The following is a 55,888-nucleotide window of genomic DNA, read 5'->3' as shown; positions in this document are numbered from 1 at the left end:
ACCCCATGGCACCCTCCGTGCTCTGAGCCAGTTCGTGCATCAGTGCATGTGCTCGCCAAGTCAGGGCGGTGAGTCGGGTGTGGCCGGCGCCGAAGTGGCCGAACTCGTGTGCGAGGACTGACCTGAGCTCACCCGTGGTCAGGGTGGCGAGCAGGGGAAGGCCGATGAGCAACTCGCGATGGCCAGCGGCCTGGGTCACGGCAGCGTTGACGTCAGCGACCACGACCAGGCGGTCGGCGGGGTCGGTCCCGACTCCGCTCGCGGCGTAGTCTGCGGCTTCCCAGAGCCGAGGGTGCTCAGTGCGCGTGATCTCGTGGCCGATGGCCGGGCTGGGGCGTGCACCGAGCACCTGGCGTATGGCGACGACGACGGCATAGGCGAAGGGCACGACGACGAGCAGCAGCTTGGCGCCGGCGAAGCCGCGGCTGCTCGTGAAGGCGAAGTAGACCAACCAACCCAGTCCGACGACGAGAACGGTGACGAGCACCGGGAAGAGGGCAAGAAGAAGCAGGGATCCCCCTGCGCGAAACGTGCGCATGGCGGAATGCTGCCATTCGGCCTGCGTGAGCGCAGCGGAACGACGGGAGCGACGGGCCGAGGACGAGAGCGAAAGGCGACAGCCACGCGGGGGAGGACCCGGTCAGACGTCGGCGTTCTCCTCGCGGACGTCTGCGATCCAGGCCTCGACGTCGGCGCTCGAGCGGGGCATGGCGGCGGAGAGGTTCTCGTTGCCGTCCTGCGTGATGACGATGTCGTCCTCGATGCGCACCCCGATGCCACGGAACCTCTCGGGCACCTTGAGGTCGTCGGCCTTGAAGTAGAGGCCGGGCTCGACGGTGAGCACCATGCCTGGCGTCAGCTCGGCGTCCATATACTCGGCGCGCGTCGCGAGGGCGCAGTCGTGCACGTCGAGGCCGAGGTGGTGTGACGTGCCGTGCACCATCCAGCGGCGGTGGTACTGGCCGTGCTCGGTGTCCAACGTGTCGTCGACTGACACGCCCTCGGGCAGCAGTCCCCACGCGTGCAGGTGTTCGGCGATGACGCGAATGGCCGCGGCGTGGATGTCGGAGAACTTGGCCCCCGGCCGGGCCGCAGCGATCCCGGCCTCCTGCGCGGCATACACGGCGTCGTAGATCTCGCGCTGGGCGTCGGTGAAGGTGCCGCTCACGGGAAGGGTGCGGGTGATGTCGGCGGTGTAGAGGGAGTCCACCTCGACCCCGGCGTCGAGCAGGACCAGGTCGCCGTCGGCGACGTCACCGGTGTTCCTGATCCAGTGCAGCGTGTTGGCGTGGTCGCCCGCCGCGGCAATCGAGTCGTAGCCGACTCCGTTGCCCTGGTGTCGTGCGTGGAGGCCGAAGATGCCCTCGATCCACCGCTCCCCGCGGCCGAGCTCGACCGCCGTGGTGAGCTCGGCGATGACGGCCTCGAACCCGACGTGGGTGCCGGCGACGGCCTCGCGCATCTGCTCGATCTCGAACTCGTCCTTGGTCAGGCGCAGCACCGACAGGGCATGCGCCAGCGCGTCGTCGCTCTCGACGAGGGACTCCTCGGCAGCGCCGTTCTCGACGCGCGCGGAGTCGAGCGCCCGGGTGAGGTCGCGGTCGGCGTCACGAACCAGGCGGACGATGACCTCGCCGGCGTCCTTCGCGGCAGCCGCCTCGAACTCGTCGATGTGCCGAGCCGTCAGTCCGAGCTCGAGCTCGAGGTCGGCCAGGCTGGGGCGCGCACCGACCCAGAACTCGCCGTAGCGGGCGTCCGCGAAGAAGTCGTCGCTGTCGCGCTCGCCGAGGGGGCGGAAGTAGAGGATCGCCTCGTGACCGTCGCCGGTCGGCTCGAGCACGAGCACGGCGTCGGGCTCACGGTCGGCACCGAGTCCGGTGAGGTGTGCGAAGGCGCTGTGGGGGCGGAAGACGTAGTCGGTGTCGTTGCTGCGCACCTTGAGGCCGCCGGCGGGCACGATGAGCCGCTGCTTCGGGAAGGCGGCACTGACCAGCGCACGGCGAGCCGCGGCATACTCCGCCGCCGGTGCCCGGCCGGCGGCCTGCGGTCGACGCTCGGCCCAGTCCTCACGGACGAAGCCGCGGAACTCCTCGGTCGTCGGGCGGGCGCGGTTCTCGGCTTGCTTCTGCTCTTCGCTCACACCCCTATCGTGGCACGGGTGAGTGCGTACGACGGAGCCACCTTGGGTGAGCGGATGGGGAGCCACTTCGGTGAGAGCACGGACCATCTCTACGGGGTGCTGGTCCGCCACCTCGCTGCCGACTGGGAGCGCGGGGGCGTGGTGCGAGAGATCCTGCAGGGGTATGACGACGCGCCGCCCGGCGACATGGTGCAGCTGCGGCTGCTCGCCGGCATCCACCGGGTCGTCCTGCGTGGGGACGCGCCCGATCTCGGTCAGTTCTATCCCTCTGTGGGTGGCACGGCGGACCGGTATGCCGTGTGGCCGGCTCTCGAGCCGGTGCTGCGTGCCCACGTGGCCGAGCTGAGGTCGGCACTGGCCGTCGCGCCCCAGACCAACGAGGTGGGACGCGCGGTCGCGCTGCTCGCCGGTCTGTCAGAAGCCGTGCGGCGCACCGGGATCCGTCGGGTGAGGCTGCTCGAGCCGGGCGCATCTGCAGGTCTCAACCTGCTCGTCGACCGGTTCCGGTTCGAGGGTGGCGGCTGGGCCGCTGGGCCGACCGGTGCCCGGCTGGTCCTCGACGGTTGTGGCGCACCGGGCTTCGCGCCGGCCGAACTTGAGGTCGTCGAGCGGCGCGGTTGTGACCTCGAGCCGTTCGATGCCACGACTGCGGAGGGCGAGGCGCACCTGCGCTCGTTCATCTGGCCGCACATGCCCGAGCGCGACGGCCGCCTCGTGGCGGCCCTCGCGACATTGCGCGAGCACCCGGTGGTCATCGACCGCGCCTCGGCGGCCGAGTGGGTGCGCGACCAGCTGGCCGCCCCGGCGCCAGACGGAGTGCTCACCGTCGTGTGGCACTCGATCACCCGGCAGTACTGGCCGGCCGCCGAGTATGCCGCGATGCTCGCCGCCATCCACGAGGCGAGGTCACGAATGCCGCTGGTCCGAGTTGCCCTCGAGGATCCGCATCCGCTGCCAGCCACCGGTTCGTGGCAGCCGCAGATCGAGGTCGACGACGACGTCATCGGCCACTGCACCCACCACGGCCCACCCCTGGTGCTCGGCTCCTGACCGTGAGTTTCTCACCCAATTCCCCCGTTTTCACACATGTCTGAAACGGGGGAATTGGGTGAGAAACTCACGCAAGGGTCAGAGGGCGGCGTCGGGGGCGAGGCGGCGCGCCTGGTCGGCGCTCTCGTCGTCGGGCATCGTCTGGCTCGACATCTCCGCCTCCACCCGTCGGTGGTAGATGTCGATCTCCTGGGACACGCGGGCCTCGTCCCACCCGAGGATCGGCGCTGCGAGCGCCGCGGCGTGCGGGGCGGCGCTGAGGCCACGGTCGCGGGCCTCGATGGAGATGCGGGTGCGCCGCGTGAGGATGTCGGTGAGGTGCACCGCACCCTCGGTGGCGGCGGCATACACGATCTCGGCCTTGAGGTGCGTCTCCCCGCCGGGAAGCAGCTCGCCCAGCACGGGCTGGGCGTTGATGAGTGCCAGCAGCTCCTTGGTCAGCGTGCCGTAGCGCTCGAGGAGGGTCTCGACATGCTCCTGGTCGATGCCAGCCGAGCGGGCGAGGATCTGGGGCCGTTCGCTGAGCCATTCCCAGCCCACGGCTCCGGCCAGGGGGACCTTGTCGGTGGAGGACTCGGCAACCTCGTTCCCGAAGTCCTTGACGGCCTCGTCGACGGCGTCCTTGGCCATGATCCGATAGGTCGTGTACTTGCCACCAGCGACCAGGGTGATCCCTGGAACCGGTGTGGCGACGACGTGCTCACGCGAGAAGCTTGGTCGTCTCGTCCTCCTCGTCACCGGAGATGAGTGGACGCAGGCCGGCATAGACACCGTCGATGTCGTCACGGGTCAGCGGAGTGACGAGGACGGAGTTGACCGTCTCGAGGAGGTAGTCGATGTCCGCCGAGGTGGCGGCCGGGTGGGCCTTGTCGAGGCTCCAGTCGGTGTCGGTCGTCCCGATGATCCAGTGCTCGTCCCAGGGGATGATGAAGAGCACGGACTTGTCGGTGCGCAGGATGATGCCGGTCTCGGACGTGATCCGGTCGCGGGGGACGACGAGGTGGATGCCCTTGCTCGACCGCACCTTGAGTGGGCCGTCGTCGCCGACCATCGACTGGATCTCGTCGGTCCAGACACCAGCCGCTGCGATGACTCGGCGCGCGTGGATGTCGAACTCCTCCCCGCTCTGGTGGTCCCGGGCCCGCACGCCGATGACGCGCTCACCGTCCTCGGACCGCAGGAGGCCGACCGCCGCGACCCGGTTGACGACGTGCGCCCCGTGCATGGCCGCGGTGCGGGCCAGCTCGAGGACGAAGCGGGCGTCGTCGACCTGGGCGTCGTGGTACTGGATCGCACCCGTCAACGCGTCGGGACGCAGGCTTGGCATGAGGCGCAAGGCGGCCTTCTTGCCGAGGTGGCGGTGGCGGGGGAGCCCGGCCGTCTGTCGCACGCCGAAGGCCAGGCCGTCGTAGAGCGCGATGCCGGAGCCGACATAGAAGCGCTCCCACGCCGGCTTGCTCAGCGGATACATGAACGGCACGGGGCGCACGAGGTGGGGCGCGATGACGGTCAGGAGGAGGCGTCGCTCCTGGAGGGCCTCGTGGACGAGCCCGAAGTCGAGCATCTCGAGATAGCGCAGCCCTCCGTGGATGAGCTTGCTCGAGCGGGAGCTCGTGCCGCTGGCGTAGTCCCGGGCCTCGATGAGGCCGGTGGACAGGCCGCGGGTCACCGCGTCGAGCGCTGCACCACAACCAACGACTCCGCCTCCGACCACGAGGACGTCGAGCTCCTCGCCCGAACGGAGTCGTTCGAGGGTGGACACGCGCGCCGCAGGTGAAAGGGTCACGGGAATGAAGCATAGATCGCTCGCTCGGCCTACCCTCGGTGCATGTCCAGTCCTCGCCCGGTGACCCGCAGGGTCGTTGTCGACTCCACCCTCGCGCTCGTCGGCGTGGGCGTCCCGATGTGGGTTGCGGCCAGGGCGACCGCACCGGGGTCCACGACCAGCACCAAGCTTGCCGCCTCGTCCGCGCCGGCACTCCCGAGTGCGACCGTCGACCGTGCGGCACTCACCGCCCGCCTGGACGCCCATCGTGATGCCCGCGGCGGCACCATGGGCCTCGTCGTGCACGACCTGCGGAGCGGGCAACGGTTCGCCTGGCGCTCCTTCACCAACGAGTCGCTCAGCACCATCAAGGTCCTCATCCTCGTCGCCTGCCTGCGCAAGTCTCAGGAGGACGCCAAGGACCTCACCGACGAGCAGCACAAGCGGGCCCGCCGGATGATCCAGTCCAGCGACAACGTCGCGACCGACTCGCTCCTGGCCTGGGTGGACACCAGCAACGTCCAGCGTGCGGCGGTCGACCTCGGTCTCAAGGGCACGGAGGTCAAGGGCGGGTCCGCGGGTGGTTGGTGGGGCTACAGCACCACCACCCCGGACGACCTCGTGACGCTCCTCGACGCGATCGCGTTGGGGACGTCGGTCATCCACGCGGGTCATCGTGCCTACATCCGCCACCTCATGGCCGGTGTGGTGACGGCGCAGCGGTGGGGTGTGGCGGACCCGCCGCTCTCGGACGGCGTCTACACGGAGACCAAGAACGGCTGGGGACCGTTGCCGGACGGCTACCGGCTCAACTCGATTGGTCGCGTCGTCGGGGACGGGCGCAGCCACACGATGGCGATCCTCACGCGCAGCCCGCAAGGCTTCCGCTATGGCAAGGAGACCATCAGTGGTCTCTCGAAGATCGTCCACGAGGCGCTCGCCCTGCCTCTCTGACTCCTGATCAGCCGGGCTGGGTGGCGTCTCAGTCGACCTCGACCCAGTCAAGGGTGCGACCCACAGCCTTGCGCCACCCGGCATACCCGTCCCGCCGTTGTTCGTCGGACCACTGCGGCTCCCATCGCTGGTCCTCCGCCCACTTCGCCCGCAGCTCGTCGGTGCCCGCCCAGAAGCCGGTGGCCAGCCCCGCGGCATACGCAAGCTCCGAGCGCGGTCGTCTCGGCGACGACCGGCTTGCTCACCGGGACTCCGAGGATGTCGGCCTGGAGCTGCATGCAGAGGCGGTTGGCCGTCACTCCACCGTCCACGCGCAGTGTCTCGATCCTGACCCCAGAGTCCGCCGTCATCGCGTCGGCGACGTCGCGGCTCTGGTAGCAGATCGCCTCCAGCGTGGCGCGCGCCAGGTGGGCGTTGGTGTTGAACCGGGACAGGCCGACGATGGCCCCGCGCGCGTCGCTGCGCCAGTAGGGAGCAAAGAGCCCGCTGAAGGCCGGAACGAAGTAGACGCCACCGCTGTCGTCCACCTGGGCGGCCAGCGTCTCGACCTCGGAGGCGCCCGAGATGATGCCGAGCTGGTCGCGCAACCACTGCACGGCGCTGCCGGTGACCGCGATCGACCCTTCGAGCGCATAGACCGGCTCCGCTCCGGCGAGCTGGTAGGCGACCGTCGTGAGGAGCCCGTTGGTGCTGCGGACCAGCTCGGTGCCGGTGTTGAGGAGGAGGAAGTTGCCGGTGCCGTAGGTGTTCTTGGCCTCGCCGGGCTCGAAGCAGACCTGGCCGACGGTCGCAGCCTGCTGGTCGCCGAGGACGCCGGTGATCGGCACGTTGGCCGTGCCCCGCTCGCCGGACGTCTTCCCGTATGCCGTGTCGTCACTGCTCGCGTGGATCTCCGGGAGCATCTGACGCGGGATCTCGAAGAAGCCGAGCAGCTCGTCGTCCCAGTCGAGCGTCGTGAGGTCCATGAGCATCGTGCGACTGGCGTTGGTGACGTCCGTGGCGTGCACCCCGCCCCGGGGGCCGCCGGTGAGGTTCCACACCAACCAGGTGTCGAGCGTCCCGAAGATCGCGTCTCCGCGCTCGGCCGCCTCGCGCACCCCCTCGACGTGCTCGAGGATCCACTGGATCTTGCCGGCGGAGAAGTAGGTCGCCGGGGGGAGCCCGGCCTTGTGCCGGATCGTCTGGCCGCGCTCGTCGGCATCGAGGGCCTTGGCGATCGAGTCGGTGCGGGTGTCCTGCCACACGATCGCGTTGTAGTAGGGGCGGCCGGTGCGCCGGTCCCACACGATCGCCGTCTCACGCTGGTTGGTGATGCCGATGGCGGCAAGGTCGGTGGTGGCGAGGCCGGCGGTCGCCAGTGCGCTACCGATGACCGTCTGGGTGCGGTCCCAGATCTCGAGGGGGTTGTGCTCGACCCAGCCGGGCCTGGGGAGAACCTGCTGGTGCTCCAGCTGGTGCCGCGCGACCTCACGCCCGTCGTGGTCGAAGACCATGAAGCGCGTGCTCGTCGTGCCCTGGTCGACTGCTCCGATGAAGTCCGCCATGGCGTGCAGCCTATGACGCAGAAATCTCGAGTCGAACGTGTTGCAAGGCGCGCGATCCGAGATTTCTGCGTCGTCGTGGGCGCCGATCGCTTCGGCGCCTGTGGATGACGCCGAGGCCGATGTGTCCGGATCGATCACGATGTGGTGATGGACCCACGACTGCTGATGCTTGCCGAGGCCAACGGTGGAGTTCTCTCGACGGCCGACGCCCGATCCGTGGATGTGGACGACCCGTCCCTGCGCGCCCTCGTCGTGAGTGGCGATCTCGCGCGCGTGCGGCGAGGCGCCTACGTCCTCGGCGAGATGTGGCGGCAGGCCGAGCACGAGGAGTCGCTTCGGTTGAGGACCAAGGCGGTGCTCAGGTCGCGGCCCGGGGATGATGTCGCCTCCCACCAGGCGGCGCTCGCGCTGCGCCATCTGCCCTTGCACGGAGTCCGCCTCGACCTAGTGGACGTGCAGTCACCGGTCAGCCGCGTGCGGCTGGTGGCCGGCTTGCGCGTCCAACCGGGCCACCTTGAGGCCGTGACTATCGAGGGCGTCCGGTGCGTCAGAATCGAGCACGCCATCGTGCAGGTCCTCCTGCGCTCCGGGCTGGAGTCGGCACTGGTCCCCCTCGATGCGGCTCTGAGGCGCAAGCTCTGCGCCCTCGACGACGTGGTTGCGGCGCTCTCACTGCTCGCCCCCAAGTCCGCTCGCTCCCTCGGCAGGACGCTACTGACCTTGGCCGACCCGAGATGCGACTCACCGGGCGAGAGCAGAACCCGGCTGCTCCTCCACGACCTGGGACTCGCGTGGCGCAGCCAGATCGTCATCTGCGATGGCGAGGACTTCGTCGCCAAGGTCGACTTCCTCGTCGAGGGCAGGGTCGTCGTGGAGTTCGACGGGCTGCAGAAGTATGCCGGCGCGGACGGGCGAGCCGCGCTCGCTGCCGAGAAACGCCGCGAGGACCGGCTCCGTGCCTTGGGCTACGTGGTCGTCCGGCTCACGTGGGCCGAACTGGGGAACCCCGCGCAAGTCGCCGAGATGCTGCGTCGCGCCCTGGCCCGGGCCGGAGTCGCGACCGCATGACCCCACCCGTGGCGCGGCAATCTCGGACCGCACGTGTTGCAACACGCACACTTTGAGACTTCTGCGTCATAGGCGCCCGACACGTGAGGTGGCCGGCCCCTGTGAGGGAACGCACGCGTCATACGTGCTGTGTCCGAGCGAGCGGCACGCAAGGATGGGCGTCATGCAGTTCGGACGCAGCTATGAGGAGTTCGAGGTCGGAGCGACCTACAAGCACTGGCCCGGGAAGACGGTCACCGAGTACGACGACCATCTCTTCAGCCTGCTCACCATGAACCACCACCCGCTGCACCTCGACGCGCACTACGCGCAGGAGACGACTCAGTTCGGCAAGAACGTCGTCGTGGGCAACTACGTCTACTCGATCCTGCTCGGCATGTCCGTGCCGGACATCAGCGGCAAGGCGATCGCCAACCTCGAGGTCGAGTCGCTGCGTCACGTCGCCCCCACCTTCCACGGCGACACCCTCTATGGAGAGACACGCGTCATCGACAAGCGGGAGTCCTCCTCCAAGGACGACCGCGGCGTCGTGCACGTGGAGACGATCGGCTACAACCAGGACGGCAAGGTCGTCTGCATCTTCCGCCGCAAGGTCATGGTTCCCAAGGACAGCTACCTCGAGGCGCGAGGCGGCGAGCAGCCCGGCCGCCCGGTCCCGCAGCCGGACAGGAACTGGAGCGGCCCGGAATCCGCTGGCACGCACTGAGCTCGTCCTGCCACGCTGGCAGGCATGACCTCACGGATCTCGCACACGACCATCGACTCCCGCGACGCGCACGCCCAGTCCCACTGGTGGAGCGAGGTGCTCGGCTGGTCGGAGGACCCGCAGGACCCGAACCTCCCCGGTCACGAGGAGTGCATGATCTTCAGTCCTGACGGGCGCCAGCGGGTGCTCTTCATCGAGGTGCCCGAGGGCAAGACGACCAAGAACCGGCTCCACCTTGACCTCACCCCCACGGACCGCAGCCGGGACGAGGAGGTCGAGCGCCTGCTCGCTCATGGGGCGACGATGCACCAGGACCTGCGCAAGCCCGACGGTGGCTGGGCCACGCTCCTCGACCCCGAGGGCAACGAGTTCTGCATCCTGCGCAGCGAGTCGGAGCGACCGGACAACTACGCCCACCTCGTGGTGTGACTCACCGTGGGCGAGGGCTCACTTCACCTCGTCGGTATGCCGTGTGCCCGCCGCATCGGTCCAGCTCACCGAAGTGACGGCCGGGAAGGCACTCGAGGCGGGAGCAGTGGCTGTCGCCGAGGCCACGACAGCGGTCTGGCCAAGGGAGACAAGCACGGGAGCGGCCCCGGTGCCGGTCTTCCAGGTGAAGGAGGGATCACTCGCGCCCACCGGAAGGACAGCTGTGGCGCGCACGCTCCACGTGCCCTTGCCGTCCTGACGGCCCGTGACCGTAGGACCGGACGCTGACAGCGGGCGCAGGGTGCTGGTGCCCTCGCTGCCGAAGATGCCCAGCTGGCCCCGGGGCCGATCGACGAACGCGACGTCTGTCGAGCCGGGAATTGTTCCTGCCGGGATGACCGTTCCTGCGCCGTCCCGCACGGTCCCCTTGCCATCGCGCCAGTACGTCGTGATGTAGCCGCTGATGTCGTGGAAGTTCTCGTAGTCGATTGCCACGGCCTGGTAGTCGGATCCCGGGATCGGCTGGTGGTCCATCGTCGAGCCACCTCGACTCGAAGCGCCGTGTGTGAGGAACGCCGTCGCGGTGGCGGGGGCGGTGCCCACGATGGTCCCGTCGCCCATGTCCCGGGGAGTCTGTCCCGCGTCCCCGGGGAAGAACCGGACGGCGTTGGGTGAAGGATCCGTCCCGCCGAGGAGCCTGGAACGTCCGTTCACGACGGTGGAGAAGGTGATGCTGGTCGAGCCGGCCACATCGGACGTGCCCACGACGAACCGTCCGTCGAAGAGCTCGGCTGCCGTGCGGGTGGGTGGCGAGGGGTTGGCAGGGAGGGCGTCGTTGTGGAGTCCGGCGCCCACTGCACCGAACGCGACGGCCGCGGCACCGACGATCCCGATCAGGCCACCGGCGGTGCGCCGCAAGGCCCTTCGCCGCAGGCGACGGCGCCCACCGGCATACACCGCAGTCTCGTCGACGGACATCGAGGGGTTCGGAGGAGCCGCCAGCAGCTCGAGCAGAGGATCAGACATGACGAACTCCTTCGGTGGCGAGCAGCGTGCGCAGGCGGGCGAGGCCGCGAGAGGTCGAGGACTTGACCGTGCCCGTGCTGATACCCAGGGCGTCGGCGGCGTCGCGCTCGGAGAGGTCGGCGTGGTGCCGCAGGACGACGCACTGGCGTTCGCGCACGGGGAGCTGGGCGAGGGCCGCGGTCAGCTGGTCGGCGAGGGCGACCGAGTCGGAGCGGTCCGGCTGCCCGGTCTCGGGCACCTCGGAGGTGAGGTCCTCGCGCCAGCGACGCCGGTGGGAGTCGGTGTGGAGGTTGACGAGGACCCGGCGGGCGTAGTTGTGCGTCCCGCCTGCCTCGATCCGCGGCCACGCCACGTAGACGCGCTCGAGGGTCTCCTGGACGAGGTCCTCGGCGCTCGACGCGCCGCCCGTGAGCAGCCATGCCAGCCGCAGCAGCCGTGGAGAAGCTCGAGTGCATGAACTCGTCGAACGACCCGTCATCACGCCTGGTCACCACACCACCCCTTCTCGACCCATCGAACCGGACGCCCCTGATACGGGTGTCCGGTCCGAAAGGTTGTCATCCTGGCAATGACATCCTCAACGTGGTCGAAGCTCGACTTCAGTCATAGGTGCGCTCCAGTCCGTTCGCCTGGCGCACCGTCCAACCGGTCGGTCCGAAGCCCTGAGGACTCGATCGGATCGTGGTTTCCTCGGTACGGATGATCGTGAGGACCTCCCCGCTGCCGGGCCTCGTGGGCTGGCCCTCCACAGGTGGCGGGTCCATCCAGACGTGACCTATCTGGTCGTCGGTGACGGGGATGCCGTCTATCGCCACAAGGTCAACGATCTTGGGCTCGAACGAGAAGACAAACCGTGCATCTGTCGAGCTGACGCCCCATGTCCCAGGACTGGGATAAAAGTTCTTGAACTCCTTCGCCAGTACGTCGTCGGCCATGACCTGGACGTCATAGTTGGGCCGGGCGGATGGGTCAGGCACGCTCTCGATGAAGCGGGCCCGGAATGAGTGGCCTGCAACGGTGACGGGAGCGCTCCAGGGCAAGATCTGCCGAGAAGGTGGGGCACTGGGAACTGGGTCGCCTGTCGGTGACGGCGCCACGGACCTCGAGGTCCTGGTCGGTGTCGGCTCCGGGGTGGACGACGGCTCACGGGTCCTTGTCGGTGTCGCACTGGGGGTGTCGGCTCCGGACGGTGACGCGCTGGCTGTCGGTGACGGGGTCGCTGACGGGGTCATCGTCGGGGTGATCGTCGGCGTCGGGGTTGCCGAGGGAGTGGCCGTCGGCGTCGGGATCGCAGGCAGCGCGTCGTTGCTGGAACGTGGCGCGAGCACACCGATCGTCCCGGCGATGGCGAGCGTCGCGGCGGCGACGCCGGCGGCGGTGATGACCCTGCGCCGCACGACGAGGCGGCGACCGCGGGCGAGGACGTCCTGCTCGCCGGTGCCGAGGTGCTGAGGCGCGCCGGAGGCGGCACCACGGAGCTCGCCCCTCAGCAGGTCTTCGATGTCGGGGCTCATCGCTGGCTCCCTTCGGTGGAGAGGTGGGCTGTGCGGAGGGTGGCGAGGCCACGCGAGGCGGCGGACTTCACGGCGCCGACAGAGATGCCGAGCAGGTCTGCGGTCTGCTGCTCGGAGAGGTCCTGGTGGTAGCGCAGGACCACGATCGTGCGCTGCTGTCGTGGCAGCAGGTCGAGCATCCGCAGGATCTCGTCGCGGTGCTCGACGCGGCCGTCCTGCCGGTGGAGGCGCTCGGGCACGGCGTCGACGACGGCCTCGCGCGACGTCTTGCGCCACGTGTCGGTCTTCTGGTTGACGAGCACCCGGCGGGTGAACGCCAGTGCCGACTCGCGACGCACCCTGGGCCACGCGGCATACGTCTTGACGAAGGCTGCCTGCACGAGCTCCTGCGACCGGTCCGCAGAGCCCGTGAGGAGCCAGGCGGTGCGCAGCAAGGATGGCGTCGCATCCGTCATGAAGGCTGTGAACGCTGCGTCGCGCTCTGCCCTGGAATCCCGTCCCATGTTCTCCCCATGTTGTGGTCTCACCCATCACTACGGGGGTATGCCGCAAAAGGTTGCCTGGCGGTCGCACGTCACCCTGGCGTCGTGCGGGCCCGCCCGAGAACGCGCACACATAGGGTACGGAGCGTGACGATCGACCTGCACGCCCACTCGACCGCGAGCGACGGGACCGAGAGCCCCGCGGAGCTGCATGGCCTCGGCCAGGGCAGCAGGTCTGACGATGGTCGCGCTCACCGACCACGACACGACGACGGGGTGGGAGGAGGCGGCCGAGGCTGCCGTCCACCACGGCGTCGGGCTGGTGCGGGGCATCGAGATCTCGTGCAGTCGCGCCTATCGCAGCATCCATCTGCTCGGTTATCTGCCCGACCCGGACGACCCGCGTCTCGCGGTCGAGCTGGCTCGCGCCCGCGACAGCCGGGTCACCCGGATGGACCGGATGATCGAGCGGATGGCCCGGGACGGCATACCGATCACGGTCGAGCAGGTGCGCGCGCAGCTGGCTCCGGGAGCGACGCTCGGTCGGCCCCACCTCGCCGATGCGCTGGTCGCGGCCGGAGTCGTGCAGAGCCGTGACGACGCCTTCCGTGACCTGCTGCACGACGGGAGCAGGTACTACGTCGGGCACTATGCCCCGGACCCGGTCGCGGCGATCGAGCTCGTGCGCGGCGCCGGGGGAGTGCCGGTGCTCGCGCACCCCTTCGCGATGCGCACCGCGACGATCACCGACGAGATGGTCGAGGAGCTGACCGCCGCGGGGCTCGCCGGGCTGGAGGCGCACCACCGGGACCACGGGCCGGCGGACGTCGAGCGCGCCCTCGGGCTCGCCCGACGCCACGACCTCGTCGTCACCGGCAGCAGCGACTACCACGGCACCGGCAAGCTCAACCGTCTCGGCGAGCACTCGACCGAGCCACGCGAGTGGTCCCGTCTCGTGGAGCAGTCGCGCGGCGTGAAGGTGGTCGAAGCATGAACCCGGACCCGGGCGCGACGCACACCGGTCGACCTTGGAACCCGGAGGACGAGGTGGGTGACCTCGTCCTCACCCTGTCGTGCCCGGACCGGCCCGGCATCGTCGCTGCCGTGTCCCAGCGACTCTTCGAGCACCGGGCCAACATCGAGGAGAGCCAGCAGTTCTCCGACCACCGCACCGGTCGCTACTTCATGCGGGTGCGCTTCGCGACGCCAGCCGACGGGCTTGACCTCGACCAGTGGCGCGCCCAGATCGCCTCTGTCGCAACTGAGTTCGACATGACGTGGGAGCTGAGGCCGGCGCTCACGGCATACCGGACGCTGGTCATGGTGAGCCGGTTCGGACACGTCCTCAACGACCTCCTCTTCCGCTGGAAGTCGGGACAGGTCAACGCCGACATCGTGGCCATCGTCAGCAACCATGCCGACCTGGAGCCGATGGCGCGCTCCTACGGCATCCCGTTCCACCACATCCCGGTGACCCGTGCGACCAAGGCCGAGGCGGAGCAGCAGCTGCGCAAGCTCGTCGCCGAGCACGACGTCGAGCTCATCGCGCTCGCCCGCTACATGCAGGTGCTGAGCGACGACCTCTGCCGCGACCTCGGAGGGCGGGTCATCAACATCCACCACTCCTTCCTGCCGAGCTTCAAGGGCGCCAAGCCCTACCACCAGGCCTATGCGCGCGGCGTCAAGGTCATCGGCGCGACCGCGCACTACGTCACGGCCGACCTCGACGAGGGGCCGATCATCGAGCAGGACATCCATCGCGTGGACCACCGGATGGGCGCCGACGACCTCGTGTCCGCCGGCGAGGAGGTCGAGTCCCGAGTCTTCGCCCGTGCGGTGAGGTGGCACTGTGAGAGCCGCGTCATCCTCAACGAGGACCGCACCGTCGTCTTCAGCTGAGGACGCCACGCTGGCGCCTGTGGATGGGGTCCCGGTGGTGTAGGCCCGGCTGGCTAGGTTGGTGCGGTGACCGAGGGAGGTGCCGGGCGACCGGTCCAGGCCGAGTTCGCGGGCATGCCGCCGAAGCTGTATGCCGCGAGCCCCTCCCGCCTGCTCGCGCACGTCGACTGCCCGCGCCGCTACCGCATGCAGTACCTCGACAAGCCCCGCCCCGAGCAGCGGCCGCAACGGGCGCACACCTCCTTCGGTCTGGCCGTCCACAACGCGTTGCGCGACTGGTGGGACCTGCCGCGCGACCGCCGCACGGCGTCCGCCGGGCGTGAGCTGGTGCGCACCTCGTGGATCGACGTGGGCTTCCGCGACCCGGAGCAGTCGGGCCTGTGGCGCAGACGGGCGCAGGAGCACGTCGTCGCCTACCTCCATGGAGTCGATCCCGATGACCCGCCCCGAGGCATCGAGCGCACGGTGTCGTTCGTCAGCGGAGCGTTGCGGGTCACCGGACGCATCGACCGTCTCGACGACCGCGACGGCGAGCTCGTCGTCGTCGACTACAAGACCAGCCAGAAGCCTCCCGGGACCGACGACGCCCGCACGTCCCTCCCGATGGCCCTGTATGCCGCTGCCGTCTGGAAGATGTTCCGTCGCCCCTGTCTGCGGGTCGAGCTGCACCACGTCCCGTCTGGAGAGGTCGTGGCGCACACCCACACGCCGGAGTCGCTGACCCGCAAGGTCGACGAAGCCAAGTCGATCGCTCGAGACGCCCAGCGCGCCGACGCCGACTTCGCCGAGCGTGGCGTCGAGTCGCGCCTGTTCCCACCGGTCGTGGGTCCCATCTGCACGTGGTGCGACTTCCGCGCGCACTGTCCCGAGGGGCAGGCCGCCGGTCCGGAGAAGTCGGGTTGGGCCGCGCTCGAGGCCGCCGTGGCGCCGACCGTGCCCACGTCGATGGAGGTCGACTGAGCGCTGTCCCTTGTCGGTGACACGTGCGAGGGTGCAGGCATGATCGTCGACCACATCGGTATCACCTGCGCGGACCTCGATGCCGCGAAGCGCTTCTACGACGCGGTGCTCGGCACTCTCGGCCACCGCCGCGTCATGGACTTCGACGTCGCCGTGGGCTACGGCACCGAGCAGCCGGACTTCTGGCTGTCCCGACCCGAGGTGGACGGCCCCAACCGGGAGTCCCACCTCGCGTTCACCGCAGCCGACGTCGACGCCGTGCACGCCTTCCACGCGGCTGCCACGGAGCTCGGAGCCGAGACGCTGCACGAGCCGCGACACTGGCCGGAGTACCACCCGGGCTACTACGCCGTCTTCGTCCGTGATCCCGACGGCAACAACGTCGAGGCCGTCTGCCACACGGCCGCCCCGACGGGGGAGTGACCTCGATGGAGCAGCGGGTCTCGTTCATCACCCTGGCTGTCCTCGACGTGGCCGCCTCGCACACGTTCTATGCCGAGGGCCTCGGGTGGACGCCCGAGTTCTATGACCCCGACGACGTGCTCATGTTCCGGGCCGGGCCGCTGACCGTCCTGTCCCTGTGGGACCGGGCGCACTTCGAGGCCGAGGTCGGATCCGCCTCCCAGGCCGGGCCGGGCGTCATCCCCGTGACGCTGAGCCACAACGTCCACACCCGCGAGGAGGTCGACGCGGTGCTCGCCGACGCCCGCGCGGCAGGTGCGAGCGTGGTGTCCGACGGCGCCGAGCGGGAGTGGGGTGGCTACACCGGCTACTTCGCCGACCCTGACGGCTTCCGCTGGGAGGTCGCCTGGAACCCCGGCCCCATCGGCGAGCTCGTCCTGCCGACAGCGCGCGACACCGACTGAAACCGGCTGACGCGAGCGCTCCCGGGCCGGGAGCACTCGCGTCAGTCGTGGGGCCTTACTTGCTGGAGCTGCTCCGCCAACCCTGGATGGCGCCCTTGAGCGCACCCTTGCCACGCCGCGCCGCGGCGCGAGCAGCCTTGCCTGCAACAGCCTTGGCGTGGTCGGTCGAGGTGCCGCCGGCAGCAGGTGCGGACGCAGCACCTGCGGGCGCGGTGGAGGGTGCGCCTGCGGTGGCGGCCGACCCTGCGCCTGCAGCGGGTGCGGACGTCTTCGGCGGCGTCCAGCCCGGGTAGGGGAAGGGCTTCCACAGCTCCTCGAGTCCCGCCTCGGGGTCGTTCATGACCTCGGCGGGCATGTCGCGCAGGATGAGGCCAGCGTCCTTGGCCTGTTGACGGATCTCGTCGTCGTACGGCAGCTTGCGCCACGCCTGGACCATGTAGGTGCGGGTCTTGAGGTAGTCGGCGTATCGCTTCCCGTGGCTGTCGTGGGCGCCGAGGTGTGCGAAGACCGCGATGCGGTCGCCATCGGCAGGCGCGACCTCGTCCGCCGAGAAGGAGCCCTGCTCGCTGGGCTCGGGGTACTTGGCCTCCGGGTCCTTGAGCAGCATCCCGTTGCCCGAGTGGGAGATGCGCATCGACCACACCGCCAGGTCGCCGGGCCGAGTCTTGACGTAGAGGGTCTCGCCGCTCTTGAGGTCGCAGATCTCGTGGCTGCCGACCTTGAGGTTGAGGCCGCCGGTGTGGGTCACGTGGTCCTGGCAGTAGATGCCGAACCGCAGCTGCGTGTAGGAGCTGGCCCAGTCGGGTCCGTTCGGGTCCAGTCGGTCCGTGTTGTCCTTGTGCCACCCCTTCTGCACCCCGTTGATGGTGAACGAGCTGTCACCGGCGTAGAAGATGTCCTCGGTGTCGAGCAGCTTCTTCGCGACAGCGGCCATCCGTCCGTCGGTCAGCAGGTGCCGCATCCTGGGGTTCGCGAGCAGGTCACCCCCACCGCCGCGCGAGTCGTAGGCCTCCTGCCGGATCTGGGCGATCTCCTCCGGCGTGTACACGTCGTGAAGGATCGCGTAACCCCGCTCCCAGAACGTGGCGACATCAAGCTCCTCGAGCGCCTTCTCGATCATCCCGTTCTCCTCACTGTGGACGGCGCTTTGTTGCACCCTTGCTGGCGAACCTAGCATCCGCGCGGATGGAGGGCGGGGAGCGCGGAGCACCACACCGCTGCCCGTGGCCGACACCACCTGACCGGTCCCACGGGCGCCTGCGATGGCCTGCGAGACTGGGCCGGACGGCATACCCCCTCTTTGTTGCAAGGACTCCTCGTGCCCCCACGCCAGCGCGCCTCCGGTGCCACGATTCTCGCCGTCGCCAACCAGAAGGGCGGCGTGGCCAAGACCACCTCGGTCGCCTCGCTGGGTGCGGCCTTCGCCGAGCTGGGCAAGCGCGTGCTCCTCGTCGACCTGGACGCGCAGGCCTGCCTGACCTTCAGCCTGGGCGTGGACCCGGACACGGTCGAGGAGTCGATCCACCACGTCCTGCTGGGCCAGGCAGAGCTCCGCGACGTCATCGTCGCCTGTGACGACGGGGTCGACCTCGTCCCCAGCTCGATCGACCTCGCGGGCACCGAGGCCGTGCTCCTGGGTCGCCCGGCTCGCGAGTACGTCCTCCAGAGTGCGCTCGCGCAGGTGCGCAAGGACTACGACGTCATCCTCCTCGACTGCTCGCCGAGCCTGGGGGTGCTCACGCTCAACGCACTCACGGCCGCTCAGGGGCTGATCATCCCGATGCCGTGCGAGATGCTCAGCCATCGAGGGGTGGGCCAGCTGCTCGACACCGTAACCGACGTCAAGAAGATCCTCAACAAGAAGCTCAGGGTCATCGGCATCCTCCCCACCCTCTTCGACGGCCGCAGCACCCACGCGCAGGAGGTCCTCGCCGACGTCGGCGAGCGCTACGGCCTGCCGGTGCTGTCGCCGCCGATCCCGCGCACGGTGCGCTTCGCCGAGGCGCCGGCCGTGGGTCGTTCGATCCTCGCGACGTCACGCTCGTCCAAGGGCGCCCGGGCCTATCGCGACGTCGCGAGCTCGCTGGTCGCGACGCTCTAGCCCCTGGGCCGCCAGAGGCTCTGGCGCGACCCGGGGGTGGTCCCACCCGGCGTGGTCCCGGGGTTACGGTGGATTCATGCCCACCACGACTTCCGCCCTTTCCGTCCCGTCTGCCGGGGCCCCCTTCGAGGCCGTCGAGATCGAGCGCCGCGACCTGCGCGACGACGACGTCCGCATCGACGTCGCCTTCGCCGGCATCTGCCACAGCGACATCCACACGGTCCGCGACGAATGGGGCCCTGCCCACTACCCGATCGTCACCGGCCACGAGATCGCCGGCACCGTGAGCGCCGTCGGCAGCGCGGTGACCAGGCACAAGGTGGGTGACCGCGTCGGCGTCGGCTGTCTCGTCGACTCGTGCGCCGAGTGCGAGAACTGCAAGAACGGCCAGGAGATGTTCTGCTCCAAGGGTTCCGTCGGCACCTACAACGCCCAGAACTACGACGGCGAGTGGGCTGCCGGCGGCTACAGCCAGCAGATCGTCGTCACCGAGCGCATGGTCCTGCGCATCCCCGAGGGCATCGAGCTCGACGAGGCAGCCCCGCTGCTGTGCGCGGGCATCACGACCTACTCGCCCCTGAAGCGCTGGGGCGCCGGCACCGGCCGCAAGGTCGCCGTCGTGGGCGTCGGCGGCCTGGGACACATGGGCGTCAAGATCGCCAAGGCCATGGGCGCCGAGGTCTCGACCCTGTCCCGCTCGTCGGCCAAGGCCAAGGACGCCGAGGAGCTCGGCTCGAGCAACCACATCGCCACGAGCGACAAGGACGCCATGAAAGCGGCGCGCGGCAGCTTCGACCTCATCCTCAACACGGTGAGCGCCGACCTCGACATGGACACCTACCTGCGCCTGCTGCGACCCAACGGCGCCCTCGTCAACGTCGGCCTCCCGCCGAGCAGCCTCTCGGTGCAGCCGGGCAGTCTCATCATGGGCAACAAGGTCCTCACCGGCAGCAACATCGGCGGGATCGCCGAGACCCAGGAGATGCTCGACTTCTGCGCCGAGCACGGCATCGGCGCGACGATCGAGACGATCGACGCGAGCGACACGACGACGGTCGACGCGGCATACGACCGTGTTGTCGACGGTGACGTCCGCTATCGCGTCGTCATCGACACGAGCACGATCAACGCCTCCACCTGACGCTCCATCGACGAAGGCCCTTCCCGTGGTGCGGGAAGGGCCTTCGTCGTTGCGTATGCCGTGTGCCTGGAGTCAGTCGGTGGCCTCGGCGGGCTTGCCGGCGCGGGTGCGGCGACGGGCGCGGTTGCGGCGCGGTCCTGCCGAGCCCTCGGCCTCGGCGTCACCGGAGGCACGAGGCGCCTCGGTGCGGGCGCGGTCGTTGTCACGCGAGCCACGGCCACCATCACGCGAGCCTCGGCCACCGTCACGTGAAGCCCCGTCGCGGGAGCCCCCGTCGCGGGAGCCACGACCGCCGTCGCGCGAACCGCCACCGCCCTGGCGACGACCGCCCGACTTGCCGGTCTCGCCGAGGTCCTCGAGCTTCTCGGCGCCGAGCCCGGCGCGCGTCTGCTCGGACTTCCGCAGACGGCCCTTGGAGCCCACCGGGATGTCCATCTGCTCGAAGAAGTGCTCCGAGCTCGAGTAGGTCTCCTCGGGGTCCGGGATCCCCAGGTCGAGCGCCTTGTTGATCATCGTCCAGCGGTGCAGGTCGTCCCAGTCGACGAACGTCACGGCGATGCCGGTCTGGCCCGCGCGGCCGGTGCGACCGATGCGGTGGATGTAGGTCTTCTCGTCCTCAGGACACTGGTAGTTGATGACGTGCGTGACGTTCTCGACGTCGATGCCGCGAGCGGCGACGTCGGTGGCGACGAGGACGTCGACCTTGCCGGAGCGGAAGGCGCGCAGCGCCTGCTCACGTGCCCCCTGCCCGAGGTCACCGTGGATGGCCGCGGCCGCGAAGCCACGGTCGGCGAGCTCGTCGGCGACCTTGGCCGCGGTGCGCTTGGTCCGGCTGAAGACGATGGTCAGGCCGCGGCCGTTGGCCTGCAGCATGCGGGCGAGCATCTCGACCTTGTCCATCGCGTGGGCTCGGAAGACGTGCTGCGCGACGGCCTTGACGGTCTGCGAGGTGTCGCCCTCACCCTCCTGCATGGCGCGGATGTGCGTCGGCTGGGTCATGTAGCGACGGGCCAGCGCGACGACGGCACCCGGCATCGTGGCCGAGAAGAGCATCGTCTGTCGGGCCGGGGACGTCATCGCGAGAAGCTTCTCGACGTCGGGGAGGAAGCCGAGGTCGAGCATCTCGTCGGCCTCGTCCAGGACGACCGTCTTGGCATGGGACAGGTCGAGGTGACCCTGCTTGGCGAGGTCGATGAGGCGACCGGGGGTGCCGACGACGACCTCGACACCCTTGACCAGGGCGTCGATCTGGGGCTCGTAGGCCCGGCCGCCGTAGACCGTGAGGACGCGGATGCCCCGGGTCTTGCCGGCCCGCTCGAGGTCGGCCGCGACCTGGACGGCGAGCTCGCGGGTCGGGGCCACGGCCAGGGCCTGCGGCTTGCCCTGGTGGGCGAAGCCGTCCCACGCGTCGTCGCCGCGCACGACGACCTTGTTGAGGAGCGGGATGCCGAACCCGAGCGTCTTGCCGGTGCCGGTCTTGGCCTGGCCGATGATGTCGTGGCCGCCGAGGGCGACGGGCAGGGTCATGGACTGGATCGGGAAGGGCGTCGTGATGCCGTGGGAGGCGAGGGCCGAGACGATGTCGGGGTGGATCGCGAAGTCCGAGAAGGACTGGACCGCGGCGGTGGCCTGCTTCGTGGCCTCGATGGCTGCCTCGTCCGGGATCGCCTCGGCGGTCGGGTCGGCAGGGATCGTTGATGCGTCTGTCATGGGAACTCTCTGATCTGCGGCGTCACGCGGGTGAGGCTTCTCGCCGCTGTGGCGGGCCGATCGGAGTTCTTCGGGCGAGGCTCGCCGTGGGCGGGCCCTCGCAGAGGGTGTTCGTCGTGCCGACCGGGCACCGTGGACTCGCTCAGCCTACCGCGCCGTATGCCGTCCGGTCGCCGCGGCGAGGTGGCTAGGCTGCGCAGCATGGAGAGCAACGGTGCGGCGGGTCTGGACGACCCGGCATACAGGGCCGCGGTCGTGGACCTCCTGGGTGTCCTGGCCTACGGCGAGCTGACGGCCTGCATCCGGATGGCGACCGACTCGGATCTCGCGCCGTCGTTGCGGATCAAGGCCCAGATGGCGGGTTTCGCGGCCACCGAGTACCGCCAGTACGAGGTGCTCGTCGACCGTTTGGGTGCCCTCGGGGTGGACGCCGAGACCGCCATGCAGCCCTTCGTCGCGCCCTTCTCGGCCTTCCACGACCGGACCCGCCCCAAGAGCTGGGTCGAAGGGCTCATCAAGGCGTATGTCGGCGACGGCATCGCCAAGGACTTCTATCGCGAGATGGCCTCGTTCGTCGACGACGAGACGCGCGCCGCCATGGACCACGCCCTCGACGACGCCGGCGCGGGCGACTTCATCGTCTCCGTCGTCCGGGACGCGATCCAGACCGACAGGAAGGCCACGGGCAGGCTGAGCCTCTGGGGCCGGCGACTGCTGGGTGAGGCACTCAGCCAGGGTCAGTCGGTCGCCGTCGAGCGCGACGCGCTCAGCGGGCTCCTCATCGGTAGGGGAGCCGACCTCACGGCCATCGGCCAGATGTTCACCCGGCTCACCGACCGGCACAGCCAGCGCATGGCCAGGCTCGGTCTCTCCGCCTGACGCTTCGTCTTGGTCCTCGAGGTCGGGGTCAGGTATGTGGGGATGGGTGCGTTTGCGACGAAGGAGCAACTGAGCGCCCATCCCCACATACCTCACCCCGTCTGCGGCCTGGCCACATCTGTCTTCCGGTGACGACCTCTGTGGGGGACGGGGAAGGCCCCGGTCCTCGGGTGAGGATCGGGGCCTTCGCCGTGCTGCAGGTGGACGCGTTGCGTCAGACCTGCCTCTTGTTGGTCGCCATGCCGTAGCCCACGATGAGGAGGGCGGCAACGACGATGCCGGCGAGGAACGGGATGAACTGGAATCCGCCGTTGCCGTTGCTGTATCCGAGCTGGTAGACGAGCCAGGTCGCGATCAGCGAGCCCAGGATGCCGAGGATGACGGTCACGAGGACCGAGATGCTCTGCTTGCCCGGAAGAACCAGGCGGGCCAGGGCCCCGATGATGGCGCCGACGATGATGGCGCCGATGATGGTGGCGAGCACGGTAAGCGCTCCTTTCTGGCCCTCACGGGCGCAGGGGTGGTCACCTGTCTGGTGACCTTGACGAACAAACCCTATGCCACATCTCGGGCGCAGAACGCACAGCGCGCCGCGCAAGTTCCCGACCGACCCGGTTCGTCATCCCGGCAGGTCAGGGCCGGTTTCACCAGGCTGCGCCGCCTGACGCCCGAGCCGTGGCGTCCCTCAGATCTGTCCGAACCCGACGCGGCTCTTCTCGGACTCGCCGACGAGGACCCAGCCCAGGGCCCGGCCGGGGACGAGAAGCTCACGGCCCTTGCTGTCGGTGAGGCGCAGGACCCCGCCGTCGGTCAGGGCTGCGTCGACGGCCTGGGACACCTCGGCCGGAGAGGCGTCGGTCTCGAGTGCGATCTCGCGTGCGACGTTCTGCACGCCGATGTTGACCTCCACGGTCAGTTCCCTTTCGTTCGTGGGGGCCGCCCGGCGAAAGCCGGCGACCTGTTCACGAGAGGCTAACCGTGTGCTGACTCGGATCGTTCCCCGCCCGCCATGGGGAGCGAGCTGATGCCGCGCCACATAAGGGCGGTGACGAGCTCGCTGGCCTCGTCGCGCGTGAGGTCGGACTCGGCGGCGAGCCAGTGTCGCGCGGTGATCTGCGACATGCCGGACAGCCCGGTGGCGAGGAGCATGGCGTGCTCGTCGGGGATGCCGGCATCGTGGGCAATGACGTCGGCGATGGCCTCTGCGCAGGCGAGCTCCAGGGTGTCGAGCCGGGCCCGGACCTGTGGGACGCCGGTGAGGTCGGACTCGAAGATCATCCGGAAGGCGGCACCCTCGCGCGAGACGAAGTCGAAGTAGGCGCTGATGGTTGCGCGGACGCGGTCCTGGTTGTCCTCGGCGGGTTCCTGCATGGCTTGGCGGACGAGGCTCTCGAGGGTGTCGCAGTGCTCATCGAGGAGGGCGAGGTAGAGCTCGAGCTTGCCTGGGAAGTGCTGGTACAGGACCGGCTTCGACACACCTGCGTGCTCAGCGATGTCATCCATCGCGGCAGCGTGGTAGCCCCGCTCGACGAAGACTGCCTGCGCCGCCTCGAGCAGCTGGGCCCTGCGCTCGGATCGGGGCATGCGCTGACCGCGGTGAGGGCTGGTGTCCATGGGAGTCCTGTCTGCGCTTCATTCAGGGTGGTGCGCGTCATAGTACGGAACGCCGGAGTCGTCCGGGCGCGCCCGGACGTATCGTGGCCGGGTGGCTGCCATGGACAGGACAAGCGGGCGTATGCCGCTCGCTCCCGTCGGCGAGCCGCTCTCGCCTGCCGAGCGGACGCGCTTTGCCCGCCACGTCATCCTGCCCGGGATCGGTGACACCGGGCAGCGGCGTCTTCGCGCCGCTCGGGTGCTCGTCGTGGGGGCCGGCGGGCTCGGTTCGCCGATCCTGCTCTACCTCGCAGCCGCGGGGGTCGGGCACCTCACGGTCGTCGATGACGACGTGGTCGAGTCGACCAACCTGCAGCGCCAGGTCGTGCACGGGGTCGCCGATGTCGGACGGCCCAAGGTCGAGTCGGCTGTCTCGGCGCTGGCGGCCCTGGCCCCCGACTCGCTCGTCGTGCCGGTCGCCGAGCGCCTCACGGCGGCCAACGTCCTCGCCCTCGTCGCCGACCACGACGTCGTCGTCGACGGCGCGGACAACTTCCCCACCCGCTACCTCGTCGGGGACGCGTGCGCCCGCCTCGGCGTCCCGCACGTGTGGGGCTCGGTCTACCAGCACGACGCGCAGACGAGTGTCTGGTGGGCGGGCGAGGGCCCGTGCTACCGCTGCGTCTTCCCGACGCCCCCGCCACCGGGTGCGGTGCCGTCCTGCTCGACCGGCGGTGTCCTCGGCGCGAGCTGCGGCGCGGTCGGGTCGGTCATGGCCGAGGAGGTCGTGAAGCTCCTCATCGGAGGTGGTGAGCCGCTCGTCGGTCGGCTGCTGCTGCACGACGCCTGGCGACAGGAGTGGAGCTCGCTCACGGTCGCGGCGGATCCCGACTGTGTCGTGTGCGGCGTCGATGCCGACCCGCGGCGCCCTCTGGGGATCGACGAGCGGCCACCCTCGGACGACCTCGGCGTCCCCCCGTCGGCCGCTGCGACAGGTGAACTCGCCCCGACGATCACGGTCGTGGAGCTGTCGCAGCGACTGCTGGCTCGTGAGGGCGGCGAGGACGACTTCGTGCTCGTCGACGTCCGAGAGCCGGGTGAGCGTGAGGTGGTGACCATCCCCGGTGCCGTGGCGGTCCCGCTGGCGCAGGTGCGCCACGGCGAAGGTGAGGCGCTCGCGCAGGTCGCGGGCGGCATACCGGCGCTCGTCTACTGCAAGTCGGGAGCACGCTCGGCGGAGGCCGTGACCCTGCTGCGCCGCCGGGGTGTCGACGCGGTCGACGTCACCGGCGGGGTGCTGGCCTGGGTGCGGGACGTCGACCCGACCCTGGCGACCTACTGACCGCGGAGCCCGCGAGGCCGGTGTCGGTCCAGCGTGATGGGATCGGGACGTGCTGACCCTCCGACGACCCGCGAGGACCGAGACCCACGTCCCGGTCCTGGACTCCGTGCAGCAGTCGGTCGTCGACTGGCGGAGCACGGGGGTGCTGCGCGTGCTCGGGGCTCCGGGCACGGGCAAGTCGACCGTGGCCGTGGAGCTGGTCGCTGCCCACGCCGGCGACGGTGTCCGCCCCGACCAGTGCCTGCTCCTCGCCTCGTCGCGGCGCAGCGCGGCGCGACTGCGTGACCAGGTGACCGCGCGGGTCGGCGGCACGTCGACCGAGCCGATGGCGCGCACCTTCCCCTCGTTCGGCTTCGGGGTGCTTCGCGCGGCCGCCGCCCTCGTCGGCGACGCCCCTCCGCGGCTGCTCAGTGGACCGGAGCAGGACGTCGTGCTGCGTGAGCTGCTGGCCGGCCATGCGTCGGGGGAGAGCATCGGTCCGAGCTGGCCGGGCCGGGTCCAGCTGGCGCTGCCGACCCGGGCGTTCCGCGCCGAGCTGCGTGACCTGCTCATGCGCGCCGTCGAGCTGGGTCTCGACGCCGACGAGCTGGGTGAGCTGGGCATCCTGCACGGGCGCGAGGAGTGGGTGGCCGGGGCCGAGCTGCTGCGTGAGTACGACGAGGTCACCGCGCTGCTGACGCCGGGCGCGTTCGACCCGGCCTGGATCCTCGGCGCTGCCGCGGGCGCGCTCGCGGGCGACGAGGGGCTCGCGCACTCGCTCACCTCCTCGCTGCGGCTCGTCGTCGTGGACGACGCCCAGGAGATGACTCCCGCGGCACTGCGCCTGCTCGAGGTGCTGCGTCAGGTCGCACCAGCCGCCGGCATCGTCCTCATCGGGGACCCCGACAGCGCGACCCAGACGTTCCGGGGCGGCGACCCCACACTCCTGGCGCGCGAGTGGGCCGTGCTCGGCGACGGGCCGACCGTCGTACTCCCGCGCAGCCACCGGCTGCCCGAGTCCCTGCAGGCCGTCACCCAGGCCGTGGCCGGCCACATCGGTGTCCTAGGGGATGCGGCCCACCGCAGGGCCGAGGCACGGGGCGACGGCGGGGAGGCGCAGGTGCACCTGCTGCGGTCGGCGAGCCAGGAGGCCGGTTTCATCGCCTCGCGCCTGCGAGCAGCCCACCTCCTCGACGACGTGCCGTGGTCCGACATGGCCGTCATCGTGCGTGGGCAGTCCCGCAGCGCAGCCTTGCGCCGGGCCCTGCAGTCCTCGGGTGTGCCCGTGAGCGCCGCCGAGGCCGAGCTGCCGGTGCGCGACGAGCCAGCGGTGCGACCGCTGCTCACGCTCCTCCAGGTCGTCGCCGACCTTGCGCTGGAGCGGACCCAGGACGTGCCCGTGGAGGCGGCGCTCGACGTGCTCGTCTCGCCCCTCGGGGCAGCCGACCCGGTCGAACTGCGACGGCTGCGTCGGGCGCTCCGGCGCGACGAGCTCGACGCGGGCGGCTCCCGCACGAGCGACGAGCTCATCGCCGAGGTGCTGCTGCGGCCGGCGGTCCGCGACCGCCTCGGTCTGGAGGGGCGCTCGGTGCAGCGCATCGGCCGGATGATCCGGGCCGGTGTGGAGGCGTGCGGAGCCGTCGACGGCAGCTGGGGTCCGGGCGCGAGCGCCGAGCGCATCCTCTGGTCGATGTGGGATGCCTCCCGGCTTGCCGGGCTCTGGCGCGAGACGGCGCTGGGTGGTGGTGCGGCCGGCGCGCGCGCCGACCGTGACCTCGATGCCGTGCTCGCCGTGCTGAGGTCTGCGGCCACCTATGGCGAGCGGTTGCCGGGGTCCTCCCCCGAGGCCTTCCTCCACCACGTCCTCGGACAGGACGTGCCCGGCGACACGCTCGCTGCCCGGGCTCCTGCCGGCGAGGCGGTCTCGCTGCTCACGCCCCAGTCCGCGGCCGGGCGCCAGTGGCCGCTCGTCGTCGTCGCCGGCGTGCAGGAGGGGAGCTGGCCCGACCTCCGGCTCCGCGGCTCCCTCCTCGGCTCCCAGGACCTCGTCGACGTCGTGCGAGGTCGCGCGGGTGGGCATCGTGCCGCACTTGCGGCGGTCCGTCACGACGAGACCCGCCTCTTCCACGTCGCCGTGTCGCGTGCGAGCCGGTCGCTGCTCGTCACCGCGGTCCGCAGTGAGGACGAGCAGCCTTCTCCCTATCTCGATGTCGTCGATCCGCTGCCCGATGACGCAGATCGCCGTGAGCCCAGCGACTGGGCACGGCCGGTCACGCTGCCGACACTCGTGGGCGCCCTGCGCCGCGATGTCGTGTCGACGGACCCCCGTCGCCGCGGCGGCGCGATCACCGGCCTGGCCAGACTCGCGCGAGCCGGTGTGCCCGGCGCAGATCCGGCCTCGTGGTGGGTGCTGCACGGGCTGTCCGACGAGCGACCGAGGCGCGGCCCGGTCGACGCCGTGCGGGTCGGCCCGTCGGCCATCGACGGGTTCGGCTCGTGCCAGCTCAGGTGGGCGCTCACCAAGGTCGGTGGCGACGGCCCCATGATCGGTCAGCGCGACATCGGCACGCTCATCCACGAGATCGCCGCCGAGGGGGACTCCGACGCGGCGACGATGCGCGCGACGCTCGAGGAGCGTTGGCCCCGACTCGGGCTTCCGCAGGGGTGGTCGACCGACCTCAAGCGCCGAGAGGCCGAGCGGATGGTCGACCGGCTCGCACGCTTCTTCGCCGAGAACACCGCCGCCGGGTGGCGCCGGCTGGCGGCGGAGTCGCGGATGAAGGTCGAGCTCGGCCGCGTCGTCCTCAGTGGAACCGTCGACCGGCTCGACGTGGCGCCTTCCGGTGAGGTGCGCGTTCTCGACTACAAGACCGGTTCGAGCAAGCCCAAGGCGGCGGATGTCCCGCGGCACGGCCAGCTCGGCGCCTACCAGCTGGCCGTGGTCTCTGGCGGGTTCGAGGATGTCGAGGTCCCTTCGACGTCCTCCGGCGCGGCCCTGCTCCACGTGGGCAAGGCGGCGAACAAGTCGACGACGATCCAGGTCCAGCCACCCCTGTCGAAGGATGCCGACCCCGAGTGGGCGCAGCGTCTCGTCGTCGAGACGGGTGAGCTCATGGGCGGCACGACGTTCGTGGCCACGCCGAGCGACGAGCTCTGCCGCACCTGCCCGGTGCGCAGCTCATGTCCGGCCCAGGCCGAGGGGAGAGCGCTGTGACTGCCCTCCCCGAGACGGAGGTGCGCTGGTCCGCCGCCGCTGTCGCTGAGGCGATCGGTTTGCCGCACCGTCCCACGCCCGAGCAGACGGCCGTCATCGAGGCGCCCCTGCGCCCGCTGCTCGTCATCGCAGGCGCCGGGTCGGGCAAGACCGAGACGATGGCCGCACGCGTCGTCTGGCTCGTCGCCAACGGCTTCGTCGAGCCCGAGGACGTGCTCGGGCTCACCTTCACCCGCAAGGCGGCAACGGAGCTGTCGGACCGGATCGGCAACCGGCTCGCCCAGCTGCGCAGGGTCGGACTCTGGACCCCGCAAGCGGTCGACGGCGCACCCTCCCTCGGGGCGGCCGTGAGCGTGTCGACCTACCACTCGTATGCCGGCCGGCTCGTGCGCGAGCACGGCCTGCGGCTCGGCTACGAGGCCGACACCCGCCTGCTCTCGGAGGCCGCTGCCTGGCAGACCGCACACGAGGCCGTGGCCCGCTACGACGGACCGATGGATGAGGTCGACAAGGCGGAGGCCACGGTGACAGCGGCCGTCGTCGACCTCGCGGGTGAGATGGCAGAGCACCTCCAGAGCCCCGAGTCCGTTGCGGCGCACCTCGATCGGATCATCGCGGGCCTCGAGGAGCTCGAGCGTGGCGACACCAGAAGGCGCGTCCACCCGGTTGCCGACGAGCTGGCGAGCCTCCGGCTGCGGCGGGCTGTTCTGCCCATCGTCGACCGCTACGCGCAGCTCAAGCGGTGCCGTGACGCGATGGACTTCGCCGACCAGATGGCCTTGGCGGCGCGTCTGGCCATGACCTTCGACGACATCGGCGCGATCGAGCGGGCCCGTCACCGGGTGGTGCTCCTCGACGAGTTCCAGGACACGTCCGAGGCACAGCTCGCGCTGCTCAAGGCGCTCTACGTCGCACCGGGCGAGACCTCGGCCGTGACCGCGGTCGGTGACCCGCACCAGTCGATCTACGGCTGGCGCGGAGCGAGCGCGACGACCCTCACCCGGTTCGCACTGGAGTTCGCCGACCCGGAGCCCGCCGAGAAGCTCGACCTCTCGACGAGCTGGCGCAACGACAGCGCCATCCTCGAGGTCGCCAACCACCTGGCACATCCGCTGCGAGCGGCGTCGCGCGTCCCCGTGGAGCCGCTCTCGTCGCGCCCCGGCGCAGGCTCCGGCTCGGTCGAGGTCGCTCGCCTGCTCACCGCTGCCGACGAGGCCGACCACATCGCTCAGTGGCTGGCAGCTCACCGCTCCAGGGGGGCCGTGAGCGCAGCGGTCCTCTGCCGCAAACGGGCCGAGTTCGCCACCGTGACAGCGGCACTGGAGGAGCACGGCATACCCCACGAAGTGGTTGGTCTCGGTGGTCTCCTCCTCACGCCGGAGGTCGAGGACGTCGTCGCCCTGCTGCACGTCGTTCAGGATCCCGCCCGCGGTGACCACCTCGTCCGGCTCCTCTCCGGACCGATGATGAGGCTCGGCATCGCCGACCTCGATGCCCTGGCGCAGTGGTCCCGGGTGCAGCAGCGCCAGCGTGGCGGGTCGTTGGCTCGCCACGAGCGCGACCTCGCCCCGGACGCCGCCGACGCGCCGAGCATCATCGAGGCGCTCGATGACCTGCCGCCGCGCGGCTGGGTCGGCGACGAGGGCGAGCGGCTCTCCGACGTCGCCCGCGACCGGCTGGCCGGGCTCGCGGCCACCGTGCGGCGTCTGCGCGGGCTGACCTTCCTCCCGCTCGCCGATCTCGTCCTCGAGGCCGAGAAGGCTCTGGGCCTCGACATCGAGGTCCTGTCCCGCCCCGAGTACACCCCGGCGGCAGCTCGGGCCCACCTCGACGCCTTCGGCGACGTGGCAGCGCAGTTCTCGCAGAGCGCCGACCGAGCGACCCTCGGGGGGTTCCTCGACTGGGTCAAGGCGGCGATCGACGAGGAACGCGGTCTGGACCGCGGCTACGCCGACGCCACGCCCGACGCGGTGCAGGTGATGACCATCCACGCTGCCAAGGGCCTCGAGTGGGACGTCGTCGCCGTGCCCGCTCTCGTGGAGAGCACCTTCCCCGCCCACAACCTCCACACGCCGCGCTTCACGGACGAGCAGTGGCGCATCTCGGCTCCCAAGGACAAGGGCTGGCTCGGTGGTCTCACCGACGGCGGCCTGCCCTACGAGCTGCGAGGAGACCGTGACGGACTGCCCGACTTCGGCTGGCGCAGCGCGGGCGGGTGGGACGAGTTGGCCGACCGCCTGGAGGAGTTCGCTCTCGCTGGTGGGGAGCACGCCATCGCGGAGGAGCGCCGCCTCGCGTATGTCGCGACGACGCGGGCGCGACACGCTCTGCTGCTCACCGCCAGCGTCTGGAGTCGCCCCAGGACACCGCGACTGACCTCTCGTTTCCTCGACGAGGTGCTTGCGCTCGCGCGCGACGACACCTCGTCCCCGGTCCGGCTGGGTCCCTGGACCGACCTCCCCGAGCCGCCGGCGGACGGGTCGGCCCTGGTCAAGCCGGGCACGGAGGACGGCCAGGAGTTCGTCTGGCCGGTCGACCACCTGGCCCATCGCCGAGTGCGGGCCGGTGCGGCCGCTCGCGCCGTCACCGATGCCGTCACCGCCGGTGACACGGCCAGCGCGGTGCAGGACGACGGATCCGGGGGAGATCCGCGGACCGTGACCGGCTCGGACGACGCGGGCCCGTGGGCGCGTGAGGTCGATGTCCTGCTGGCGGAGCGGGAAGCGCGCAGGACCCGTCACGACGACGTCGTCGAGCTGCCGTCGCACCTCTCCACGTCATCGCTCGTGGCGTTCGCCACCGACCCCGAGGCCTACGCAGCCGAGCTGCGCCGTCCCATGCCGTCGGCGCCCGCGCAGGCGGCCAGCCGGGGGACCGCCTTCCACGCGTGGGTCGAGTCGCACTATGCCCGGGCCGCCATCGTCGACCTCTTCGACCTTCCCGGCAGCGCCGATGAGGACCCTTCGGGCGACGAGGAGCTGCCGGTCATGCGTGAGCGGTTCCTCGCTAGCCCGTGGGCGGCCCGAGAACCCCTCGAGATCGAGACGGCTCTGGAGACAGTGGTCGACGGCGTCGCCCTCCGCGGACGCATCGACGCGGTGTTCCGTGACGTCGAGGATGCTGACTGGGTCATCGTCGACTGGAAGACCGGGCGTCGGCCCGCCGGCGAGGTCGCCCGGCTGCGGGCACTGCAGCTCGCGGCCTACCGCGTCGCCTGGGCGCGCCTGCGCGGCGTCGACCCGCAGCGGGTGCGTGGGGCGTTCTACTACGCCGCCACCGGTGAGACGGTCTGGCCCGAGCTCGCCGACGAGGCCGAGATCAGCGACCTTCTCGCCGGAGTTCCTCGGGACTGAGCCCTGGCTCCGCCGTCTCCTCCTCGGAGTGCACGGCCTTGCTCGACGACCCGAACGTGCGCGGCGTCCAGGGGACCTCTTCATCGAGCGAGGGATCCTCGTCCGGCTCGTCGAAGTCGAGGTCGAGCCCCAGTCGAGAGGTCGCCGAGGACTGACGGATCTCGGTTCCTTCGGGGACCGCGGTTCCTTCGGCGACCTCGGGGCCCTCGGCGACCTCGGGAGTTTCCGTGACCTGTGGCGTCGGGGTCGGCATATCGGAGTCGTCGGACCCGTCAGACCCGTCGGACTCGTCGGAGTGGTCCAGGTCGTCGGAGTGGTTGGACTCGTCGAGGTCGTCGAGGTCGTCGGAGGGGTCGGAGGGGTCGGACTCGCGAAGGTCGCTGGACTCCACCGGGTCGGGCGACGCGGCGAAGGGGGTGGGCTCGCCCACGTCGGTGGGCTCGACCTCGCGCGCAGGAGTGGTCGACCTCGTGGGCTCTGCCGGGTCCTTCGCCACATCGGGTTCGGCGGCCACGCTGGGCCCGGCCAGGTCCGCGCCGCCGTGCGGCTCTTCGGTGTCGGCCGCAGCCGGCTCGAGCTCGACGACCTCGTCCTCGTCCTCGTCGTCGTCGGCCAGCGCAGGCGGGGGCGTGGTCCGAGCCCGCAGCGCGACCGGCGTCAGCGAGTTCCGGCGGTAGTCGTCGGTCTCACGCTCCTCGTGCACCGACTCGTCGAGGCGGCGCAGTCGGCTGGAGAGTCCCTCGATCGCCGGCTCGTCACCTCGGGCATCGGCCCGCATCAGCTCGGCCAGCACCGTGAGCTCGGCGGCGAGCCGGGCACGCACGAGGAGGTTCGCATCCGGCCGCTCGACCCGTGCGTGGGCATAGGCCTCGAGCACCGTCTCGACCGTCGCCGGGTCGGCCTCGTCGACCAGCGCTGCGAAGTCATCGGCCGGGTCGGCGACCTTGGCGTCCTCCCAGCCGGTGATGCCGCGGATGCGACCTGTCGACGCGTCAGCGTCGTCCTCGAAGACGGCAAGGACCTGGTCGCCGGTGAGGTCGCCGTGCACCGGCGTGGGGGCGAACCGCCAGAGCGCCACGTCCTCGAGCGCACGCTCCCAGCGGGCCAGCAGGGCGGTGGGCACGCGTCCGGACTCGGCGGCGCGGTCGAGATCAGCGAGTCGGCGGGTGCGATAGGAGTCGGTGTCGTACGACGGCATACCGGCCTCGTCGAAGAGCCGCGGATCCGTGTTGTGCAGCGCGGCGAGGGCGCGACCGAGGTCCGCGGCCGGACCGGCGCCGGCCGGCAGGGCGTCGAAGGCGAGGTTGTGCCCGGGCAGGTAGGGGTAGACCATCGCGCGGCCGCCGGTCTTGAGCTCGACGAAGCCGCGCGGCGCCGGGACCGTGAAGGGGAGGCGCCTGGCCAGCAGCTGCAGCAGCCTGACGGTGAGGTCCATCCGGGCCGCCGCAAGCTCGTTGCGAGGCGCCCGCACCACCCATCGACGGTGTTCGGTGTCCTGGACGAAGGCGACGTCGTAGTCCTGCTCGGGCACGCTCGGGAGGGCCTCGACGCTCACCGGGTCCAGTCCCGGGACGCCGGCGCTCGCGAGGGCTGCGAGGAAGGTCGGGGTGCGTTCCACCCGTTCACCGTATGCCGTGGGGCCCCCTAGGGTGGTGACGTGGCGCGTGCAACAGCGAGTCTTCCTTCCCTTGCCCTCTCTCGTGGCGGCCTCGACCGCCACAGCGAGCTCCGCACCGAACCCGGTCTGCTCGACGTCCTCCTGGACGATCCGGCCACGAGGGTGCTCGAGCTCGTGGACGGCCGAGCCGAGGTCGACGAGCACGGCGAGGACGGCGAGGACACCGACGAGGGTCAGGTGGCGCTGCGCTATCGCTCCCCGCTGCCCACTGACCGCGAGGCCTTCGTCGCCTATCTCGGCCACGACGCTCATACGGGCGGCACGGCATACCTTCTCTCCGTCGCGGGGGAGGCCACGCCGGTCGTCGACGACCCGGGCAGGCGCGGACTCCGGGCGGTCGGTGCTCGCCTCGGGGACCTCGACGCCGGAGTCCTCACCACGGCCACGGGTCTGGCCAACTGGCATGCGCGACACCGCTTCTGCCCACGATGCGGCTCGCCCACCGAGCCGGCCCACTCGGGCTGGACGCGCGTGTGCCCGATCGACGAGAGCGAGCACTACCCACGCACCGACCCGGCCGTCATCATGTCGGTGATCGACGACCGCGACCGGCTGCTGCTCGCCCGAGGTGTCGGTTTCGCACCCCAGGGGATGTCGGTCCTCGCCGGCTTCGTCGAGCCGGGCGAGAGCCTGGCGAGTGCCGTGGCGCGCGAGGTGCACGAGGAGGTCGGCGTCACCGTGAGCGACGTGGCCTACCTCGGTGACCAGCCCTGGCCCTTCCCGTCCTCACTCATGATCGGGTTCACTGCACGCGCGGTCACCACCGAGCTGACGCTCCAGGAGAGTGAGATCGAGGCGGCGCGCTGGTTCGACCGCGACGAGTTCACGCGGGCGGTGGCCGACGGTGAGCTGCGGATCTCCAGCCGGATCTCGATCGCCCGTCGACTCATCGAGCACTGGTACGGCGCCGAGATCGACGTCGCCGAGACCCCGCTGCGCGGCTGATCAGCCGGCGAGGCGCTGCTTGACCTCGGCCAGGGACGGGTTCGTGGCCGCGGACCCGTCGGGGAAGACCACGGTGGGCACGGTCTGGTTGCCACCGTTGACCTGCATCACGTAGACCGCGGCGTCCTCGTCACGCTCGATGTCGATGACGTCGACGGCGATCCCCTCGCGGTCCAGCTGGGACTTGAGGCGACGGCAGTAGCCGCACCACGTCGTCGAGTACATCGTGATCGTTCCCGCGGCGGGGTTCCTGGGGCTCATGGCGCTCCTGTGGACAGGCGAGGGTGGGTGGTCGTAGCTGCAACCTAGGATCGCATCGATGTCTTCCATGCCCGCGCACCCGTCCGCCGACGCCATCCTCGACGGCCTCGACCCGGAGCAGCGAGAGGTCGCCGCCAACCCGACCGGACCGATGGTCGTGCTCGCCGGCGCAGGCACGGGCAAGACGCGCGCCATCACCCACCGGATCGCGTATGCCGTGCTGTCCGGTGCGCAGCAGCCGCAGCGGACGCTCGCCGTCACCTTCACCGCGAGGGCAGCGGGGGAGATGCGCACCCGGTTGCGCGACCTCGGTGTGGGTGGGGTGCAGGCCCGGACGTTCCACGCGGCCGCGTTGCGACAGCTGCACTACTTCTGGCCGCAGGCGATCGGTGGTGCGGCGCCCGAGGTGATGCCGCACAAGGCCGGTGCCGTGGCAGAAGCGGCGGGTCGACTGCGGATGCGGTTCGACCGCACGGGGGTTCGCGACCTGGCTGCCGAGGTCGAGTGGGCCAAGGTCAGCATGCTGACGTCCGAGACCTATGCGGCCGCAGCACGGGCGGCGGGCCGTGAGGCGCCGGGCCTCGACCTCACGGCGATGTCCCGAGTGCTCGCCGCCTACGAGGAGGTCAAGGCCCAGCGTGGGGTGATCGACTTCGAGGACGTGCTGCTCGTCCTCGTCGGCATCCTCGACGAGAACGAGGGTGTCGCCCGGGCCGTGCGCGAGCAGTACCGCAGCTTCGTCGTGGACGAGTACCAGGACGTCAACGCCCTGCAGCAACGACTGCTCGACCTGTGGCTGGCCGACCGGCAGGACATCTGCGTCGTCGGCGATCCGGCCCAGACGATCTACTCGTTCACCGGCGCCTCGCCGGTCCACCTGCTCGGCTTCCGGGCCCGCCACCCCAAGGCCCGTCAGGTCGAGCTCGTGCGCAACTACCGGTCCACCCCCGAGATCGTGGGCCTCGCCAACCTGGTGCTGCGCTCCCCGGGCGGTGGCCGGCGCAGCGGCTCGGTCGTGCTGGAGGCCCAGCGGGAGACCGGCCCGGCACCGGTCCTGCTCCACCATCCCGATGACCCCAGCGAGGCCGCGGCCGTCGCCTCCGCGATCGGTGACCTCATCGCCGCCGGCACGGCTCCGGCCCAGATCGCGGTCCTCTTCCGCACCAACGGGCAGTCCGAGGTCGTGGAGTCAGCCCTCGCCGACCGTGGCATCCCCTACCTCGTCCGGGGTGGCGAGCGCTTCTTCCAGCGCAAGGAGGTGCGCGAGGCGATCGTCCTCATCCGCGGTGCGGCCCGGTCGGATGACGGCTCCGTGCCCCTGCCCGACCTGGTGCGCGATGTGCTGCTCGGTGTCGGGTGGACGCGCGACGCCCCCAACGCGGGTGGCGCAGCGCGCGAGCGTTGGGAGTCGCTGGCCTCACTGGCCGCGCTGGCCGACGACCTCGTTGCCGCGGACTCAGAGGCGCGCATGCCGGCCTTCGTCCGTGAGCTCGACGAGCGGATGGCCTCCCAGCACGCGCCGTCGGTGCAGGGGGTCACGCTGGCCTCGCTCCACGCGGCCAAGGGGCTGGAGTGGGGGACCGTGTTCCTCATCGGTGCATCCGACGGCTACCTCCCGATCTCGATGGCCGACACCCCGGAAGCCATCGAGGAGGAGCGCCGGCTGCTCTATGTCGGGGTGACACGAGCCCGCGACCGCCTCGTCGTCTCGTGGTCGGGTGCCCGCACTCCCGGCGCGCGCGCGACGCGCCGTCCCTCCCGCTTCCTCGACGGGACGGCCTGCATCCTCGGTGACGGCGCACGCTCCCAGCCCCGACGGTCTGCACGCGTCGGAGGTGGCGCGGCCAAGGCACCCAAGGTCGCTCGTCGCAGCACCTGCCGCACCTGCGGCGCCGACCTGTCGACTGCCGCCGAGCGCACCGTCGGCCGATGCTCGAGCTGCCCAGCGACCTACGACGAGGCGATGTTCGAGCGTCTGCGCGAGTGGCGTCTGGCCACGTCCCGCGCGGCAAGCGTGCCCGCCTTCGTCGTCTTCACCGATGCCACGCTCACCGCGATCGCCGAGCAGACGCCGAGCGACGTGGCGGGCCTGTCGGCGATCAGTGGGGTCGGGCAGCGCAAGCTCGACCTCTATGCCAGCCAGGTCCTCGCGGTCCTGGGCGGCGAACCTCCCGAGTCCGTTGTCGATTCCGCAACAAATTCTCAGAGCGAATCTTCCTCTGCCACAACGGAATCCGACGCCTGAAGCGCTGCTCGACCAAACCGGTTCCTTAATTCCGTTGCACCGCCTCGCAGCGGTCCCCTAACCTGATCTGACGCAGCACGGCAACCGCCGTGCCACGACGTCACCAGGACAGTGAGGAGGGTTGGCCGCATGGACATCATGAAGAGCATCGCGACGGACTACACCGTCCCCTCCCGCACGCGTGAGCGTCAGGGCGCACTGCCGACCCTCGCACCGTTCAGCGCTCCGGTCCAGGGGATCACTGTGTCCGCCGGCATGGCTGTCGCTGCCTTCGGCGCCGGCGTCCGCGCCGATGGTGCCTTCAACCCCACGGGTGACCTCTCCGCCTCCCTCCAGGCTTCGCCGCTGTAGACCACAGCAGCGACTGGCCTCGAGGCCGCGGAACCCACCCGGGATCCGCGGCCTTTTTCGTTTGTCGCTCGATCCACGGACAACACCCACATCAACCGATCGAACAACACGAACCCGCCCCGACCGGGCGGAGAAGGAGGTGACACTCGTGCAACTGACCGACCTCATCGATGCACAGGAGTGCACTGCCGATCTCGGTGACGCCGTGCCCTGTCGCGAGAACGACGCCGAGATCTGGTTCGCCGACACGCCCGTCGGTGTCGAGTTCGCCAAGACCCTCTGCGGGACCTGCCCCATCAAGAGCGCCTGCCTCGCGGGTGCCCTCGACCGGCAGGAGCCCTGGGGTGTCTGGGGTGGCGAGCTCTTCGAGCACGGCGTGGTGATCCCCCGCAAGCGGCCCCGGGGTCGCCCGCGCAAGGACACCGTGGCGGCATGACCTCGTCGTCGAACCGCACCTGACCTCATGACCACACCCTTGGATCCTTGGAGGAACCATGTACCGCAGGCGAATGCAGCAGGTTCGTCGCATCCTGCACGAGCGGAACGCGCACGATGCGCACCGCCGGGCGCAGGCGCACCTCGTGCGAGAGCGAACGCTCGCCGAGGTCCGCATGATCGTGCGATGACCGAGCGACTCGGCGCCGCCCCTGAACGCTGGGGGCGGCGTCGTTTCATGTCCGGGCACGGTTCGGGTTCGGGTTCCCCGAGCCGGTATGCCGCCGCCTTCCATTCCGTGAGACGCCCCACATCGCGAGTGGACCGGGAACCCACGCCGTGCTTCGCTCTACCCATGTCGTCGACCGCAGCCGCCCGGAATCTCCCGGTCATGCCCGCTGCCGTCACGTGTTGTCGCTGTTGCTGCTGACCCCGCACAGCCCCGGTCGCTGACCTGCCGCGACCCCCACGACGACACCCCTTGAGAGACTCCCATGACCCTTGCCCGTCCGACGTCGGCACTTCCCGGCGTCAGCACGTTCACCCCTGTCCAGCTCCTGCGCGTCGCCAGGCTCTTCGCCGCCGACCCCGACCTGCCCGACCTCCTGCCCGAGCGCCCAGAGGATCGGGGCGGGCGCCGGTGGCACCAGCTCGCCGAGACGCACCACCTTCAGCTCTGGGTCATCGAGTGGCCACCGGGTGCAAGCACCGGATTCCACGACCACGGTGGCTCGCGGGGTGCCTTCACGACCGTGCGGGGGGCCCTGACCGAACGTCAGGTCAGTCATGGAGAGCTCCACGCCCGCGTGCTGCCCGCTGGCGAGGGCCGGGCGTTCGGGGCCAACCACGTCCACGACGTCGTCAATGAGGGCGACAGTGCTGCGCTCAGCGTCCACGCCTACTCGCCGCGTCTGGACCAGATGACCCACTACGACCTCGTTCTCGGGCGACTCGTCCTCGCCGGCGTCGAGCAGCGTGGTGAGAGCTGGTGAGCGGCACGGGAATCGAGGACCAGCTGGCTCAGGCGCGCTCACGCCTCGACCGGTTGTCGGCACGGGCCGCCTGGCGTGAGGTTCGCTCGGGTGCTGCCTGGCTCGTCGACATCCGGCCTGCTGCACAGCGTGCGGAGGAGGGTAAGGTGGCACCGGGTCTGGCACCGTTGGTCATCGAGCGGAACGTGCTCGAGTGGCGCTTCGACCCGCGCCAAGATGCCGTGCTGCCGGGCGTCGACTTCGACACCCGCGTCATCGTCATGTGCCAGGAGGGCTACACCTCGAGCCTCGCGGCGGACGCCCTGCGCTCGCTGGGGCTGTCCCGCGCCACCGACCTCATCGGCGGTTTCGCGGCGTGGCGCGGACAGGGCCTCCCCGTCGCACGGCCCGCGATCCTCCTGCGGTCGTGAGCGCGTGCGGCAGGATGGCACCCATGGCCATCCAGATCCGCATCGCCCAGGACGAGACTGCCGACAAGGTGCTCAGCGAGGACCCGTTCGCGCTGCTGACCGGCATGCTGTTGGACCAGCAGTTCCCCATGGAGCGGGCCTTCGCCGGCCCCGCCAAGGTGCTGGAGCGTTTCGGCACGCTCGACCCGGCCGCGATCGCCGCAGCAGAGCCCGAGGCGTTCGCGGACCTCTGTGCGACGCCGCCGGCGGTGCACCGATATGGCCGCTCGATGGCGGGACGCATCCAGGCGCTCGCCGCCGTCGTGCGTGACGACTACGACGGTGACGCCAGCCGCATCTGGTCGCAGGCCACGACCGGGGCCGAGCTCTTCGCCCGCGTCATGAAGCTTCCCTGGTTTCGGTGAGCAGAAGGCCAAGATCTTCGTCGCCCTGCTCGCCAAGCAGCTCGGGGTGCGCCCCGACGGTTGGGGCGCGGTCTCGGGCGCCTACTCGGAGGAGGGCAGCTTCCGTTCCGTGGCCGACGTCGTCGATCCCGAGTCCCTCCAGAAGGTGCGCGACTTCAAGAAGGCGACCAAGGCGGCGGCCAAGGAAGCGAAGGGCTGAGCCACGCGGCATACGCCACTGCTGGTGTATGCCGTCCGCTCACCTCGGTGGCGGAACGGCGTCTTCGTCGATCCCGGGGGCGTGGGCGAAGACGAGGCCGCGCATCGGCACGGTGCCACCGATCTGGCAGAGCACGCCGATGCTGCCGAGCCAGACGCGGTGGATGAGGAGGTAGTCGGGTGGCAGGTTGAACTTCAGCCCCACGAGGAACTGCTCACGGCGGGGGTCCTGGATCGTCGCTGACACCGAGCGCAACCAGCCGCGGCTGAAGGTGAACGTCTCGCGCTGGAGGGGCTCGACGAACGTGCTCAGGTAGTGCAGCAGGGCGCTGTCGGACACCTCGACACCCGGGCGGATGAACCCGGCCCGGCGCAGGACCGCACCGAGTGCGGCCTCGTCTCCGGCCAGCGTGTGGGTGAGGATCTCACCCATGGCCGGGGGCATGCCGTGTGGCAGGCGGTTCACGGCCCCGAAGTCGAGGACGCCGAGACGCCCGTCGGGCGTGATTCGGAAGTTGCCCGGGTGCGGGTCCGCATGGAGGAGGCTGGCGCGGTTGGGGCCACGCAGCAGGAACTCGAGATAGAGGCTCGCGGCCTGGTCGCGTTCGGCGGGGGTGCCGTCCGAGATGATCTGCGAGAGGGGCCGGCCCTGCACCCACTCGGAGACGATGACCTGTGCGCTGTGGGCGAGGACGTCCGGGACGAAGACCTCGTCGTCGTCGCGGAACGCCTTGGCGAAGACCTTCTGGTGCCGGGCCTCGAGGTCGTAGTCGAGCTCCTCGCTCATGCGGCTGCGCACCTCGTCGAGGATCGGCCCCATGGCGATGCCCGGGATCCAGGCGCCGGCGAGCCGGGCCACCCGCGACAGCTGGGTGATGTCCGAGAGGAGGGCTGCCCCCGCGCCGGGGTACTGCACCTTGACCGCCACCTCCCGCCCGTCGCGCCACACCGCGCGGTGCACCTGACCGATCGACGCGGCGGCCACGGGTCGGTCCTCGAACGACCGGAACTTCGCGGTGCGCCAGCGGGGACCCAGCTGCTCGGCGAGGATCGCGTGCACCCGCTCGACCGCCATGGGCGGCGCGGCCTCCTGGAAGCTTGGTGAGGGTGGCCCGGTAGGGACCGGCGAGCTCCTCGGGCATGGCCGCCTCCATGACCGAGAGCGCCTGTCCGAACTTCATGGCGCCGCCCTTGAGCTCACCGAGCACGGCGAAGAGCTGCTCGGCGGTCCGGGTCTGGAGCTCAGCGGCGATGGCCTCGGCCGGTGCGCCTCCGACGCGACGACCCAGACCCACGGCCGCACGCCCGGCATGCCCCAGGGGCAGGCCGACGAGCTTGGCGGTGCGGGTCAGGGACCGCCGCGGGATGTCGCTCACCCGGCCATTGTGTCCTGACCACCTGAGGGCCGTGCGGCGGTCCCGGGAGCCGGGCAGTCGCTGCACATGGGGTGCCTTCCCCAGTGCCGGTGGGTGACGCTCGGACCCTTGACCTCGAGCTCGGTCGACACGCCGCTGAGATGGGTCGCACCGGCGATGGCCGCGAGGGTGACGCTGGCGGTGACGGCTGCCGTGAGCACCCCGAGGCCTCCGGCGGGCAGGGCCACGGGGTCGAGTGCGAAGCGGCCGACGGGCAGGGCGCCCACCGCGTCGAGGTCGTGGGCGGTCAACGCGCGGCAGCGCCAGCAGCCGCCGCGACCGGGGACGATGAGCGGGCCGACGACGGCGACCTGCCCGTCGCAGGTGACCGGGAGGTGGAGCACGCCGGCCCGGTGCCAGGGTGCAGTCGCCTCGACCGTGACCGTGTGGCTGCCCACGAGGACGACGGCCGCCGGACGCTCGCGTGGGCGGAGGCCGAGGTGGGCCTCGGCCGCGTCCGCGGCGTACGGCCCACCGTGCACGCGCGAGGCGCCGGCCAGGCGCAGCTGACGGCAGATCTCGTCGGGGAGGCCACCACGGCCGTCCACGACGATTGCCGGCTGGACCATCGATGCCTCCTTCAGAACGTGTGGTTCTCACAATCTGGCACAGCGCGAGGGAGGCACCCTTCCGTCATCCACAGGCCCGGACAACGCGGCGGCCCCCGGTGGGAACCGGGGGCCACAGGATGGTGCGGGTTGGCTGTGCGCTCAGGCCTTGCCGAGGATGCGGTTGAGGTTGGTCCCACAGACGGGGCACTTGCCCTTGGCCATGCGACGGCCGTTGTCGGAGACGACGACGTTGCCCTCGGCCTCGCGCTTCTCCTTGCACTTCACGCAGTAGAACTCGCCCTTGTAGGTCTCGTCTGCCATTGCATCTCCTTGGTCGTGGTGCCGCGGGACGCGGCGAGGACTCTTTCACCCTAGACCGCCTGAGCACGGATTCGTCCTGTGCCACGCACGACCGGGAGGGCCTGCGTCGTGCTCGTTCCCCTCGAACCAAACCTCAATCATCCCACCAGCCACCTGGGTCTCAATGAACACCTTCTGCCTCGTCGTCAGGTCTCCGTCGGCGCCGTAGCGTGGCTCCGGCAAATGTCGGTGCTCTGGCCTACCGTGGAAGCCGTGAGCACCGAGGACGTCGAGGTCCGACGCAGCCCGCGACGCCGCCGAACGGTCAGCGCCCGTCGCGAGAACGGTCGTGTGGTCGTGCTCATCCCCGCCTCGATGTCCCGCGCCGAGGAGCGCGTCTGGGTCGCCCGCATGCTCGACAAGCTCAAGGCGGGCGATCGACGTCGCCGGCAGAGCGACGAGGACCTCCTGGCCCGGGCGACCGACCTGTCCGATCGCTACCTGGGCGGGCACGCGCGACCACGCAGCATCCGGTGGGTCACCAACCAGCGATCACGATGGGGGAGCTGCACGCCGGCGGACGGGTCGATCCGCCTCTCCGACCGGCTCCAGGGGATGCCCCGCTACGTCGTCGACTACGTCATCCTGCACGAGCTCGCGCACCTGCTCGTCGCGGGTCACAACCGCGACTTCTGGACCCTTCTGCGGTCCTATCCCAAGCTGGAGCGCGCCCGCGGCTTCCTGGATGGTGTCGCCTTGGCCAAGGGCATCGACATCGCCGAGGACGACGACGTGGAGTCGGTCGAGGACGCGTCCGCGTGACCGCGCGCGCGACCGCGTGACCGAAGGGGGTCGTGGGTCAGAGGTCGAGCGCGCGACGGGCTGAGGTCACGAGCGCCGTCAGCTCGGCGCGGGTGCCCGTCGGCAGCGCCTCGGTCGACCACCACGCGACGTCGAGCGACTCCGCGCTGGGCGACGGGCTGACCGACCGGTCCACGATCGCGGCGTACCGCACGTCGAGGTGCTGCCGGCACCCGCCGAAGTCGCCGCTGAGGTCGTGCCGGTCGAGCTGGACCACGACCGGCTCGGGCGAGACCGACGCGATGCCGGACTCCTCACGTCCCTCGCGGGTCGCGGCGTGCCACAGGCTTTCGTCGTCGACCTCGAGGTGCCCACCGAACTGGAACCACTGCTGGGCTCGTCGATGGTGCGTGAGCAGCACGTGCCCTCCCTCGGGACTGATCACGAGGCAGCTGGCGGTGAGGTGGGCAGGTGGCCCAGCCTTCGCGACACCGTCGCCGTGTCGACCCAGATGGGCGAGGTATGCCGTCCGCAACCGTTCCTGAGTGGAGTCCGGCGCGCTCCAGGCAGCGAGCGTCTCGGTCGCGTCGGCGTGCAGGTGAGCGAAGGCGCGCTCGACCTCGGGGTCGAGCGAGTGCTCGTCGAACGCCTCGGTCACGAGCGGGCGGACCCGTCGGCGGACCCGCCGCTCGTGTCGTCCCGGAGCAGGGCATCCAGCTCCGCGTCGAAGGTGTCGCTGCCCGAGGCGACCGCGTTCTGGCGCTCGACGTAGCCCAGCGGGTCGTCGAGATCCGACGCCGACGGGGCGACGTCGGGGTGCGCCCAGGCGGCGTCGCGGGCATCGGCGCCGCCGGAGGCCTCCAGGGCGGCGAACAGGTTGGCGGCGTCCCGGAGCCGGCGTGGTCGCAGGTCCAGACCGACGAGCGCCGCAAAGGTCTTCTCGGCCGGGCCTCCGCTGGCTCGTCGCCGGCGGATGGCCTCACCGAGCGCGTCGGCCTGGGGGAGGTGCGGCGTCACCGCGGCGGCGGTCACGACGTCGACCCATCCCTCGACGAGGGCCAGGAGGGTCTCAAGACGCGTGAGGGCGGCCCTCTGGGTCTCGGACTGCTGGGGAGCGAACAGACGCCCGGCGAGGGCCTGCTGCATCGCCTCGGCGTCGGTGGGGTCGATCGAGCGCAGGCCCTCCTCGATGGCGTCGGTGTCGATGGTCGTGTCCCCGGCGTAGTCGCGCACGGCGGCCAGCAGCTGCGGAGCGAGCCAGGGGACGGCGTGGAAGAGGCGGGTCCGGGCACTCTCACGGACCGCGAGGAGCAGCCGGGCCTGCGGCTCGTCGATCTCCAGACCCTCGGCGAAGGCGGCGATGGCCTCCGGCATGAGGACCACGTCGGGCGCCGGGACGAGCGGCAACGACACCTCGCCGCCGGTGAGGATCTCGCCCGCGAGGGTGCCGACCGCCTGGCCGAGCTGGACCGAGAACATCGAGCCCTGCATGCGCCTCAGCATCGGACCCATCTGTCCCATCATCGCGGCCGGGTTCGTCCCCGGGGGGACGAGCCCTTCGGGCAGCCCCGCCTCGCCGAGGTCGCCGAGCTGCTTGGTGAGAGCGGCGCCCATCGCATCGCTGACACCGACCGCTATCGGGTCGACGAGCTCACGCCACACGGGCATGGTCGCCTCGACCCACTCGGCGCGGCTCCACGCCCGACCCGTGAGGCCGGAGTGATCGAGGTCCGTGACGGCGTCGAGCCAGAGGTTGGCCACATCGACCGCCTGACGTGCCTGCGCGTCGACAGACGTCGAGACGGTCGGGTCGCCCTGTGCCGCAACGGTCTTGCGCGCGATGTCGGTGGCCACAGAGGCGTCGACCGCGCCGGACTCGTCGGCTCCGGCGAACATCGACTGCACCTGCCCGGCGACCATCTGCAGCATCTGCGGATCGACCTTGTCCAGACCCATCCCGCGCAGCATCTCGACCATCTGCGGGTCGAGGTCCTGACCGCCGGTGAGGCCCTTCAGGACCTGCTCGAGCTCGGTCGGTAGGCCGGGCTCCTCGGGCTCGTCGGGGCGGTCCTGCGAATCGGTCACTGCGGGTCTCCTGGGGGCGGCGGTGAGAAGATGTGGTCTCATCAGTACCCAACCACGGATGACCCGGGGATAGTTCCGAGGAGGAACGTGTGGAGCACGACGTGACCGACGCGGCCGGAGCGACGACGGGCACCGTGACCCTGGCGCAGATCCGCGAGGAGCCGCTCTCCGTCGACGAGGTCCTCGCGTCCGTGCAGCACCCCACCTGTGGTGGCGTCACCGTCTTCGTGGGGATGGTGCGTGACCACGACCGGGGCCAGGACGTCGCCTCGCTCGACTACTCCGTGCATCCCACCGCACAGGCGCGGCTGACCGAGGTCTCCCACGTCGTCGCTGCCCGGTCCGGCGCAGTGCGGGTCGCCGCCCTGCACCGCAGCGGCCACCTCGAGATCGGCGACGTCGCGGTCGTCGTGGCGGCGTCCGCTCCCCACCGGGACGCCGCCTTCGCGGCCTGTCGCGACCTCATCGACACCCTCAAGTCCGAGGTGCCGATCTGGAAGCACCAGCACCTGGGTGCCGGTGGCACCGAATGGGTGGGTATGCCGTGAGCTCACCCGATCCTGCCGCTCCCGCGAGCGGCGCGGTTGGCCCTGCCACCACGCATCCGGCAGCCGCGGAGGCACCGGAGCCGAACCCCTACCTCGTGAGTCGGCGCAGCAGCGGACTGCTGACGATGCTCTTCGTGGTGATCGTCCTCGCCGCAGGCATCTCCTTCATCCCGCTGCCCTACGTCGTCCTGCAGCCGGGACCCATCACCAACACCCTCGGCCAGCTCGACGGCAAGCCCATCATCCAGGTCAAGGGCGCCGCGGCATACCCGGCCAAGGGCGCCCTGGACTTCACCACGGTTCGGATCAGCGGGGGACCGGGCCAGCGCGTCAATCCCTTCGACCTGGCGGTGGCCCGACTGCGCGACGAGGAGGAGATCTTCCCTCGCGAGGCGTACTACCCCGAGGAGACCACTCGCGAGGAGGTTCGACAGGAGAGCGCCGCCGAGATGGTGGACTCCCAGGAGGTGGCTGCCGCCATCGCCCTGCGCGAGACCGGACGCACGGTGCCCGAGCGTGTCGTCGTGTCCCAGGTCCCCGATGGTTCACCGGCCAAGGGTGTCCTCGAGGCAGGCGACGAGTTCGTGTCCGTCGCGGGGAGGCCCACCGCCGATGCTGCTGCGGTCCAGACGGCCGTGCGGGCGCAGAAGGCTGGCACCAAGGTCGCCATCGTGGTGAAGCGCCAGGGTGCGCAGAAGGCGCTGTCGGTGCCCACCCGGGACAACGGGGGGTACACGATCATCGGGGTCCTGCTCGGACGTGAGTACGACCTGCCGGTGGACGTCACGATCACGGCCGGGGGAGTCGGAGGGCCGTCCGCGGGGACGATGTTCACCCTGGCGGTCTATGACGTCCTCACTCCCGGAGACCTCACCGGGGGCAAGCGCATCGCCGGCACGGGGACCATGGAGCCCGACGAGTCCGTGGGCCCGATCGGTGGCATCCGGCAGAAGCTGCACGGGGCTCGCGACGGCGGAGCCGACTTCTTCCTGGCGCCTGCGGACAACTGTGACGAGGTCGTCGACCACGTCCCTGACGGACTCACCGTCGTGCGGATCGGCACCTTCGACGACGCACTCGGAGCAGTCAGGGCCATTGCCGCCGGCAAGGCCGACTCGCTCCCCACCTGCTCGTAGCGCTGATCGTCCGGGCGCCGGTCAGCTGGTCAGGGTGGCCCGCAGCGCTGCCACGAGCCCCGGTGCGAGGTCGCTCCCCGTCGCCACCCGGTCGTCGCGGTCGTGCTCGCGCTGCCGGAGCAGGCAGATGGTGCGACCGTCCCGGGTCACCGCTGCCAGCAGCCGCACGTCCCGGCGGTCGGGGTGCTCGGCCAGGGCGGCCACCGCGGCCTCGTGGTCGTCGGGCAGGTCCCGCTCGGCCTCCGGCGGGACGACGAGCCGCTCGACGACGATGGCGCAGCCCTCGACCGTGTCGGGCCACGCGATCTGACCGAGCAGGCTCTCGATCGAGTCGGTCGTGGGCAGGTCCTCCTGCTCGATGGCCGTGAGGGCGCCGTCGATCTGGTCCGACACGGTGAGCCCGTTGGCGAGCTGGGGCTCACGCTCGAGCAGGTCGGCGGTCGGCACGAGTGCGAAGAGCCGTGGTGGCTGGTCCCATCCGTTCGACGCGACATGGCGCTCGGTGTCGAGGGCGGCGAGGGAGAGCGGGTCCGTCACAGGCTGCGGGGCTGAGGTCACGAACCCATCGTGCCGCACCCATGTTCGCCATATATGTTGGCCCTCCAGCCCGGGCGGTGCCCGGGGAGGCACGGACGTGGAGTCAGCACAAGTGAGCCGGTCAGAGTGGTTCGACGGGATCAACCCCGACGACGCAGGCAAGGGCCCCGGCGCGTCCGGGCCCGGCGAACCCGGACGGTCCTCCCGTCCTGGCGGCCCGGCAGCCGGCGGGGCCGGCTTCGGTGGCCAGGGTCGCCCTCGAGGCGCGGGAACGCCCCCGCGGCGCGGACCGCTCGGCACGACGCTCGCCATCCTCGCGGGACTCGTCATCCTCGCGCTCATGGCGGCCGGCATCCTCACCGACCTCTGGTGGTTCGACTCCGTCGGCTTCCGCGACGTCTTCATGACCCAGCTCGGCACGAGGGCGCTGCTGTTCATCACGGCCTTCATCCTCACTGCCGGTGCGGTGGCGGCAAGTCTCGTCACGGCATACCGGACTCGCCCCCTGCGCATCACCCCCTCGCCCTCTGCGCAGGTGCTCGACCAGTACCGGCAGGTCCTCGACCCGTTGCGCCGTCTCGCGACGGTCGTCATCCCCTCCGTGCTCGGGCTGCTCGCCGGCGCCGCCGCGATGGGCGCGTGGCGCACGTTCCTGCTGTGGCGCAACGCTGTCCCCTTCGGCGTCAAGGATCCGCAGTTCGGCCTCGACGTCGGCTTCTTCGTGTTCACGCTGCCGTGGCTGCGCTTCCTCGTCAGCTTCTTCACCGTCATCCTGCTGCTGGCGCTCATCGCGGCGGCCTTCACGCACTACGTCTACGGCGGTCTTCAGCTCCCGGGTCGTGGCACGACCACTCGAGCCGCCTTCATCCAGATCGCGACGATCGCCTCGCTCCTGGCGCTCGTGCGGGCAGCGGCCTACTGGCTCGACCGCTACAGCCTCACGACGCACGAGTCGAGGCTGATCACCGGCATCACCTACACCGACGCCAACGCCGTCCTGCCCATCAAGGCGATCCTCGCGGTCGCGACGGTGATGTGCGCGGGCTTCTTCATCGCGGCGATCTGGACCCGCAGCTGGCGACTGCCCCTCATCGGCGTCGGGCTGCTCACGGTCCTCTCCGTGGTCGCCGGAGGGCTCTACCCTGCGGCCGTGCAGTCGCTCAAGGTCCGCCCGTCGGAGAAGTCTCTCGAGGCCATGTACATCCAGCGCAACATCGACGCGACTCGAGCCGCATTCGCCATCGACGGGATCAAGAAGACGCCCTACGCAGCCACCACCGACGCGGCGCCCGGCCAGCTGCGCGAGGACGCCCAGACGATCCCCGGGATCCGGCTCGTCGACCCCAACGTGGTCTCCCCGACCTTCCGGCAGTTCGAGGGCCTGCGCCAGTACTACGCGTTCCCCGACATCCTCGACGTCGACCGGTATGCCGTCGACGGCAAGAAGAGCGACTCGATCGTCGCCGTCCGTGAGCTCAACCTCGAGGGGGTGCCCGCGGGGCAGCGCAACTGGCTCAACGACCACACGGTCTACACCCACGGCTTCGGGTTCATCGGTGCCTACGGCAACAAGCGCACGAGCGAGGGTGACCCGCAGTTCTTCTCCAACGGCTTCTCCACCAAGGGGCCCATGGGTGTCGAGTACGAACCGCGCATCTACTTCGGCGAGCAGTCCCCGCCGTACTCGATCGTCGGTGCACCCGCGGGTGCCAAGCCGCGGGAGTTCGACTTCCCCGACGACAAGGGTGAGGGAGGGCAGGCCAACAACACCTTCGAGGGCGACGGTGGGGTCGAGATCGGCTCCTTCGTCCGCAAGCTCGCGTATGCCGTGAAGTACCGCGAGCCCAAATTCCTCCTGTCCGACGCGGTGAACGAGGAGTCACGCATCCTCGACCACCGTCAGCCTCGCGAGCGCATCGAGCGAGTGGCCCCGTGGCTCACCATCGACGGCAACGCCTACCCGGCCGTCGTGGATGGTCGGATCAAGTGGATCGTCGACGGCTACACCACGACGGCCCGCTACCCCAACAGCAAGCTCGCCGAGCTTCTCCGACGCGACCTCCGACTCCGTGAGCGCCAACTCCCGGGTCGTCGTCGCCGGCGCAGGCCAGGTCAACTACATCCGCAACTCGGTCAAGGCCACGGTCGACGCGGCCGACGGCTCCGTCAAGCTCTATGGCTGGGACACGACCGACCCGATCCTCAAGGCGTGGAGCAAGGCCTTCCCCGGATCGGTCTCCCCGCTCTCCGAGATGTCCTCGCAGCTCATGTCGCACGTGCGCTACCCGCAGGACCTGTTCAAGGTCCAGCGCCAGCTCCTGTCGAGCTACCACGTGACCGACGCGAACTCCTTCTACGGAGGTGGTGACTTCTGGCGGGTCCCCAAGGACCCGACCCACGCGACCCAGGACCAGCCGGTCTACTACCAGTCCCTGGCGATGCCGGACCAGACGACGCCCGCGTTCTCGTTGACGACGACGTTCATCCCCTCGGGCACCGGCCGTGAGATCCTGCGCGGGTTCCTGGCCGTGGACGCGGACGCCGGCACGACTGCGGGCAAGCCCGCTGGCACCTATGGCGCGATGAGGCTGCTCGAGCTGCCACGCAACTCGGCGGTGGACGGGCCCGGTCAGGTCCAGAACCAGATCGAGGTCTCGACGGCTCGGTCACAGAGCCCGACCGAGCCCCTCAACCTCAGCCAGTTCATCGCGCAGAACCGACAGTCGGGCAAGCAGCTGACCTACGGCAACCTGCTCACCCTGCCCGTCGGCGAAGGGTTGCTCTACGTGCAACCGATGTATGTCCAGGCCTCGCGTGAGGGTGGCTCGTTCCCGCAGAACAAGGCCACCGTGGCGGTGTTCGGCAAGCGGATCGCCTGGGGCGAGACGCTCGACCAGGCCCTCGACGGCCTCTTCGGGGGCAACTCGGGAGCGAGTGCGGGAGACAGCGGCTCCACTCCGGGAGCGACGCCACCGACCACGGGCGGGACACCGCCGCCGACGTCGACCCCGACCGCCCAGCTGGCCGCGGTCATCCGTGACATCGAGGCGGCGAACGCGGCAGGACAGGCGGCGCTCAAGAAGGGTGACTTCGCGGCATACGGGCTGGCCCAGAAGGATCTGCAGGACGCCATCGCCCGAGCCGCGGCCATCAGCCCGCAGCTCACCGCGACGCCGGCCCCGGGCGGCTCAGCCACCCCGACGCCGACGCCCACATCGACACCGACGGGGAGCCCGACGCCGACCCCAACCCCTTCTCCCTGACCGGATTTGGCGCTCAGCCAACCGTCCCGTAACCTAGGGGATACCGAGAGGCCGCAAGGTCACTCACCCGACGCGGGGTGGAGCAGCTCGGTCAGCTCGCCGGGCTCATAACCCGGAGGTCGCAGGTTCAAATCCTGCCCCCGCTACTTCTCTTCAGGCCCGGAATCCTCGGATTCCGGGCCTGAAGGCGTTTCTGCCTGACGACCCCTAGCGCGTCGATCCCGCGGTCCCCGCAAGCGCGTCGTGCCTGTCACCCCCGCTCCCCGCCTCGTCCTGGAGCCGGTAGAATGAAGGCGTCACCAGAGGTCTGGTGCAGCTCACCACAACGGCGTGTCGTCCCCGGACGACTCGCCGTTTCCTGAATCTAGCGCCTCGTGCGACGAGCCCGAGGTGCCTGGGAGGCACAGCATGGCCCCGCATCGCGTCGTCGTCATCGGATCCGGCTTCGGCGGGCTCTTCGGCACGCAGGCCCTCAGGCGTCGCGACGACGTCGAGATCACCCTCGTGGCAAAGACGTCCCACCACCTCTTCCAGCCACTCCTCTACCAGGTCGCCACGGGCATCCTCTCCGAGGGCGGGATCTCCCCGAGCACCCGCGAGATCCTCGCCAGGCAGAAGAACGCGCGCGTCATCCTCGGCACGGTCACCGCCATCGACCTGGAGGCCAAGACGGTGACGAGTGAGGTCCTCGGCCGCGAGACCGTCACGCCGTTCGACACGCTCCTCGTCGCGGCCGGCGCCGGGCAGTCCTACTTCGGCAACGACCAGTTCGCCGAGTACGCCCCGGGCATGAAGAGCATCGATGACGCCCTCGAGCTGCGTGGCCGCATCTTCGGTGCGTTCGAGTGGGCCGAGCTGGCCACCGCCCCCGCGGAGCGCGACCGCTACCTCACCTTCGTCGTCGTGGGTGCCGGGCCCACGGGGGTCGAGATGGCCGGACAGATCGCCGAGCTCGCTCACCGCACCCTCAGGCGCGACTTCCGGTCGATCGACCCACGGCAGGCCCGGATCGTGCTGCTCGACGCCGCACCCCAGGTGCTGCCCTCCTTCGGCGACCGGCTGGGAGGCGCCGCCAGGAACCGCCTCACCAAGATGGGCGTCGAGGTCGAGCTCGGCACCAAGGTCGTCGGCGTCGACTCCACCGGCATCGACATCGAGAAGTCCGACGGGACCCGGGCGCGCATCGAGGCCATGACCAAGGTCTGGGCCGCCGGCGTCCAGGGCTCCGAGCTCGGGGCGATGCTCGCGGCCCAGTCCGACGCCGAGCTCGACCGCGCGGGGCGCGTCAGGGTCAACCCCGACCTCACGCTCCCGGGCCGACCGGACGTCTATGTCGTCGGTGACATGGCCTCGCTGGACAACCTGCCCGGTGTCGCCCAGGTCGCGATCCAAGGAGCTCGCTACGCGGCCAAGCACCTCATGGCGCGCCTCGACGGCAAGCCGGCACCGGCGTCCTTCTCGTACTTCGACAAGGGCTCGATGGCCACGATCTCGCGCTTCAGCGCCGTCGCGAGTGTGGGGAAGCTCCGGTTCTCCGGGTTCCTCGCCTGGGTGCTGTGGCTCGCGATCCACATCGTCTACCTCATCGGCTTCAAGCAGCGCATCACCACGCTGCTGCACTGGGGGGTGAGCTTCATCGGCCGTGGTCGCTCGGAGCGCACGGTGACCGCGCAGCAGATCCTCGCGCGCAACATCATTCGCACGATGGATCCCCAGGACCTGCCGAAGCTCCCCGTGGTCGCGTCCGACCACGCCACCCCGGCGCCGCAGCCGGCAGCGACGTCATCGGCACCCGGATCGGCGACAGCGGTCGCAGCGGCAAAGGCGAGCGAGGAAGGCGGCCCCGGCGCCACGTAGGGTGGCGCCATGCCGCTCGACTACCCGGTCCACGAGCGCACGCTGCCCAACGGACTGCGTGTCGTCGTCTCCCCGGACCCCAGCGTCCCCAACGTCACCCTCAACATCTGGGTGGGAGTCGGCTCACGCCACGAAGCCAGCGGCCGCACCGGTTTCGCGCACCTGTTCGAGCACCTCATGTTCCAGGGCTCGCGTGGTGTCGCTAGCGGGGAGCACTTCGAGGCACTGATGGCGCAGGGTGGTCGCCTCAACGCCACGACGTGGTTCGACCGCACCAACTACTTCGAGACCGTCCCCAAGGGCGCCCTCGAGCTCGCCCTGTGGCTCGAGGCCGACCGCCACGGGCACCTGCTCGATGCCGTGAACCAGGCCAACCTGGACAACCAGCGGGACGTCGTCAAGGAGGAGAAGCGGCAGCGCTACGACAACCAGCCCTACGGCAACGCCCTCATCGACGTCTATGCCGCGGTCTTCCCCGAGGGACACCCGTACCACCACTCGACGATCGGGTCGATGCAGGACCTCGATACCGCGAGCGTCGAGGACGTGCACGCCTTCTTCCGCCTTCACTACGCCCCTGACAACACCGTGCTCACCCTGTGTGGTGACATCACCCCCGACGAGGGGTTCGCGCTCGTGGAGCGCTATCTCGGCTCGATCGAGCCACATCCACAACCGCGTCGGGGACCGGTCGAAGCGCTGCCTCCGCTTCCCGCGCCGGTGCGGGTCGAGCGCCGTGAGGACGTGCCGAACGACCGGCTGCACATCGCCTTCCGGCTGCCGGTCGACGAGACCGAGGAGTTCAACGCGGCCAGCCTCGCCCTGGACGCCCTCGGGGGCCTCGCGTCGTCCCGTCTGGTCCGGCGCCTGGTCCGCAAGGAGCAGACGGCTCTGGGCGCCCACGCGACCGCATGGGGCTTCGTCGACGGCGTCTCGCTCGGGTTCATCGTCGTCGACATCGCCTCCGATGCTGAGACCGACGAGGTCGAGGTGGCGCTGCTCGAGGAGCTCGAACGGTTCGCTGTCGAGGGCCCCACCGTGGCCGAGATGGAGGCCGCCCTGGCCCAGGCCGAGCGATCGTGGCTGTCGATGCTGGCGAGCCAGGAGGAGCGTGCGGACGCCCTGTCGCACTACACGCTGCTCCACGGCGAACCCCGGCTCGTCAACACCCATCTCGACCGCCTGCGCGCCATCACCCCGGAGCAGGTGCGGGCCGCGGCCGCGCGGTGGTTGCGCCCCGAGAGCCGCGCCGTGGTCGCCTACCGCGCTGACATCGAGTCCGAAGAGGTCGCATGAAAATCACGACAGTTCCCCGGCCCGATGTCGCCCCACCCGAGCCGTGGGCCTTCCCGTTGCCGGACGAGACGGTGACGGACAACGGCATACGCCTTCTGTCGTATGCCGTCCCCGGCCAGTACGTCCTGTCGGTGCGGCTCGTCGTGCCACTTGCGCTCGCCGACGAGCCGGCGGATCGCGAGGGTGTCGCAGCCATGACGGCCCGCCTCCTCGACGAGGGCACGGCACGCCACTCCAGCGACGAGTTCGCGGAGCTCATGGAGCGCACCGGCATGGTGCTCGGTGCGTCGGTGACCGACGGCGCGCTGAGTGTCGACGTCGACGTGCCCCAGCGGTTCCTCCCGGCGGCGCTGGACCTCTTGCGCCAGGCGCTGGCCGAGCCGGTCTTCCCGGAGGCCGAGGTGCGCCGCATCCTGCGCAGCCGCCTCGCGGAGATCGAGCAGGAGCGTGCGTCAGCCCCCCACCGGGCGGCCCGGGAGCTCACCGCGAACCTGTGGGCTCCCACCGAGCGGGCCTCACGCCCGACGGCCGGGACCCCCGAGTCGATCGCGGCCATGGCCCGCGAGGACGTCGTGGCATTCCACCGTGCCCACGTCGGACCCCGGGGCGCCACCCTCGTCGTCGCCGGTGACCTCACGGGCATCGACGTGCCCGAGACCGTGGCGGTCGGGCTCGGCGGCTGGGTCAACCCGCATCACGTCCCCGCCACGCCGGCGCAGGCGCCGGTGCCCACCGGTGGCGGCACCCGGGTGGTGCTCGTCGATCGCCCCGGCTCGGTGCAGAGCGAGCTGTCCGTCGCCGTGCCGGGACCCGATCGCTCGGTCGGCACGGGCTGGGACCCCTATCCCGTGCTGTCGTTCATCATCGGTGGCTCGCCCAGCGCCCGCGTAGATGCCGTGCTCCGGGAGGACAAGGGCTACACCTACGGCATCCGGGCCAGCTTCCGCCCGCGGGCTCGTGGTGGCTCGTTCATCACGGCTGGCTCCGTGCGCGCCGACGCGACCGTCGATGCCTTGCGTCTCCTTGTGGACATTCTTGACGAGGCGCGGGCCGGCTTCTCCGACAAGGAGATCCGCTCGGGTGTCGACTACGTCGTGCAGACGGCGCCCGGCCGCTACGCCACGGCTGACGCGGTCGCCGACGAGGCCTCGGCGCTCGCCATCGAGGGCCTCCCGCTCGACTTCCAGACCACGACACTGCAACGCATGGGTGCCCTCGACGACGCACGTCTGACGGCGGCATACAACGACGTCGTCACGGGGGAGTGGCTCATCGTCGTCGTCGGTGACGCGGCCCTTCTGCGAGAGGGCATCGAAGGACTCGCGCTGGGCCCGGTCACTGTCCTGCCCAACTGACCGGTCCCGCCTCCCGGCCGGCAGGTCACAGGCCGATGCGGGCCATGACCTCGTCGTGGAGCAGCCCGTTGGTCGCGACGGCGTTGCCCCCGAAGGGACCGTCCTCGCCCCGCAGTGAGGTGAACCGCCCGCCGGCCTCGGTGACGATCGGGACGAGGGCCACCATGTCGTGGAGGTTGAGCTCGGGCTCGGCCGCGATGTCGACGGCACCCTCGGCCAGCAGCATGTAGGACCAGAAGTCGCCGTAGGCGCGCTCGCGCCAGCAGTCCCGGGCCAGGTCCAGGAAGGCCTGCTGACGGCCCACCGCCTCCCACGACGACGACGAGCTGTAGGACAGCGACGCGTCGGCGACCGCCGAGACCTTCGAGACCGAGATGCGCTTGGCGGAGGTCAGGCTGCGGCCAGCCCAGGCCCCGCTGCCGAGAGCCGCCCACCAGCGCCGGTTCAGGGCGGGTGCCGCCACCAGACCGAGCACCGGCCTGCCGTCGTCGATGAGCCCGATGAGCGTGCCCCAGACAGGCACCCCTCGCACGAAGTTGTGGGTCCCGTCGATGGGGTCGATGACCCACTGGCGCGGGCCGTGCCCGGTCGGCTCCATCTCCTCGCCGATCACGGCGTCCCGTGGCCGGGTTCGCTTCAGCTGGGAGCGCACCAGCTCCTCCGCCGTCCGGTCGGCGTCACTGACCAGTGTCAGGTCAGGCTTGGACTCCACGTGCAGGTCCTCGGCACGAAAGCGGGAGACCGTCACTCGCTCCACGGCGTCCGCGAGGACATGGGCTAGTCGCAGGTCGTCGTCATAGGTCGGCACGTCCGTCACCGTAGCCCCTTGCAACGGTCACAATCGGGTCTCGGGTCGGTCACGCCTCTCCCGCCAGTCGCACTTGTGGTCTTTCATGGGGACCGCGTGCCCTTCCGGGGCATGCGGGGGCCTCCCGACCGGGACCGGCTCTCACTTGATGTCCGTTCACTTCCCTGGGCGGCTCTACACGTAGGAGGACATCCATGCGAGGAACCACTCGCACGGTGGCCGTTGCCGGTATTTCGGCGGCAGCCCTGCTTCTCGCCGGTTGCGGCGGCGGCGGCGAAGAAGAGACCCCTGACGCGACGGCC

General features: G+C 70.5%; 50 protein-coding genes, 1 tRNA gene and 5 pseudogenes (2 of these 56 only partly in view). 34 read left to right on the top strand and 22 right to left on the bottom strand.

The window, feature by feature from the left end; all coding sequences use genetic code 11:
• Positions 1–538 carry the beginning of a M48 family metalloprotease gene (locus ACZZ98_RS02990; RefSeq protein WP_463514876.1) on the bottom strand. 590 nt of this gene lie to the left of the window's left edge, so only the first 538 of its 1,128 coding nucleotides appear in the window; it begins with the start codon at positions 536–538; the stop codon falls past the left edge of the window.
• A gap of 102 nt (positions 539–640) precedes the next feature.
• Positions 641–2,140, bottom strand: a complete 1,500-nt coding sequence (locus tag ACZZ98_RS02985) for an aminopeptidase P family protein (RefSeq protein ID WP_463514875.1) — start codon at positions 2,138–2,140, stop codon at positions 641–643.
• 18 nt (positions 2,141–2,158) lie between these two features.
• Here ACZZ98_RS02985 and ACZZ98_RS02980 point away from each other — a divergent pair, with 18 nt between their 5' ends.
• On the top strand, positions 2,159–3,190 hold the full coding sequence (locus ACZZ98_RS02980; RefSeq protein WP_463514874.1) for a DUF2332 domain-containing protein: 1,032 nt from the start codon (positions 2,159–2,161) through the stop codon (positions 3,188–3,190).
• A 78-nt stretch (positions 3,191–3,268) separates the two neighbouring features.
• On the opposite strand, the pseudogene ACZZ98_RS02975 reads toward ACZZ98_RS02980, so the two are convergent.
• A pseudogene (locus tag ACZZ98_RS02975) lies at positions 3,269–4,976 on the bottom strand (glycerol-3-phosphate dehydrogenase/oxidase).
• A gap of 42 nt (positions 4,977–5,018) precedes the next feature.
• Between ACZZ98_RS02975 and ACZZ98_RS02970 the strand changes: the two are divergent.
• A complete protein-coding gene (locus ACZZ98_RS02970) occupies positions 5,019–5,909 on the top strand; it encodes a serine hydrolase (protein ID WP_463514873.1) in 891 nt (296 codons plus the stop codon).
• A gap of 28 nt (positions 5,910–5,937) precedes the next feature.
• Here the strand turns inward: ACZZ98_RS02970 and glpK are convergent.
• Positions 5,938–7,453: pseudogene (glpK, locus tag ACZZ98_RS02965) on the bottom strand (glycerol kinase GlpK).
• 147 nt (positions 7,454–7,600) lie between these two features.
• Here glpK and ACZZ98_RS02960 point away from each other — a divergent pair.
• The 3 genes from ACZZ98_RS02960 (at position 7,601) to ACZZ98_RS02950 (ending at position 9,656) form a co-directional block, all read left to right on the top strand.
• On the top strand, positions 7,601–8,521 hold the full coding sequence (locus ACZZ98_RS02960) for a type IV toxin-antitoxin system AbiEi family antitoxin domain-containing protein (protein WP_463514872.1): 921 nt from the start codon (positions 7,601–7,603) through the stop codon (positions 8,519–8,521).
• Between the two features lie 163 nt (positions 8,522–8,684).
• Positions 8,685–9,227, top strand: a complete 543-nt coding sequence (locus ACZZ98_RS02955; RefSeq protein WP_463514871.1) for a MaoC family dehydratase — start codon at positions 8,685–8,687, stop codon at positions 9,225–9,227.
• 24 nt (positions 9,228–9,251) lie between these two features.
• Positions 9,252–9,656, top strand: coding sequence for a VOC family protein (locus ACZZ98_RS02950; protein WP_463514870.1), 405 nt, complete (start codon positions 9,252–9,254; stop codon positions 9,654–9,656).
• Positions 9,657–9,674: 18 nt separating this feature from the next.
• Here ACZZ98_RS02950 and ACZZ98_RS02945 read toward each other — a convergent pair whose 3' ends face one another.
• The 3 genes from ACZZ98_RS02945 to ACZZ98_RS02935 all read right to left on the bottom strand — a co-directional run bounded on the left by ACZZ98_RS02945 (position 9,675) and on the right by ACZZ98_RS02935 (position 11,617).
• Complete coding sequence (locus tag ACZZ98_RS02945; protein ID WP_463514869.1) at positions 9,675–10,682, bottom strand: hypothetical protein; 1,008 nt, start codon at positions 10,680–10,682, stop codon at positions 9,675–9,677.
• A complete protein-coding gene (locus ACZZ98_RS02940; protein WP_463514868.1) occupies positions 10,675–11,160 on the bottom strand; it encodes a SigE family RNA polymerase sigma factor in 486 nt (161 codons plus the stop codon). The genes ACZZ98_RS02945 and ACZZ98_RS02940 overlap by 8 nt, the downstream gene beginning before the upstream one ends.
• Positions 11,161–11,281: 121 nt before the next feature.
• Complete coding sequence (locus ACZZ98_RS02935; RefSeq protein WP_463514867.1) at positions 11,282–11,617, bottom strand: hypothetical protein; 336 nt, start codon at positions 11,615–11,617, stop codon at positions 11,282–11,284.
• Positions 11,618–11,699: 82 nt separating this feature from the next.
• Here ACZZ98_RS02935 and ACZZ98_RS02930 point away from each other — a divergent pair, with 82 nt between their 5' ends.
• Positions 11,700–12,134, top strand: a complete 435-nt coding sequence (locus tag ACZZ98_RS02930; protein ID WP_463514866.1) for a hypothetical protein — start codon at positions 11,700–11,702, stop codon at positions 12,132–12,134.
• Between the two features lie 58 nt (positions 12,135–12,192).
• Here ACZZ98_RS02930 and ACZZ98_RS02925 read toward each other — a convergent pair whose 3' ends face one another.
• Positions 12,193–12,651 carry a SigE family RNA polymerase sigma factor gene (locus ACZZ98_RS02925; RefSeq protein ID WP_463514865.1) on the bottom strand — a complete coding sequence of 153 codons (459 nt, stop codon included), beginning with the start codon at positions 12,649–12,651 and terminating at the stop codon, positions 12,193–12,195.
• A 238-nt stretch (positions 12,652–12,889) separates the two neighbouring features.
• Between ACZZ98_RS02925 and ACZZ98_RS02920 the strand changes: the two genes are divergently transcribed.
• The 5 genes from ACZZ98_RS02920 (at position 12,890) to ACZZ98_RS02900 (ending at position 16,403) form a co-directional block, all read left to right on the top strand.
• On the top strand, positions 12,890–13,672 hold the full coding sequence (locus ACZZ98_RS02920) for a PHP domain-containing protein (protein ID WP_463514864.1): 783 nt from the start codon (positions 12,890–12,892) through the stop codon (positions 13,670–13,672).
• Positions 13,669–14,577 (top strand): formyltetrahydrofolate deformylase, encoded by a 909-nt coding sequence (gene purU, locus ACZZ98_RS02915; protein WP_463514863.1) that lies wholly within the window; start codon positions 13,669–13,671, stop codon positions 14,575–14,577. The genes ACZZ98_RS02920 and purU overlap by 4 nt, the downstream gene beginning before the upstream one ends.
• 66 nt (positions 14,578–14,643) lie before the next feature.
• Positions 14,644–15,537 carry a RecB family exonuclease gene (locus ACZZ98_RS02910; protein WP_463514862.1) on the top strand — a complete coding sequence of 298 codons (894 nt, stop codon included), beginning with the start codon at positions 14,644–14,646 and terminating at the stop codon, positions 15,535–15,537.
• Between the two features lie 39 nt (positions 15,538–15,576).
• Positions 15,577–15,960, top strand: a complete 384-nt coding sequence (locus ACZZ98_RS02905) for a VOC family protein (protein WP_463514861.1) — start codon at positions 15,577–15,579, stop codon at positions 15,958–15,960.
• 5 nt (positions 15,961–15,965) lie between these two features.
• Entirely contained in the window at positions 15,966–16,403 is a 438-nt protein-coding gene (locus ACZZ98_RS02900; protein WP_463514860.1) for a VOC family protein, read from the top strand.
• 55 nt (positions 16,404–16,458) lie between these two features.
• Here the strand turns inward: ACZZ98_RS02900 and ACZZ98_RS02895 are convergent, their stop codons facing one another.
• Positions 16,459–17,523 (bottom strand): phytanoyl-CoA dioxygenase family protein, encoded by a 1,065-nt coding sequence (locus tag ACZZ98_RS02895; RefSeq protein WP_463514859.1) that lies wholly within the window; start codon positions 17,521–17,523, stop codon positions 16,459–16,461.
• Between the two features lie 198 nt (positions 17,524–17,721).
• On the opposite strand from ACZZ98_RS02895, the gene ACZZ98_RS02890 reads away from it, so the two are divergent.
• The gene (locus ACZZ98_RS02890; protein WP_463514858.1) at positions 17,722–18,504 is read left to right on the top strand and encodes a ParA family protein; all 783 of its coding nucleotides are present in this window, start codon (positions 17,722–17,724) and stop codon (positions 18,502–18,504) included.
• A gap of 76 nt (positions 18,505–18,580) precedes the next feature.
• Positions 18,581–19,645 carry an NAD(P)-dependent alcohol dehydrogenase gene (locus ACZZ98_RS02885; RefSeq protein WP_463514857.1) on the top strand — a complete coding sequence of 355 codons (1,065 nt, stop codon included), beginning with the start codon at positions 18,581–18,583 and terminating at the stop codon, positions 19,643–19,645.
• 72 nt (positions 19,646–19,717) lie between these two features.
• On the opposite strand, the gene ACZZ98_RS02880 is transcribed toward ACZZ98_RS02885, so the two are convergent.
• A complete protein-coding gene (locus tag ACZZ98_RS02880; RefSeq protein ID WP_463514856.1) occupies positions 19,718–21,355 on the bottom strand; it encodes a DEAD/DEAH box helicase in 1,638 nt (545 codons plus the stop codon).
• Positions 21,356–21,556: 201 nt separating this feature from the next.
• On the opposite strand from ACZZ98_RS02880, the gene ACZZ98_RS02875 reads away from it, so the two are divergent.
• Positions 21,557–22,234 (top strand): ferritin-like fold-containing protein, encoded by a 678-nt coding sequence (locus ACZZ98_RS02875; RefSeq protein WP_463514855.1) that lies wholly within the window; start codon positions 21,557–21,559, stop codon positions 22,232–22,234.
• Between the two features lie 214 nt (positions 22,235–22,448).
• Here the strand turns inward: ACZZ98_RS02875 and ACZZ98_RS02870 are convergent, their stop codons facing one another.
• From ACZZ98_RS02870 to ACZZ98_RS02860, 3 genes are all read right to left on the bottom strand, one after another.
• Entirely contained in the window at positions 22,449–22,718 is a 270-nt protein-coding gene (locus ACZZ98_RS02870; RefSeq protein WP_380085490.1) for a GlsB/YeaQ/YmgE family stress response membrane protein, read from the bottom strand.
• Positions 22,719–22,919: 201 nt separating this feature from the next.
• Complete coding sequence (locus tag ACZZ98_RS02865; RefSeq protein WP_380085489.1) at positions 22,920–23,144, bottom strand: DUF3107 domain-containing protein; 225 nt, start codon at positions 23,142–23,144, stop codon at positions 22,920–22,922.
• A 62-nt stretch (positions 23,145–23,206) separates the two neighbouring features.
• A complete protein-coding gene (locus tag ACZZ98_RS02860; RefSeq protein ID WP_463514854.1) occupies positions 23,207–23,848 on the bottom strand; it encodes a TetR/AcrR family transcriptional regulator in 642 nt (213 codons plus the stop codon).
• 100 nt (positions 23,849–23,948) lie between these two features.
• Here ACZZ98_RS02860 and ACZZ98_RS02855 point away from each other — a divergent pair, with 100 nt between their 5' ends.
• The 3 genes from ACZZ98_RS02855 to ACZZ98_RS02845 are packed head-to-tail and all read left to right on the top strand — an operon-like array spanning position 23,949 to position 31,715.
• A complete protein-coding gene (locus ACZZ98_RS02855; protein WP_463517710.1) occupies positions 23,949–25,169 on the top strand; it encodes a ThiF family adenylyltransferase in 1,221 nt (406 codons plus the stop codon).
• Between the two features lie 49 nt (positions 25,170–25,218).
• Positions 25,219–28,362 carry an ATP-dependent helicase gene (locus ACZZ98_RS02850; RefSeq protein ID WP_463514853.1) on the top strand — a complete coding sequence of 1,048 codons (3,144 nt, stop codon included), beginning with the start codon at positions 25,219–25,221 and terminating at the stop codon, positions 28,360–28,362.
• Positions 28,359–31,715, top strand: a complete 3,357-nt coding sequence (locus tag ACZZ98_RS02845) for an ATP-dependent helicase (RefSeq protein WP_463514852.1) — start codon at positions 28,359–28,361, stop codon at positions 31,713–31,715. The genes ACZZ98_RS02850 and ACZZ98_RS02845 overlap by 4 nt, the downstream gene beginning before the upstream one ends.
• Here the strand turns inward: ACZZ98_RS02845 and ACZZ98_RS02840 are convergent.
• A complete protein-coding gene (locus tag ACZZ98_RS02840; protein ID WP_463514851.1) occupies positions 31,681–33,333 on the bottom strand; it encodes a macrolide 2'-phosphotransferase in 1,653 nt (550 codons plus the stop codon). The two genes, ACZZ98_RS02845 and ACZZ98_RS02840, sit on opposite strands and share 35 nt — an antisense overlap.
• Positions 33,334–33,372: 39 nt before the next feature.
• On the opposite strand from ACZZ98_RS02840, the gene nudC reads away from it, so the two are divergent.
• Complete coding sequence (gene nudC / locus ACZZ98_RS02835) at positions 33,373–34,338, top strand: NAD(+) diphosphatase (RefSeq protein ID WP_463514850.1); 966 nt, start codon at positions 33,373–33,375, stop codon at positions 34,336–34,338.
• Here the strand turns inward: nudC and ACZZ98_RS02830 are convergent, their stop codons facing one another.
• Positions 34,339–34,599 carry a mycoredoxin gene (locus ACZZ98_RS02830; protein ID WP_463514849.1) on the bottom strand — a complete coding sequence of 87 codons (261 nt, stop codon included), beginning with the start codon at positions 34,597–34,599 and terminating at the stop codon, positions 34,339–34,341.
• A 58-nt stretch (positions 34,600–34,657) separates the two neighbouring features.
• On the opposite strand from ACZZ98_RS02830, the gene ACZZ98_RS02825 reads away from it, so the two are divergent.
• From ACZZ98_RS02825 to ACZZ98_RS02800, 6 genes and pseudogenes are all read left to right on the top strand, one after another.
• Positions 34,658–36,844: an ATP-dependent DNA helicase UvrD2 gene (locus ACZZ98_RS02825; protein WP_463514848.1), complete on the top strand. Its 2,187-nt coding sequence runs from the start codon at positions 34,658–34,660 to the stop codon at positions 36,842–36,844.
• Between the two features lie 129 nt (positions 36,845–36,973).
• A complete protein-coding gene (locus ACZZ98_RS02820; RefSeq protein WP_463514847.1) occupies positions 36,974–37,195 on the top strand; it encodes a hypothetical protein in 222 nt (73 codons plus the stop codon).
• Between the two features lie 148 nt (positions 37,196–37,343).
• On the top strand, positions 37,344–37,631 hold the full coding sequence (locus ACZZ98_RS02815; RefSeq protein WP_380085480.1) for a WhiB family transcriptional regulator: 288 nt from the start codon (positions 37,344–37,346) through the stop codon (positions 37,629–37,631).
• 493 nt (positions 37,632–38,124) lie between these two features.
• Entirely contained in the window at positions 38,125–38,622 is a 498-nt protein-coding gene (locus tag ACZZ98_RS02810; protein WP_463514846.1) for a cysteine dioxygenase, read from the top strand.
• Complete coding sequence (locus tag ACZZ98_RS02805; RefSeq protein WP_463514845.1) at positions 38,619–39,032, top strand: rhodanese-like domain-containing protein; 414 nt, start codon at positions 38,619–38,621, stop codon at positions 39,030–39,032. Before ACZZ98_RS02810 ends, ACZZ98_RS02805 begins: the two co-directional genes overlap by 4 nt.
• 23 nt (positions 39,033–39,055) lie before the next feature.
• Positions 39,056–39,635 (top strand): annotated as a pseudogene (locus ACZZ98_RS02800) (HhH-GPD-type base excision DNA repair protein).
• 39 nt (positions 39,636–39,674) lie between these two features.
• On the opposite strand, the gene ACZZ98_RS02795 reads toward ACZZ98_RS02800, so the two are convergent.
• The 3 genes from ACZZ98_RS02795 to ACZZ98_RS02785 all read right to left on the bottom strand — a co-directional run bounded on the left by ACZZ98_RS02795 (position 39,675) and on the right by ACZZ98_RS02785 (position 41,921).
• A complete protein-coding gene (locus ACZZ98_RS02795) occupies positions 39,675–40,709 on the bottom strand; it encodes an ABC1 kinase family protein (protein WP_463514844.1) in 1,035 nt (344 codons plus the stop codon).
• Between the two features lie 297 nt (positions 40,710–41,006).
• Positions 41,007–41,618, bottom strand: a complete 612-nt coding sequence (locus ACZZ98_RS02790; RefSeq protein ID WP_463514843.1) for a hypothetical protein — start codon at positions 41,616–41,618, stop codon at positions 41,007–41,009.
• Positions 41,619–41,759: 141 nt separating this feature from the next.
• Positions 41,760–41,921 (bottom strand): DUF5679 domain-containing protein, encoded by a 162-nt coding sequence (locus ACZZ98_RS02785; protein WP_009775774.1) that lies wholly within the window; start codon positions 41,919–41,921, stop codon positions 41,760–41,762.
• Positions 41,922–42,173: 252 nt separating this feature from the next.
• Here ACZZ98_RS02785 and ACZZ98_RS02780 point away from each other — a divergent pair, with 252 nt between their 5' ends.
• A complete protein-coding gene (locus tag ACZZ98_RS02780) occupies positions 42,174–42,722 on the top strand; it encodes a M48 metallopeptidase family protein (RefSeq protein WP_463514842.1) in 549 nt (182 codons plus the stop codon).
• A 37-nt stretch (positions 42,723–42,759) separates the two neighbouring features.
• On the opposite strand, the gene ACZZ98_RS02775 is transcribed toward ACZZ98_RS02780, so the two are convergent.
• Together ACZZ98_RS02775 and ACZZ98_RS02770 are read right to left on the bottom strand one after the other, a co-directional pair.
• Positions 42,760–43,359 carry an NUDIX hydrolase gene (locus tag ACZZ98_RS02775; RefSeq protein ID WP_463514841.1) on the bottom strand — a complete coding sequence of 200 codons (600 nt, stop codon included), beginning with the start codon at positions 43,357–43,359 and terminating at the stop codon, positions 42,760–42,762.
• Entirely contained in the window at positions 43,356–44,786 is a 1,431-nt protein-coding gene (locus tag ACZZ98_RS02770; protein ID WP_463514840.1) for a zinc-dependent metalloprotease, read from the bottom strand. The genes ACZZ98_RS02775 and ACZZ98_RS02770 overlap by 4 nt, the downstream gene beginning before the upstream one ends.
• 89 nt (positions 44,787–44,875) lie before the next feature.
• On the opposite strand from ACZZ98_RS02770, the gene ACZZ98_RS02765 reads away from it, so the two are divergent.
• Together ACZZ98_RS02765 and ACZZ98_RS02760 are read left to right on the top strand one after the other, a co-directional pair.
• Positions 44,876–45,334 carry a molybdenum cofactor biosynthesis protein MoaE gene (locus ACZZ98_RS02765; RefSeq protein ID WP_463514839.1) on the top strand — a complete coding sequence of 153 codons (459 nt, stop codon included), beginning with the start codon at positions 44,876–44,878 and terminating at the stop codon, positions 45,332–45,334.
• Positions 45,331–46,470, top strand: coding sequence for a YlbL family protein (locus ACZZ98_RS02760; protein ID WP_463514838.1), 1,140 nt, complete (start codon positions 45,331–45,333; stop codon positions 46,468–46,470). The genes ACZZ98_RS02765 and ACZZ98_RS02760 overlap by 4 nt, the downstream gene beginning before the upstream one ends.
• 21 nt (positions 46,471–46,491) lie before the next feature.
• Here the strand turns inward: ACZZ98_RS02760 and ACZZ98_RS02755 are convergent, their stop codons facing one another.
• Entirely contained in the window at positions 46,492–47,028 is a 537-nt protein-coding gene (locus tag ACZZ98_RS02755) for a PPA1309 family protein (protein WP_463514837.1), read from the bottom strand.
• 319 nt (positions 47,029–47,347) lie between these two features.
• Between ACZZ98_RS02755 and ACZZ98_RS02750 the strand changes: the two are divergent.
• The 6 genes and pseudogenes from ACZZ98_RS02750 to ACZZ98_RS02725 form a co-directional block, all read left to right on the top strand.
• Positions 47,348–48,985 (top strand): annotated as a pseudogene (locus ACZZ98_RS02750) (UPF0182 family protein); the annotation flags it as partial.
• Positions 48,981–50,270, top strand: a complete 1,290-nt coding sequence (locus ACZZ98_RS02745) for a UPF0182 family protein (protein WP_463514836.1) — start codon at positions 48,981–48,983, stop codon at positions 50,268–50,270. The pseudogene ACZZ98_RS02750 and the gene ACZZ98_RS02745, both read left to right, overlap by 5 nt.
• 71 nt (positions 50,271–50,341) lie before the next feature.
• Positions 50,342–50,416: transfer RNA gene (locus tag ACZZ98_RS02740), tRNA-Met, on the top strand.
• Between the two features lie 262 nt (positions 50,417–50,678).
• On the top strand, positions 50,679–52,127 hold the full coding sequence (locus tag ACZZ98_RS02735; protein WP_463514835.1) for an NAD(P)/FAD-dependent oxidoreductase: 1,449 nt from the start codon (positions 50,679–50,681) through the stop codon (positions 52,125–52,127).
• A gap of 9 nt (positions 52,128–52,136) precedes the next feature.
• Positions 52,137–53,423 carry a M16 family metallopeptidase gene (locus tag ACZZ98_RS02730; RefSeq protein ID WP_463514834.1) on the top strand — a complete coding sequence of 429 codons (1,287 nt, stop codon included), beginning with the start codon at positions 52,137–52,139 and terminating at the stop codon, positions 53,421–53,423.
• Complete coding sequence (locus ACZZ98_RS02725; protein WP_463514833.1) at positions 53,420–54,778, top strand: M16 family metallopeptidase; 1,359 nt, start codon at positions 53,420–53,422, stop codon at positions 54,776–54,778. Before ACZZ98_RS02730 ends, ACZZ98_RS02725 begins: the two co-directional genes overlap by 4 nt.
• 25 nt (positions 54,779–54,803) lie before the next feature.
• On the opposite strand, the gene hisN is transcribed toward ACZZ98_RS02725, so the two are convergent.
• Complete coding sequence (gene hisN, locus ACZZ98_RS02720) at positions 54,804–55,586, bottom strand: histidinol-phosphatase (protein ID WP_463514832.1); 783 nt, start codon at positions 55,584–55,586, stop codon at positions 54,804–54,806.
• 194 nt (positions 55,587–55,780) lie between these two features.
• On the opposite strand from hisN, the pseudogene ACZZ98_RS02715 reads away from it, so the two are divergent.
• Positions 55,781–55,888: pseudogene (locus tag ACZZ98_RS02715) on the top strand (ABC transporter substrate-binding protein); its annotated part runs 291 nt beyond the window's last position; the annotation flags it as partial.

This window comes from Knoellia sp. AC549 (genome assembly GCF_979258975.1).
Note: the sequence above shows the minus strand (reverse complement) of the source record. Positions and strands in the feature narration are given on the sequence as shown.

Bases quoted from the DNA above. Each gene is read 5' to 3' on its own strand.
- ACZZ98_RS02970 (WP_463514873.1), top strand. From the start codon at position 5,019: ATGTCCAGTCCTCGCCCGGTGACCCGCAGGGTCGTTGTCGACTCCACC.
- ACZZ98_RS02960 (WP_463514872.1), top strand. From the start codon at position 7,601: ATGGACCCACGACTGCTGATGCTTGCCGAGGCCAACGGTGGAGTTCTC.
- ACZZ98_RS02955 (WP_463514871.1), top strand. From the start codon at position 8,685: ATGCAGTTCGGACGCAGCTATGAGGAGTTCGAGGTCGGAGCGACCTAC.
- ACZZ98_RS02950 (WP_463514870.1), top strand. From the start codon at position 9,252: ATGACCTCACGGATCTCGCACACGACCATCGACTCCCGCGACGCGCAC.
- ACZZ98_RS02945 (WP_463514869.1), bottom strand. From the start codon at position 10,682: ATGTCTGATCCTCTGCTCGAGCTGCTGGCGGCTCCTCCGAACCCCTCG.
- ACZZ98_RS02940 (WP_463514868.1), bottom strand. From the start codon at position 11,160: ATGACGGGTCGTTCGACGAGTTCATGCACTCGAGCTTCTCCACGGCTG.
- ACZZ98_RS02935 (WP_463514867.1), bottom strand. From the start codon at position 11,617: ATGGCCGACGACGTACTGGCGAAGGAGTTCAAGAACTTTTATCCCAGT.
- ACZZ98_RS02925 (WP_463514865.1), bottom strand. From the start codon at position 12,651: ATGACGGATGCGACGCCATCCTTGCTGCGCACCGCCTGGCTCCTCACG.
- ACZZ98_RS02920 (WP_463514864.1), top strand. From the start codon at position 12,890: ATGGCCTCGGCCAGGGCAGCAGGTCTGACGATGGTCGCGCTCACCGAC.
- purU (WP_463514863.1), top strand. From the start codon at position 13,669: ATGAACCCGGACCCGGGCGCGACGCACACCGGTCGACCTTGGAACCCG.
- ACZZ98_RS02905 (WP_463514861.1), top strand. From the start codon at position 15,577: ATGATCGTCGACCACATCGGTATCACCTGCGCGGACCTCGATGCCGCG.
- ACZZ98_RS02900 (WP_463514860.1), top strand. From the start codon at position 15,966: ATGGAGCAGCGGGTCTCGTTCATCACCCTGGCTGTCCTCGACGTGGCC.
- ACZZ98_RS02895 (WP_463514859.1), bottom strand. From the start codon at position 17,523: ATGATCGAGAAGGCGCTCGAGGAGCTTGATGTCGCCACGTTCTGGGAG.
- ACZZ98_RS02885 (WP_463514857.1), top strand. From the start codon at position 18,581: ATGCCCACCACGACTTCCGCCCTTTCCGTCCCGTCTGCCGGGGCCCCC.
- ACZZ98_RS02880 (WP_463514856.1), bottom strand. From the start codon at position 21,355: ATGACAGACGCATCAACGATCCCTGCCGACCCGACCGCCGAGGCGATC.
- ACZZ98_RS02875 (WP_463514855.1), top strand. From the start codon at position 21,557: ATGGAGAGCAACGGTGCGGCGGGTCTGGACGACCCGGCATACAGGGCC.
- ACZZ98_RS02860 (WP_463514854.1), bottom strand. From the start codon at position 23,848: ATGGACACCAGCCCTCACCGCGGTCAGCGCATGCCCCGATCCGAGCGC.
- ACZZ98_RS02855 (WP_463517710.1), top strand. From the start codon at position 23,949: ATGGACAGGACAAGCGGGCGTATGCCGCTCGCTCCCGTCGGCGAGCCG.
- ACZZ98_RS02830 (WP_463514849.1), bottom strand. From the start codon at position 34,599: ATGAGCCCCAGGAACCCCGCCGCGGGAACGATCACGATGTACTCGACG.
- ACZZ98_RS02825 (WP_463514848.1), top strand. From the start codon at position 34,658: ATGTCTTCCATGCCCGCGCACCCGTCCGCCGACGCCATCCTCGACGGC.
- ACZZ98_RS02820 (WP_463514847.1), top strand. From the start codon at position 36,974: ATGGACATCATGAAGAGCATCGCGACGGACTACACCGTCCCCTCCCGC.
- ACZZ98_RS02810 (WP_463514846.1), top strand. From the start codon at position 38,125: ATGACCCTTGCCCGTCCGACGTCGGCACTTCCCGGCGTCAGCACGTTC.
- ACZZ98_RS02795 (WP_463514844.1), bottom strand. From the start codon at position 40,709: ATGGCGGTCGAGCGGGTGCACGCGATCCTCGCCGAGCAGCTGGGTCCC.
- ACZZ98_RS02790 (WP_463514843.1), bottom strand. From the start codon at position 41,618: ATGGTCCAGCCGGCAATCGTCGTGGACGGCCGTGGTGGCCTCCCCGAC.
- ACZZ98_RS02785 (WP_009775774.1), bottom strand. From the start codon at position 41,921: ATGGCAGACGAGACCTACAAGGGCGAGTTCTACTGCGTGAAGTGCAAG.
- ACZZ98_RS02745 (WP_463514836.1), top strand. From the start codon at position 48,981: ATGGTCGGATCAAGTGGATCGTCGACGGCTACACCACGACGGCCCGCT.
- ACZZ98_RS02735 (WP_463514835.1), top strand. From the start codon at position 50,679: ATGGCCCCGCATCGCGTCGTCGTCATCGGATCCGGCTTCGGCGGGCTC.
- ACZZ98_RS02730 (WP_463514834.1), top strand. From the start codon at position 52,137: ATGCCGCTCGACTACCCGGTCCACGAGCGCACGCTGCCCAACGGACTG.
- ACZZ98_RS02725 (WP_463514833.1), top strand. From the start codon at position 53,420: ATGAAAATCACGACAGTTCCCCGGCCCGATGTCGCCCCACCCGAGCCG.